Genomic DNA, 55,111 nt, shown 5'->3' with positions numbered 1-55,111 from the left:
CGCATGGCTCGCGCCCGGGCGGCGCCGCGATGGCGGCCGTCCATGTCGTGCGCCGCCTGCGCGAGGCAGGCGATTGGCAGCGCGAGATGGACGACATACTGCGAACAATGTGCCGCAAGATGGATTGCCAGCGCGGCATTCTCTTCCGCCTGCGTGAATTGCCGGGCGAAGGCTTCGCCCAGTCCGTCGCCGCTTATTGGATCGACCCTGACTTCGGCGGCGAGCTGGCGTCGCCCTCGGTGATCATGCAGTCGATCATCAACTCGGACTCGCTGCTGGAGCAGTTGCAGGAGGATGAGCGGCAAGGCAAGATTTTCTCCGGCCACACGCGCGACCTCGACGGTTTCCTGCGGACCGATTTCGAGAAGCAGAACATCAGGTCGTTCCTGTCCGTCTCCGTGTTCGCGCATGGCCACCTGTGGGGCACGCTGGCCGTCAACGACTGCGTCGCCGAGCGCGATTGGACGGACGAGGAAGAAGCGACCCTGCACATCATCGCCCTGGCGATCGGTGACGCCATCGAGCGCTCGCCGTCCGAGGCGCATGCCAGCGAAGTGATTCGCCGCACCATGCTGCAGGCCTCGCTCGACGCCATCATCGTCATCGACGAGGCCGGTTCGATCATCGAGTTCAATCCGGCCGCCGAGAAGATGTTCGGCTTCCAGCGCAGCGCCATCCTTGGCAAGGACCTGCTCGATACCATCGTTCCGATATACTATCGCAAGGGCTATGCCTCGGGCGCCGAATACATGGCCGGGCGCGGCGCGCCGATGGTCGGCCAACGGCTGGAGACCGTCACCCAGAACGCCGCCGGCGAGATCTTCCCGATCGAGCTTACGGCGACCGAGATGCGCGTTGCCGACCGCCGCCTGATCTTCGGCTCGATCCGCGACCTGCGCGAAAAGCTGCAGGCCGAGGAAGAGATCAACCGCCAGCGCGAGAAGCTGCACCAGAACGAGAAGATGGCGGCGATGGGCTCGCTGCTTGCCGGCGTCTCGCATGAGCTCAACAACCCGCTGGCGGTGGTCGTGGCGCAGTCGACGCTGCTGCACGAATTCGCCAGCGATCCGCAGACCAAGGTCCGCGCCGAAAAAGTGCGCGCCGCCGCCGAGCGCTGCGGCCGCATCGTCAAGAGCTTCCTGTCGATGGTGCGCCTGCATCCGACCGAGCAGGCCGAGACCGATCTCAACCAGGTGATGCGCTCGGCGCTCGAGGTCACCGCCTATGGCGCGCGCTCCAGCGGCATCGTCATCGACACCGATTTCGCCGGCGGGCCACTGCTTGCCATGGCCGACGCCGATCACATCACGCAGGTGGCCGCGAATTTCCTTATCAACAGCCAGCACGCGCTGGCCGGCGTCACCGGCGAGCGGACCATCAAGGTGCGGACGTTTCGCAACGAGCACGGCAATCCGGGCTTTTCCGTCGAGGACAACGGCCCCGGCATTCCCGAGGCGATCCGCGCGCGCATCTTCGAATCCTATTTCACCACCAAGCCGGTCGGCGTCGGCACCGGCATCGGCCTGTCCATCTCGAAGTCGATCGTCGAGCGCCACCACGGCAACATCTGGTTCGAGGAGGTCGAGCCGCACGGCGCGCGCTTCGTCGTGCAATTGCCGGCGATCGCTGGTGAGGCGGCAAAGGCCGGCGAGAGTGCCGTACGCTCGAGCGGACTGCGCCATGCCTTGATCATCGACGACGAACCCGACGTCGCCGGTTCGCTTTCAGATATATTGGAGCTGATGGGCCTGAAGTCACGCGTCGTGGCAAGCTGGACGTCCGCCGCCGACGTGCTGAACGGCCATATGCCGCCCGACATCGTCTTTTCCGACCTGCGCATGCCGGGCACCAGCGGCATGGCGATCTATCGCGAACTGTTGGTCGAGAAGCCGGTGCTGGCGAAGCGCTTTGTGCTGGTGACCGGCGATCTGATCGGCGCCAAGGCCGAGATCGAAGCCTTGCCGCCGCAGCAGCGGCCGCAAATCCTGGAGAAGCCTTTCTCGACGCTCGACGTCCGCAGCATCCTCTCAACCGTCGCCGACGAGGTCGCCGCGGCAGCCGACAATGGCGCCCACATTTGAACCGGCCGGTCTGAGGCAAGAACAAGATCGCAAAGGTGTGGCCGAGTGCTGCCCTCGCGCCGCCAGAGGGTCTGTTGAGATTCAGGTCAGACCGAGCCGAAAAAAGAGGCTCCCTACCGACGGTGCGGCGGGAGCCTGACTGGAGCGCAGGAGGGTGCGCTCAGGGGAGGTCTTAAAAAACGTTCGGCGTGTTGGTGAGCGGCGCGGCGTTGGCGATCATGCGCACCGCGCGTTCCCTGTGCTGGCCGGACTGCTCGGCGATGGCGCGCAGGCAGTCGACGCTCTCGGCGCCCCAATTCTGGCCCTTGCAGGCAAAGTCGATCGAAGGTTCCGGCAGGCGGGCGGTCTTGAGCGTGGTCTGGGCGCCCTCGATGACATTGACCGGCGGATTGATCGAGGCGAAAGCCGGACCTGAGGCAGGTGCCGCCAGCATGGCGACAAGGGCGCAGGCGCCGATCAGCATGAACATCGCCATCGGATGGTCGCTGGCGCGCTGGCGCAGGGCAAGCTTCGGCCGGCGGTCATTGCGTTCCGGCACATCAAGGCGGCGATTGGCGTCCGTGGCGCGAGCTTTCGCAAACATCGTTGTTCCCTTCGTTATCTTTTCTTTTTGCTATGAAACGAACATAATCGCACCGGGTAACAGCCGAATGATCGGCGATGGCTGCCTGTGTAACAGGATTGAAACAGGCGCCGGACGCGCCGGCATTCCCAATCCGCGGCAACCGCTCGACGGCCATCGAAGCTGGTCGGCGCAGATATGCGCCTGTCGCGCGGGGCCGACTGTAAGCAGCCTCACACAGCAATACCTGAATCGAGCGCGCCGCCGCTGTCTGCCGCGCGCCCGTGACCCGTCGAAACAGGCCTTCTCCGAGACGGGCATCCGACTTCTGAATCGCCGTTCCGCTTCCTCGATTAACACCCGGATTTTCCGGTATTTTTCCGGCTTAGGCGAGGCCAGACTTGCCGCCATGGAATTTCCACATTTACGCAAGCCATTGCATTTCAATGAAAAATATGTTTATATTGAATGAGTATTCAACAAAAAGAAGAGCATGCCCCATGAACCCGCACCTCCGTGACGTGGCGATCCCCAACGATTGGGACCGGCGGGGTTTGCCGGGGTGGAGTTACCATTCCAACGCCCTTCTCGAGCTCGAGAAGGAATATGTCTTCCGCAATCACTGGCAGATCGCCGGCCATGTCTGCGACGTGCCCAACGCTGGTGACTATCTGACCATGGACGTCATCGGCGAGCGCGCGCTGATCGTGCGCGGCAAGGACGGCGTCGTGCGCGCCTTCAACAATATGTGCCGCCACCGCGGCAGCCGCGTCGTCGCCGACAGCCAAGGCACCTGCAAGAACGCCCTGGTGTGCCCGTTCCACGGCTGGGTCTACAATCTCGACGGCACGCTGCGGGGCGCCGCCCGTCCGCGCTCCTTCCCCGAGCTCGACAAGACCGAGTTCGGCCTGATGCCGCTCGACCTCGAAATCTGGATGGGCTTCATCTTCATCCGCTTCCGCAAAGGCGGTCCGCAGCCTTCGGTGGCCGAACTGCTGAAGCCGATCGAAGCCGAGATGGCACATTACAATATCGCCGACATGGTGCCGTCCTGGGGCATATGGACCCAGAAATCGCCGGTCAACTGGAAGTCGGTGCGCGACGTCGACAATGAAGGCTATCATGTCGCCATGGCGCATCCGGCGCTGCAAGACCTCTATGGCGCGACCTATCTCGACGAACCCTTCATCAACGGCGTGTCGCGGTCCTTCGCCACCTACAATCCGCATGCCGGACGGCGCTGGAGCGTTCGCGAGTACATCAAGCTCGCGCCCGAGGCCGCGCATCTGCCGGAGCATCTGCGCAAGGCCTGGATCTATTACGGCATCTTCCCCAACAACGCGCTGTCGATCATGCCGGAATCCGTCCAGTTCTATCAGGAGTTCCCGTTGTCGACCGGCGAGACGCTGCTGCGCGGCGCCATCTACCGCTACAAGGACGAGACGCGCGAGCAGGCCGCGGCGCGTTACCTCGCCTACCGCATCGACCGCGACACGATGAGCGAGGACGTCCAGCTTTCGGTGTGGTCGAACGAATCCATGCTGTCGGAAGCCTTCGAGGGCTTCTATCTCTCCGACCTCGAATATGGCGTGCGCACCCACCACGACCATCTGCGCAAGCAGGTCCCGGTTCTCGGCCTGGAAACCGCGCCCGAGGAAAAGGACATGTGGGGGCTGAACGACGCGCTGCGGTCGAGGGGGTGAGGCCCTTCCTTCTCCCCGTTCCACAGGGAGAAGGAAGAGAGGGTCACCCCCGCCACACGCCCTCTTTCCGCAAATCATCCATGGTCCGCGAAATGCCTTCGCGCAGGATGCCGACCATGTCGTCGACCTGCTCGCGGCTGATGATCAGCGGCGGCGACATCACGCACATGTTGATCAGCGGCCGCACCAGGAGGCCAAGCTCGTGGCAGTGGGCGTCGATACGCTTTCCCACATCCTTGTCGAGCTGCAGCGGATCCTTGCTCTCGCGGTCCGCGACGCATTCGACGCAACCCATCAGGCCGAGGCCGCGCACCTCGCCGACCAGCGGCAGCTCTTCCAGCGTCTTCAGCCGCGCCTGGAAATAGGGCGCGATCTCGCGCGTATGGGCGAGCACGCCCTCTTCCAGCAGGTCGAGATTCTTCAGCGCCACCGCGCAACCGATCGGATGACTGGTGTAGGTGAGCCCGTGGCCGAACAGCGCATCCGGATGGTTGGAACGACGCAGCTCTTCCAGCAGCCGCTCGGAGATGATGACGCCGCCGAGCGGGAAATAGCCCGATGTGACGCCCTTGGCGAAGGTGATCATGTCCGGGTCGATGCCGAACACGTCGCCGGAGGCAAAGACATGGCCGAGTCGCCCGAAGCCGGTCACCACCTCGTCCGAGACATAGAGGATATCGTTCTCGCGGCAGATCTCGCGGATGCGTTTCAGATACCCATCCGGCGGCACGATGACGCCTCCGGAAGCCTGCACCGGTTCGCCGACAAAGGCACCGATCCGGTCGGCGCCGACACGCGCGACGGTGTCGCGGAACTGGTCGACCAGGAAATCGGTGAAGGCGGCAATGCTCATGCCTTTCGGGCGCCGGAACGGATCGGGCGAGGACAGCTTGACCACCAGTTCGTCGGCGCCGTCCATCCAGTCGCGGTCGCGCGGGCGGCCGTTGAGCGAGGCCGACAGATAGGTCGAGCCGTGATAGGCGCCGCCGCGGCTGAGGATGAGCTTCTTCTCCGGCCGTCCGCGCACATTGTTGTAGAACTGCATGAAGCGCAGCGCCGTCTCCACCGCCGAAGAGCCGCCGGTGGTGAAGAGGGTGTGGCTGAGGTCGCCAGGCGCCGCATCGGCGATGCGCCAGGCAAGCTCGGCCGAGGGCGCGTTCATCGTGTACCAGGGCGTGTTGTAGGAGAGCGCCATCGCTTGGTCGTACATGACCTTGGCCAGTTCCTCGCGGCGATGGCCGACATTGATGCACCACATGCCGGCCGGGCCGTCGATCAGGCGCTTGCCGGAGCCGTCGGTGATGTAGATGCCGTCGCCCTCGGCGATCAGCGCGCGAGCTTCGTTGCCGACCGAGCCGGCATAAGGCCAGGGCTGCACGAGATGGCGCTTGGCGAGCTCGACCGCGTCCTCATCGCCGGGCTCGATGAGTTCGCTTGCCTTGATCTTGCTTTGAGCCGCCATTTTCGCCTCGCATTGCCAGGGTTGTTGAATTTTCCTCGGATATCAAACGGCGTGGAAAACCATGGAAATTCGGCTTTTCCTCACTTCATTTTGAATATCCGTTCAATCAATATCGCAGAAATAGCGCTTGATTTCAATCGGCGGATGCGCTCATGATGAAAGAAAGCCGGCAAGCCAGGGAGCGATCGCGCTCCGAGCATAAATCGGGAACAGGCAACCGGCGCCACGAATGGGAAGGCCGCATGGCGGGACAGTCCGAGCCAGCTACTGAAATTACGCCCGGAGCGCTGCAATGACAGCGGCTGCGGAAGGGTCGCCCCCGCTGCGCATGGCGGGATCGAGACGAAGTCCCCTTCTGCAATCGGAAGCCGTCCAGGGCTTTGCCCTGATCAGTCCGACCTTCGTTTATGCCCTTATTCTTCTGGTCCTGCCGATCCTGGTCGTCATCGCGCATTCCTTCTGGACGCAGAACTATCTCACCATCGACCACACATTCACGCTGGAGAATTACCGGATCGCGCTGACCGAGCCGATCTACCGCGACCTGCTCTGGCGCTCGCTCTACATCTCGCTGACCGTCAGCCTGCTGACCGTGGCCCTTGCCTACCCGATCGCCTATTTCATTTCCTTCCATGGCGGCCGCCACAAGAGCCTGTGGCTGTTCCTCATAACCATCCCGTTCTGGACCAGCTACCTGCTGCGCGTGATGTCGTGGAAAGTGATCCTCGGCTATAACGGCGTGCTCAACTCCGGCCTGATGGGCCTCGGCATCATCCAAGAGCCATCGGACGCGCTGCTCTACAATTCCACCGCCGTCATCATCACGCTGACCCATGCCTGGGCGACCTTCGCCATCCTGCCGATCTTCGTTTCGCTGGAGAAGGTCGACCGGACCCTGGTCGAAGCGGCGACCGACCTCGGCGACGGGCCGCTGCGCTCCTTCCTGCGCGTCACCTTGCCGCTGTCGGCGCCCGGCGTCATCTCGGCGGCGCTGATCGTCATGATCCCGACCGTTGGCGACTACGTCACGCCGAAGCTGGTCGGCGGCAAGGACGGCGTGATGATCGCCAATGCAATCCAGGCGCAGTTCGGCAAGGCGTCGAACTGGCCGCTGGGTGCCGCGCTCTCCGTCACCACCATGATCATCGTCTCGCTGATGGCCGGCGCCACCGTGCTGGTCTTCCGCGCCCTGCAGAGGCTGGCACGATGACGGCGATAAGACGTTTCCTACCCGGCTGGCTCTCGAGTTACGCCGTTCTCTATCTGCTTTTCCTTTATCTGCCGGTGATCTTCCTGCCGATCTTCTCGATCAATACGGCAGCGACGCCGAAATTCCCGCTCTCGGGCGTCACGCTGCACTGGTACGAGGACCTGCCGCGCACGCCGGCACTGATCGACGCCACCTGGAACAGCCTGATCGTCGGCGCATCCGCCGCGATCCTGTCGACGGTGCTGGGCATCCTCGCCGCCCGCTCGATCACCCGCTACCGTTACCCGGGCCGCCGCGCCATCAATGGGCTGATCATGGCGCCGCTGGTGCTGCCGGAGGTAATCGTCGCCATCTCCATGCTGCTGGTCATGCTGCAACTCGGCTTGAGCCTGTCGCTGTTCACCGTCGTGCTCGGCCATGTGCTGGTCTGCATTCCCTATTCGATGACCGTGCTGACCTCCGGCTTCGAAGGTTTCGACCGCAGCCTGGAGGAGGCTTCGGCCGATCTCGGCGAGAGCGCCTTCGGGACCTTCCGGCGCGTGACGCTGCCGATGGTCGCGCCAGCGATCATCTCCAGCCTGCTCGTCTGCTTCACCATCTCGCTCGACGAGTTCATCATCGCCTTTTTCCTCACCGGCACCGAGGCGACGCTGCCGATCTACATCTGGGGCCAGCTGCGTTTCGCGGCCAAGCTTCCCGGCGTGCTGGCGCTCGGCACCTTGCTGCTCTTTGCGTCCTTCCTGCTGATGACGATTGCCGAAATCCTGCGCCGCCGTGCGGCGAGGCGCACCCAGAATGAGGGAGGCCTCTATGCTTGAGCGCGTCCAGTCCGAGCGCACGCAATCGGATCGCACCATGATCGAGATCCGCGACGTCACGCGCAGCTACGGCGCCTTCAAGGCGCTGGACAATGCCTCGCTGACGATCAGGGAGGGCGAATTCTTCTCGCTGCTCGGGCCTTCCGGCTGCGGCAAGACCACGCTCTTGCGCATGATCGCCGGTTTCGACACGCCGACCAGCGGCTCCATCGCCGTCGACGGCCAGCCGATGGACGGCATCCCCGCCAACCGCCGGCCGACCAACATGGTCTTCCAGAGCTACGCGATCTTCCCGCATCTCAATGTCGAGCAGAATGTCGCCTATGGGCTGAGACGGCTGAGGCTCGACGCCGGCGAGGAGAAGCGCCGCGTCGAGGAAGCATTGGCGCAGGTGTCGCTGACCGGCCTCGGCAAGCGCCGCGCCACCGAGCTTTCCGGCGGCCAGCGCCAGCGCGTCGCACTCGCCCGCGCGCTGGTCATGCGGCCGAAAGTGCTGCTGCTCGACGAACCGCTTTCGGCGCTGGACAAGAAGCTGCGCGAGCAGATGCAGGTCGAATTGCGCCGCCTGCAGCAGGCGGTCGGCATCACCTTCGTGCTGGTCACGCACGACCAGTACGAGGCCCTGGCGATGTCGGATCGCATCGCCGTGATGTTCGGCGGCAAGATCGCGCAGGTCGCCTCGCCGAAGGAGATCTATCAGCGCCCGGTCAATCGCCAAGTGGCCGACTTCCTCGGCGGCATGAACTTCGTCAAGGCCGAGATCGTCGAGGAAAACGGGACTTCAATGGTGCTCGACACGTTGGGCTTCGGCCGCGTCAAGATCGACAAGCCGAGGGCTTTCGTGCGCAATGGCGGCGCGGCCACGCTTGGCATCCGGCCGGAGCGGCTGCGTGTTTTGTGGGACACCGCGACGGCAAAGTTCGAGGTCGCGGGCAAGGTGGTGGAGCGCCACTATTTCGGCGAGATCACGCATCTGATCGTCGAGATACCGGGGCTGGAGAAGCCGCTCTCGGTAACCGAGACCAACGATTTCGGCGCCGACGACATTCCGGTCGGCGCGCCGATCCGCCTCGCCTACGACCCCGAGGCGCTGGTGGCGATGGCCGACTGAATCTTGCCGGCCGCGATGCGGCCGGCGACGATCGCCCCTTCGACATAGCCCGGGAAAGACGGCGACACTTCCGAAGCGGCGAAATAGACGGGCGGCGCGCCCGCGAGAATTGCTCGTTCGGCATGCCGCGCGGTCACGTCGACGATGAGGTCGCTATAGGCGCCGCCGCTCCACCGGTCATGCGTCCAGTCGCGCGCGCTGAAATCGACGACGTCGGCGGCTCGCGGGCCGAGCGCCTCGACAAGCCTTGCAACGACTTCCGCCTGCAATGCCGCCGCGCCGAGCGGGTGCCAGCGCAGCGCCAGTGGCCCGCCGACGAAGACGATAAGCGCGGCATGGTCGGCATCCGTGCTGGCGTCGCAGGCGAACAGCCCCGGCTGGTCGCGCCACATGACCATGCCGCACAGGTCCCGCTCACGCCAGAATGGGCTGGCATAGCGCACCAGGATCTTGATCACCGCGCCGCTTTCCCAGACGCCGAGCGCGCTTGCGAGCGCAGCCGGCAGGGCAGGTGTGAAGTCGAGCTTCGCGGCCGTCGCAGGCGGCAGGGCGACCAGCGCCGTGCGCGCCTCTATAGCGCCTCCGGTCGAGACGACGCGAACGCCTTGCCGCGCACGCTCGATCCGCGTCGCGGCTTCGCCCAGCCGCAGCCGATCACCAAGATCCGCCGCCAAATCGTCGGCCAGCGACTGCATCGTCTCGCGCAGGAAATACTGCAGCTCGAATACTTCGTTGGTGATGCGGCGATCATTGTCGATCAGGTACCACAGCGGCACCTTGTCCAGCGCCAGGCACCACAGGCCTTCGATCATCGAACGGAAGGCTGCCTTGGCGTCGGTCGTGTCTTTCTGGCGCTCGAGCCATGTCGCGACCGTCAGCCCTGCGATCGACGGATCGTCCGGCTCGATCCTGTTCATGCGCTCGCGGATCGCCATCGCGACCTGGTAGGTCCGCTCGGCCTCCTCGACCGACATCCACGGATGGGTGATGAACTCGCCTTCGATATAGGTCTCGACGAAAGTCTTGCCGCGCGCCTTGGCCAGCGCCATCAGCTCAGGCATGTCCTGGCACAGGAACTGGCCGCCGCTGTCGATCAGTTCGCCGAGCCCATTGCGGACAGCCTCCACCCTGCCACCGACGCGGTCGCGCGCCTCCAGCACAAGGAAATCGACGCCGGCGCGCTGAAAGTCGAGCGCGGCGGACAGGCCGGTGAAGCCGGCGCCGACGATGACGACGTCGGTTCTTTCGATGATGCTGCTCAATAGCCGGCCTTGATCTTCTCGAACTCGGCGACCATGCGCTGCTTCAAATCCGGCGCAACCGGCTGCTGGAGCAGCGTCTTGTCGAGGAATTTGTCGAGATTGTCGAAGCCGCGGTCGGTGAGCAGCTTATGGTCCATCGCCGCCATGCCCGCGCTGTTGCCGTGACCGTAGCCGAAGGTTTTCACCATATACTCCGAAACGTCCGGCGCGTTGACGGCGCTCAGGAAATCATAGGCCTGGTCGGGCTTGCCCGGCGCATCCTTGAGCAGCACATAGCCGCACACCCAGGTCGAGATGCCTTCCTTGGTGTCGCGGTTCATGGCGATCGGCAGATCCTGGCCTTTCAGCGTCACATAGGTCTCGTTCCAGCCCCAGACCAGGTCGACTTCATTGCCCGTGAAGGCCTGGTTGAGGTCGGTGTCGTCGGTCCAGTAGAAGCGGATGTTCTTGTGCACGTCGCGCAGGAAGGCGGAGGCCTGTTTGAACTGCTCATCCGTCATCTTGGTCCAGTCCTTCAGGCCGATGACCAGGCTCGCCAGCGCATAGGCGTCGTCGACATTGTCGCCGATGGTGACGCGGCCCTTGAATTTCGGATCGGCGAAGATCTTCAGCGACTGCGCCTCGTCGGCGGTCACCTTGTCGGTGCGATAGAGCAATGAGGTATTGCCCCAGTCGAAAGGCATGAACCAGGCCTTGCCGTCAGCGGTGGTGGCCAGATCCTTCATCGCCATGATGCCTGGATTGAGGTCCTTCCAGCCGGTGATCTTCGAGGTGTCGAGCGGTTTCAGCAACCCGACCTCGCGCCATTTCACCACGCTTTGCGAGCAGGGATGCGCGATATCGGCCTTGAAGCCGGCGCGCATCTTCTCGAAGGCCTCGTCCTCGTCGCCGAAGAAGGAGAAGGTCGGCTCGGCGCCGTGTTTGGCGGCGTAGGCCGGGTGCAGCAGCGGGTCCTCGTAGCCGGACCAGTCGAAGACGACGAGGTCGCCGCCGCCTTCGGCAAGCGCAAAGGCAGTACCCGCGCCGACGGTGACGACGGCAGCCAAGGCAAAGCGGCGAAGCATGGTTTTCATGGCGCGAGAAACTCCCCCATCGCGGACATATCGGGAGAGGTTAGGAGAATTCCCGGGCTTTGGCGAGCCCGCTCACCTTGCTCTGCTTTGTAGTGAGCGGGCCGCTGAAGTTCGGCTCAATAGCCGGCTTTGATCTTCTCGAACTCGGCGATCATCTTGAGCTTGAGCGCGGACGGCACCGGCGACTGGAACAGCGTCTTGTCGACGAATTTTCCCACGTCGTCATAGCCCTTTTCCTTCAGGATCGCCGGGTCGACGCCGGCCATGCCCTTGGCATTGGCTTGGCCGTAGCCCCAATCCTTGACCAGCACCTTGGCGACTTCCGGATCGTTGACGGCGTTGAGGTAGTCATAGGCCTTGTCGATGTTGCCGGGCGCGTCCTTGAACAGCACATAGCCGCACACCCAGGTCGAGATGCCTTCGTCGGTGTCCTTCTTGGACTTGATCGGCACGCCGGCGGCCTGCGACTGCACCGCCGCGTCGTTCCAGGCCCAGGCGAGATCGACTTCGCCGCCGGAGAGCAGCTGCACGATGTCGGTTGTGTCGGTCCAGTAGGAGCGCACATTCTTGTGCACCTGGCGCAGGAAGTCGGACGCCTGCTTGAACTGGTCGTCCGTCATCTTGGTCCAGTCCTTGAGCCCGATGGCGAGGCTGGCCAGCGCGTAGGCGTCGTCGACATTGTCGCCGATCGAAACCTTGCCCTTGTATTTCGGATCGGCGAAGGCCTTCAGCGACTGCACGTCCTTTTCGGCGATCTTGTCGGAATTGTAGGTGAGTTGGGTATTGCCCCAGTCCCATGGCATGAACCAGGCCTTGCCGTCGGACGTCGTGGCAAGGTCCTTCATCGCCATGATCCCGGGGTTGAGATCCTTCCAGCCTGCGATCTTGGACGTGTCGAGCGGCTGCAGCAGGCCCGCCTCGCGCCACTTCACCACGCTCTGCGAGCAGGGATGCCCGAGATCGGACTTGAAGCCGGAGCGGATCTTTTCGAACGCCTCGTCCTCGTCGCCGAAGAAGGCGAAGGTCGGCGAGTCGCCGTTCTTCTCGACATATTTGCCATGGAAGCTCGGATCCTCGTAGCCGGACCAGTCGAACACGATCAGGTCCTTGTCGGCGGCGACGGCGAACGCTGCCGCGGAGGCCGCGAGCGCGCCGCCAAGCGCCAATGTCAATGTCAGGCGTCGGCTGAGTTTCTTCATGCTGTTCCATCCTCTTTTGGTCTTGCCGGTCTTGGCGGCCGGCTGTTGCTAACCGTAATGTTTCGGGAAAGCGGCGGCCAAAAATGCATTCGCCGACTGCAAGGCCGTCTCGCGCGTCGTGTCCTCCGTCCCCATCATCAGCCGCAGCCACAGGCCTTCGAGCATGGCGCTGAGCGCCAGGGCGATGACCTGAGGGTCATAGGCATAGCCGCCGCTCTGTTTGAGCGTCGTGCAGAGATCGATGAAGACCTGCTGGTAGTAATTGTCACGCGAGCTGCTCAGCGCCTGGTAGGTCGGCCGCGATTTGGCCTCGCCCCAGAAGGCGAGCCAGGCGGCGAGCTTGCGCTTGTTGCAGATCGAGCGATCGAAATCGGCCCATACCAGCTGCTGCAGTTGCCTGGCCGGATCGTCGCCCGCCTTCTGCAAGGCCGTGCGCCAATGCGCCGAATACTCGTCATACATGTGCTGCAGCGTGGCGATCAGCAGCTTTTCCTTGCTCTCGAAATGGAAGTTGACGATGCCGCGCGACAGGCCCGCGCCGTCGGCCACGTCGGCCATCGTCGTTTCGGCATAGCCGCGCTTGGCCAGCGAATCGATCGTCGCCTCGATCAGCTGCAGCTGCCTGACCTCTTTCGAGGCCTTGCGGCCGCGCTTTTCGGCATCGCCCTTGCGCGTCGTTTCGGGGAGAGCGTCGCTCGCCTCTGCAGTCTTCATGGGTGTGACGATCTCCAGCATTGCCGGCTATCCGACCGGCTTCCAACCGCGCAGATGAGTGGGGCGGTGCTCGCCACTGTCAAGCACCTTCTGCATCGCCTCCCAGGTCTTGATGTTCTTGTCGACATAGGCCGCGCCAACCGCCGCGGCGGCCTGCGCGTAGAGGGGTCCCTTGAGGCGCGCCAGTTCTTCCCGCGCGACCTCGCGGTACCATGGATTGCGGTCGCGGACGGCGATGTCGGTAAAGCCGGCGCGCCGCATCGCTTCGGCATAGCGTGCCGGCGAGGCCATGGCGAAGGAGAGCCCCTCGGCCGCGACATAAGCCTTCATCTGAGGCGACGGCTCGCCGTCATGCCCGATCATCCAGTTCGACGCGGCAAACACCCCGCCGAGCTTCAGCACGCGAAAAATTTCGGCGAATAGCGCGTCCTTGTCCGGCACATGCAGCAGCGCGTCCTTGGAGAAGACGACGTCGAAGGAAGCGTCCGCGAAAGGCAGCGGCCCCGGCGGCGCTTGGACGAAGCCGACACGGTCTTCGAGACCTTGCCGGGCCGCCCCTCGCCTTGCCGTCTCGATCACCGGCTTTTCGACGTCGAAGCCGGTGGCCCGAGCCGCGCCGTGCGTTGCCGCCAGATGCAGCGTGATGCCGCCGGCGCCGCAACCGACATCGAGGATCGTCTTGCCCTGGAGCGACAAGCCTTCGACCACGCGGTCGACCTCTTCGGGACCGCCGGGCGACAGGTAGCCCTCGCCCCACAGCGCTTCGAGGAAGCGAATGGCGGTGTCGTCATATTCCGGCTCGGCGTCAGCCGTTTCGATCATCGGATCTTCAACCCCAAATGCCGATGTGGATCAGTCCAGAACGCAGGCAAAGCCTAGCGCATCAACGGGAAAACGCAACACCATTTGTTGAACATTCATTCAATATGACTGGACAAAAAACTGTGATCCGTGCCAAATTCGGGCAATCGGGGAACAAAACGCACCGAGCGATTCCAGGAAAAGTGTGAAGCGGTTTTCCGTCCGGAATTGCGCAAAAACAAGAAGATAGGGAAACCGGATGGAGGCTCGGCGCGCATGAAGGCATGGGACGCGATCGTCATCGGCGGCGGCCACAACGGGCTGGTCAACGCCTGCTATCTGCAGCGCGCCGGCCTGGATGTGCTGGTGGTCGAGAAGAAAGACTGGGTCGGTGGCGCGGCCACCAGCCGCGAGCTGACGCCGGGCTTCCTCTATTCGAACTGCTCCTATGTCTGCTCGCTGTTCAGGCCCGAGATCATGCGCGATCTCGAGCTGCCGCGCTTCGGCCTGCAGGTAATCTCCTATGAAGGCGGCGCGGTGTTCACGCGCGACGGCGACTATCTCGCCAATTACCGCGACCACGACGCGCATCGCCGCGAGTTCGCCCGTTTCTCGAAGCGCGATGCCGAGGCCTATGACCGCTATTCGCGCGACGTCACAAGGCAGTGCCGCTTCATCCAGCCGCTCTTGATGCGCACCGCGCCCGACCCGACCAGCTTCAGGCCGCGCGATCTCGGCGAACTGCTCTATCTGGGGAAGAAATTCGCCGGTCTCTCGGCCGAGGAAATGGCGCTGACCCTGCGCTTCTGGACGATGTCGATCTCGGACTTCCTCGACGAGTATTTCGAGACCGACGTCATCAAGGCGAACTTCGCGCTTTCCGGCATCATCGGCACGGCGCTCGGCCCGATGTCGCCCGGCACGGCCTATGTGTTGCTCCACCACTATATGGGCGAGGTCGACGGCTCGGTCGGCGCCTGGGGCTATGCGCGCGGCGGCATGGGCGCCGTCACCAAGGCGCTGGCCGCCTCCTTCAAGGCCAGCGGCGGCACCATCCGCACCGGCGCCGAGGTCGACCACGTGTTGATCAGGAACGGCAAGGCGAAGGGCGTGGTGCTCGCCGGCGGCGAGGAGATTTTTGGTAAGCTCGTCATCTCCAATGCCGACGTCAAGCGCACCTTCCTGAAGCTGGTCGAGGAAAAGGAACTGCCCGACATCTTCCTGCGCCGCGTCAAGAATTTCAAAATCCGCGGCTCCTCCGGCAAGGTCAACATCGCGCTGGATTCGCTGCCCGAATTCCCGGCTCTGCCGAAGGACTCGCCGGTCTATCGCGCCGACATGCATTTCACCGATTCCATCGAGCGCATGGAACGCGCCTATGACGACTGGAAGGCCGGGCGCTGGTCGGCCGATCCCTTCCTCGACATGATGATCCCAACCACGCTCGACCCGACCATGGCGCCGCCCGGCAAGCACTTCATGAGTTGCTTCGTGCAATACGCGCCACCCAAGATAGACGGCCGCGACTGGACCGACGCCGACCGCGACGGTTTCGCCGAGAGCGTGATTGCGCAGATCGCCGAATATTCGCCCGGCTTCCGCGACCGCATCGTCCACATGGAAGTGCGCACGCCGCGCGAGATCGAGGCCGAGGTCGGCCTCACCGAAGGCAACATTTTTCAGGGCGAACTCACCTTCGACCAGTTGCTGTTCAATCGCCCGGTGCCGGGCTACGCGCAATACCGCTCGCCGGTCGGCGGGCTCTATATGTGCGGCTCCTCCACTCATCCCGGCGGCGGCGTCATGGGAGCGCCCGGACGCAACGCCGCCGCCGAGATCCTGCGCGATCTCGCCAAGCCAACCCTGCATATGAGCCCGGCCCATGACGTCATCTGATTTGAACTGGGACGCCATCGTCATCGGCGGCGGCCATAACGGCCTTGTCGCCGCCGCCACGCTGGCGAAGTCGGGACGCAAGGTGCTGGTCTTCGAAGCCGGCAACGATGTCGGCGGCGCCGCGCGCACCGAGGAATTCGCGCCGGGCTTCCGCGTTTCCGCCGTCGCCCATCTGCTCAATCGCCTGCATCCCGATGTGGTGAAGACGCTGGATCTGGAGCGGCACGGGCTGAAAGTCGAGCGCGGCGATTTCGTGCCATCGGTGGCGCTGTCGAGAGACGGTCCGCTGGTGCTGCATGGCGCCTATGGCGAGGTGTTGACCGGCGCCAGCCCTTCGGAGCAGTCCGCCTGGAAAGACCTGCGCTCGCAATTGCTGCGCTACGCCGGCGTGCTGAAGCCTTTCCTGTCGCGCCAGCCGCCGGACCTTGCCGGCATGTCGCTGGCGGAAATGACCGGGCTCGGCCAGACCGCGTTGGCGCTGAAGCGGCTCGGCAAGGAAGATATGCGCGACTTCCTGCGCGTGCTTTTGATGAATGTCTACGACCTGCTTGACGAGCAGCTTTCGGACGACCGGCTGAAGGGCTTGCTCGCCTTCGACGCGACGCTCGGCTCGCATCTCGGCCCGCGCTCGCCGACCTCGCTGCTCGGCCTCTACTATAGGCTCGCCGGCGAGATCGGTGGCCTCGCCGGTGCGCAGATGCAGCCGAAAGGCGGCATGGGCGCCGTCATCGCCCCCATCCGCGCGGCGGCGGAAAGCGCGGGCGTTTCGATCCGCCCGGCTTCGCCGGTCGCCAAGGTCATCGTCGAGAAGGGCCGCGCCGTCGGTGTCGTCACGCAGAGCGGCGAAACCTTGCGCGCCAAGACCGTCGTTTCCGCCATCAATCCCGCAACGACGATCCTTGATCTCGTCGGCCCGCGCGAGGTCGACACCGGCTTCGTGCGCAAGGTGAAGAACATCCGCATGAAGGGCGACGCGGCAAAGCTGCATCTGGCGCTCGATCGGCCGCCGCAATTCACTGGCGTCGACATCGCCGGCCACAAGGGCCGCCTCGTCATCGCGCCTTCGCCCGACCATGTCGAGCGCGCCTTCAACCCGTCGAAATATGGCGAATTCTCGCCCGAGCCGGTGATGGAGATCACGCTGCCCAGCTTAGCCGATCCATCGCTCGCGCCGTCCGGCGCCTGCGTGCTCTCGGCGGTGGTGCAATACGCGCCCTACGCGCTGAAAGAGGGCTGGACCGCCGGCAAGCCGCAATTCCTCAAGGCGATCATGGCGCAGCTCGAAACCTATGCGCCCGGCATCGGCGCGACGGTGCGCCACGCCGAGCTGTTGACGCCCGCCGACATCGAGGCGCGCTACCGCATGCCCGGCGGCCATTGGCACCATGGCGAGTTGCAAGCCGACCAGATGCTGATGTCGCGGCCCGTCTCCGGCTGGTCGGGCTACGACACGCCGCTCGAAGGGCTGTTCCTTGCCGGCGCCGGTTCGCATCCGGGCGGCGGCATCTCCGGCGCGCCCGGCCTCAACGCCGCGCGCCGCATCATCGCGATGAGGGCCTAGGTATGTTTTTGCAAATCGTCGAAGCCGCGCTCTACGGCGCCCCCCTCTGGCCTGCCGCCCATCTCCCCCACTTGGGGGGAGATCAGCTGTCCGCGCGTCCGGCTCACCTCCTGCAACGTTGGCGATTGGGGAAAGCCGGGGCGACGGCCAATCTCCCCCCTTGTGGGGGAGATGTCCGGCAGGACAGAGGGGGGCGCGAAGGAACGCCGTCATGAACCATCATCCAACCATCAAGCCGTCAGCCGAAGCCCGTGCAGCCGCGCAATCCCACTTCCGCACGCTGCGGCTCGGCACGCCCTTCCAGCCACGCATTGACGCGCTGGGGCTGAAGCAGGATTGGTACAGTTGGGCCGGCTACCGCGCGCCGCATTCGCTGTGGGATGAGGAGCTCGAATATTTCGCCATCCGCAGTCAGGCAGCACTCTTCGACATCTCGCCGATGACCAAATACCGGGTCGAAGGTCCGGACGCCGAAGCCTATCTCGACCGCGTCACCTTGCGCGACGTGACAAGGCTGAAGCCCGGCCGCGTCCACTACACCGCCTGGTGCGACGACGAAGGTTTCGTGCTCGACGACGGCACTTTGTTCCGGTTCTCGCCGACACGCTTCCGGCTGTGCTCGCAGGAGCGGCACTTGCCCTGGCTGCTGGACAGCGCGATCGGCTATGACGTCAGCGTCGAGGAAGAGACCGAGGCGGTTGCCGGCTTGGCGCTGCAGGGCCCGACCTCGTTCGCCGTCCTGCGTGACGCGGGCTTTGCCGGCGTCGATCGGCTGAAGCTCTTCGACCTCGCCGAATTCGCGCATGATGGCGCTCCCCAAGGAACTGGCAAAGTCACCATCTCGCGCACCGGCTTCACCGGCGATCTCGGCTACGAGATGTTCGTGCCGGCGGACAAGGCGCTGAGCCTGTGGGACCGGCTGATGGCGGCGGGCGAACTGCGCGGGATCCGCGCCATCGGCTATACCGCGCTGAACCGCGCTCGCCTCGAAGCCGGGCTGATCGTCGCCAACAGTGACTTCACAGCTGCCGAGCACGCCATCCGCACGGACCGCCTGCGCATGCCGGACGAGATCGGCCTCGGCTTCATGATCGATCCGGACAAGGGCCACTTCAACGGTCGCCGCGCCATCCTGGAAGCCCGCGCCAAGAAGAGGCTTCGCCACGTGCTGGTCGGGCTGGAGATCGAAGGCAACATTCCCGCCGAGCATGCCATCGTCTACTACAAGAAAGGCCAGGAGGTCGGATTGGTCAGCGCGGCGATGTGGTCGCCCATGGCCAAGCGCAACATCGCGCTTGCCTCGCTGCAGCGGCCTTATGGCGATACCATCGTCGACGACCTCTGGGTCGAGATTTACGCCATGCGCGAGCTGCAGTACCAGAAGCTGATGAAGAAGGCGAAGGTGGTGCAGCGGCCCTTCATCAAGCTCGACCGCCGCACAGCCGATCCGCCCGCGGACTTTTGACCATGGCAAGCGAAGCGGAGGACCTGGAAGCGGAAGCCACCGAGCAGTGGCAGTTGGTCAACACGCCGCTCGGCGAGATGTGGTCCGGCCGCACCCGCTACGCGGCGGCGATGTTCTTCTTCAAGCGCGGCGAGATGAACGCCGAGACGCTGGAGGTCTACCGCATCTGCGCCCGGCTCGACGCGGAAAATCCCTTGCCGATCATCCGCGACCGCGGGGTCGGCAAGGACTGGCTGAAGCGCATGGGTGGTTAAGCAGCCCTTCACCTCGTCATTCTAGGGCGGAGCAACGAGCGAAGCGACGCGGCGCAGACCCTGGAATGACGAAGTGGGGAGCGTTCTGGCTCCAATCCCAGCGTCCCGGATTGTGCCTTCACACGGGGTGGCCTATCCGATCGTCCTTTCCAACACGCTCAACCAGTTGCGATAGGCGATCTTCTCGATCAGCGCGCGCCCGAAACCGCGCGCGGCGAGCGCGTCGATGAGCTTCGGCAGGCCGGCGACGTCGCCGATGGGGGCTGGGATCATGGCGCCGTCGAAATCCGAGCCTAGCCCGACGCCGTCCTCGCCCAGCGCCTGTAAAAGCGAGTCGATGTGGCGCACCATGACATCAATACTGGTGTCGGCATTCATGCGGCCGTCCTCGCGCAGGAAGCCGGTGGCGAAGTTGAGGCCGACCATGCCGCCCGACTCGCGGATCGCGCCGAGCTGCCAGTCGGTCAGGTTGCGCGAGTGGCCGCAGATCGCATGCACGTTGGAATGGGTGGCGACCAGCGGCGCGTCGCTCAGCGCCGCGACATCGCGAAAACCCTTCTCGTTGAGATGCGAGAGGTCGATCATGATCCTGAGCTGATTGCAGGCCTTGACCAGCGCCTTGCCGGCGTCGGTGAGGCCCGGTCCGGTGTCGGGCGACGACGGAAAGCGGAACGGCACGCCATTGCCGAAGGCGTTGGGGCGGCTCCAGACGATGCCCAGCGAGCGCAGGCCTGCGGCGTGCAGCACGTCGAGCATGGCAAGCCCGGGATCGATCGCCTCGACGCCTTCGATGTGGAACACCGCCGCGATCGAGCCCTTCGCCATCGCGTCACGCACATCGCCGGCGCTGCGGCAGACGGTCAACGCGCCGGCACGCTCCAGCCGAAACAGGATCGAGGCCATGCCGATGGTCGAGGTGATCGCCTCGGCCTGCGGCAGCTCCGGCGGCAGCGGTTCATTGTCGCTCGGCGCCGGCGGCACGGCGCTGCGCTTCGACTTCTCGACCGGCGGCGGAAAGATAGCGAACATGCCGCCGGCAAAGCCGCCCTTCCTGGCGCGCGGCAGGTCGATATGGCCGCCCGGCGTCCCCTCGATGAACAGCTTTTCGACGTCGGCTTCCTTCGACTGGTAGAGCCGAAGCAGCGTGTCGTTATGTCCGTCGAAAACGGGGATCAGGTCGGTATCGGTCATCAGGGAAGCCATTCAAATCGGGGACAGGCGGGACGACAGGTTTCGTCCGGGCGAACCGTCAACTTAGGCAAGATGATCGGGCCGTGCAAATGCCAAGGGCTTCTCCTTCTCCCCTTGTGGGCCCCCTATGGGAGAAGGTCGCCGAAGGCGACGGATGAAGGGGGGTTCCAGGGAATGCCGACGTCTCACCCCGCTGGAGCATCCCTCATCCGTCTCGGCGCCGCGCGCCGATCCACCTTCTCCCAGAAGGGAAAGCTCATTGCTTCAGCACATCCGCCCATTCCGGATGGCGGCGGAACTGGGCGTTGGCGAAGGGGCAGAGCGGGATGATCTTCTTGCCGGCCGCGCGTGCGTCCTCGACCGCGCGGGTGACGAGCCGAAGCCCGGCGCCCTGGCCGCGAAAGACATCCGGCACCTCGGTGTGGTCGATGATGAGCTGGTGCTCGCCGATCTTGGTGAAGGTCATCTCAGCCTCGGCGCCGCCGGGGCCGCGCAGCACGTAGCGTCCCTTGGAGCCGCGGTCCTCCAGTTCGATCTCGGGCAGTTGGTCAGCCATTGTTCTTGCCTCCTTCAGCGGGCGCGAGCGCGAACAGCCGCCGCGCCGCTTCGATTTCATTCGGCCGAACCTCATGCCCGCCGTCGTGCCATTCCACTGTGACATCGGCGCCGTCGGCGCGCGAATAAGCCTCGAGCCGCGATGTCAGGCTGGGCGGACAGATCGGGTCGCGCCTGCCGGCCGTGATCAGGATGCTGCGGCCGGCAAGGCTGCCCTGGATGCGTGGCTCGAACGGGATCAGCGGATGCATCAGCGCCGTGGCGTCGAACAGGCTCGGCTCGGCGAACACCACCGAAGCCAGGACGTTGGCGCCGTTGGAGTAGCCGAGGCCGAACACCGCCGAGGGTTTTGCCGCCTCGACTTGCGCCTTGACGAAGCCCGCCATCTTCGATGTCGCGCGTGCTAGGTCGTCCATGTCGTAGACGCCCTCGCCGGTGCGGCGGAAGAAGCGGGCGGCACCATGCTCCGACACGTCGCCACGTGGCGAGACGATCGTCGCCGAAGGCACAAGCTCGCGACCGAAACCAAGAAGCTGGTTCTCATCCGCGCCGGTGCCGTGGAAGACGAAGAGCAGTGGGCCGCCCGGCGAACCGGGCAGCACCTTGTGGATGTAAGCGTCCTTGCTCATGGCTCAGCCTTCCAGCTTCTGCAGATGCTCTTCGAGATAAGGCCGCAAATGCTGATGCTGCGTCGGCAGCTTCAGCGCCTCGCCGAGATGCGCGGTGTCCTCGTCGCGGTCGAATCCCGGTTCGTTGGTCGCCACCTCGAACAACACACCGCCCGGCGTGCGGAAATAGATCGCCCAGAAATAGTCGCGATCGATGACCGGCGTGACGCCATAGCCCGTGTCGATCAGCGCCTTGCGCACTTCGAGCTGTTTGGCGCGATCCTCGACCGCGAAGGCGACGTGATGCACCGAGCCGGCGCCGAGGTTGGCAAAGCCGGCGCCTGGCAGCGATTCGATGTCGACGACGTCGGCGCCATTGCCATTCTTGATCGCCAGCCGGCGGACGTTGCCGGACTTGTCGACCTCCTCATAGCCCATGAACTTCAAAAGCTCCTCGGTGGCGCCGCCATCCTTCAGCCGGAGCGAGACCGAGTGAAAGCCGCGGATCGCCTCGTCGCCGGGAACGCCGCCCTTGACCCAGGGCGCCCTTTTATCGGCCTTGTCCTCGACAAGCGCGAAACTGTCGCCGTCCGGACCGGTGAAGGTGAGCCGCTTCTCGCCGAAATTTTCCGTGCGGGCGACGTTGCCCACGCCCTCGTCGGCGAAGCGCTTTTCCCAATAGGCGAGCGTGCCTTCCGGCACCGAGAACACCGTCGTGCCGACTTCGCCGACGCCATGTCGGCCCTGGCCGATATCGGGGAACGGGAAATAGGTCATCACCGAGCCCGGCGTGCCGACCTCATCGGCGTAATAGAGATGGTAGACATCCGGTGCGTCGAAATTGACGGTCTTTTTCACCCGGCGCAGGCCGAGCTTCTTGGTGAAGAACTCGTTGTTGCGGCGCGCGTCGCTCGCCATCGAGGTGACGTGATGCAGGCCCTTGATCTGATTGAGCATGATCGTGCTCCTTCCCTTGTCCTTGTGCGGCCCTCGCCGCTGTCCACGCCAATATGAGGATCGGCGGGCCGGCGGCAAAGCGGGCAAACACAGAATGGACTGTGTCATAAAAGTGAACGACTGTTCAAAATATGTTCACCAATCCATCACCGGCTTCGGCTTGCAACGCCGGTGATTTCCGTTCCATCTGGGGCGCGCTTCCACAAGGAGACGATCTTGGACAATCCGACGAGCCGCCCGAATGTTCTCCTCATCACCTGCGACCAGTGGCGTGGCGATTGCCTGTCGGCCGCCGGCCACCCGGTGGTGAAGACGCCGAATGCGGATGCGCTCGCCGCGCAAGGCGTGCTCTTCCGCCGGCACTACGGAGGCGCAGCTCCTTGCTCGCCGGCCCGCGCCTGCCTCTATACCGGGCTCTACCAGATGAACAATCGTGTCTGCCGCAACGGCACGCCGCTCGACGCGCGCCATGGCAATATCGCGCTTTCGGCGCGCGCGGCGGGCTACGATCCGACCCTGTTCGGCTACACCGATGTCTCGCTCGATCCCCGACAACTCTCCCCCGAGGATCCGCGGCTGCGCAGCTATGAAGGCGTGCTGCCGGGATTCACCGTGCGCCAAGCCCTGCCCGAGCATCAGAAGCAGTGGCTGTCATGGCTGCAGGCGCAGGGCATCGACACCGGCGCCGGCAGCCCTGATATCCACCGTCCGGCCAACGGGCAAGCGGAACGCGACGTCACCAACGCGCCGCCCGTCTATTCGCAAGACCAGACGCCGACCGCTTTCCTGGCCGGCGAATTCATCCGCTGGCTCGGCGAGCAGGAGAAGAGCGTGCCGTGGTTCGCGCATGTCTCCCTCATCAGCCCACACCCGCCCTTCATCGTGCCGGAACCCTACAACACGATGTACGATCCAGGCGATGGTCCCGCCTTCCGGCGCGCTGCAAGCTGGCAGGCCGAGGCGGAAAGCCATCCCTATGTCGCTTACGATCTCGACCGGCAGAAGCGGACAAAATTCGTTCCCGGCATCGAAGGCAAGGTGCCGGACTGGAGCGAGGAGAATTTCCGCTTAGTCCGCGCGATCTATTACGGCATGATCGCCGAGGTCGACGCGCAGCTCGGCCGCATCTGGCGGGCGATCAAATCGGCGGACGCCTGGGACGACACCGTCATCGTGCTGACCTCCGACCATGCCGAGATGATGGGCGACCATTTCATGCTCGGCAAGGGCGGCTTCTTCGACGCCAGCTACCATATTCCGCTGATCATCCGCGATCCGCGCCGGAGAGCCGAGGCCGGTTCATCCGTCGACCGTTTCACGGAGGCGGTCGATATCTTCCCGACCTTGCTCGACCTGATCGGCGCCGCGCCACAGCGCCATCTCGACGGCCGTTCGCTCATGCCCTGGATCGAGGGCAAGAAGCCGGAGACCTGGCGCGACGCGGCGCATTGGGAGTTTGATTTCCGTACAGTCGCCAACGACGAAGCGGAGCGCCATTTCGGTATCGCATCGAGCGCCTGCAACCTTGCCGTCATCCGCACGGCCGAGTTCAAATATGTCCATTTCGGCGGTGGTCTGCCGGCGCTTCTCTTCGATCTCTCGAAAGACCCGGGCGAGTTGAACAACGTGGCAGGCGACACGGCCTATCTGTCCGTACGGCTTGAGTTCGCCGAAAGGATGCTCGCCTGGCGCGCCGCGCATCTCGATCAGTCGCTGGCATTGGCGGAACTGACGGAAGATGGCGTGGTCGGGTACGTGAGTCAGGCAGTAGGCAGTAGGCAGTAGGCAGTGAATATCCAAACCGTGGGTTGCTTTGCCAACTTTTCTTTCGTCTACTGCCTATTCCCTACTGCCTACTGCCTAATCCCTAATCCCTATTTCAACATCATCCGCTGCTGGTCGCGGTTGGCGGCATAACTGCTCTTGTCATAGGCCGTCTGCGCCTGCAACTGTTCCTTGGTGAAGTTGGTATAGAGATATTTCTTGCCGTTCTTGTCGGTCATGAATTTGAGCTTGTCCATGCCGATCGCCACTTCCTTGGCGCCGATGCCGAGGAAGCCGCCGACATCGACAATGACTGCGTCCGGCTTGTTGTCGGGCGTCAGCACGACATCGCCGATCGAACCGATCTTGGCATCGTTGGCGCCATAGACCGTCGTGCCCTTGAGGTCGTCGACACGGATGTTGCCCATCGGCATTTCGCTCAGCGTCGATTTGTCGATGGAAGCGGTCTTGGTCTGGTCGGTTGCGGCGGTGCCGTTATCGGCGGGCTTGTTCTCGGCCGTGCTCTGGGCCGGCGGCGTCGCAGGTTTGTTCTCGGCCGTCGACTTGGCGGGCTCTGCCGGTTTGGCCCCCTTGTCGGAGGTCGTATCCGAAGACACCACCGCGGGCGTGGTCGCCGCAGGAGCGTTGCTCGCGGCCGTCGTCGAGCCCGGCGCCGGATCATAGGCCTTGCGGTTGAAATCGGGCTGGGCCTGCAGTTCCTCCTTCGTCGTCTCGGCCACCAGCCAGCGGTCGCCGTTCTTCTCCGCCCATTTCGCCTTGGCGAAGTCATAGGTGACGTTCTTCGTGCCGATGCCGAGGAAGCCGCCGACGCCGATCACCAGCGACTCGGCCTTGCCGTCCTTGGCAAGCACGATGTCCTTCACGTCGCCGATCTTCTGGGCGTCGTCCGCGGTGCCGTTATAGACCGACTCGCCCATGATGTTGGTGGCGAGGTTGCCCTCGGCCTTGTTCACCGGCTCAGCCGGTGCGGCCGCTGGAGCCTGCGTCGTCGTATTGTTAGCGGGCTGCGTCGCGTCGGCCGACTGCGCTGGCGCCGGATCATAAGGCTTGCGGTCGAATGCCGGCAGAGCGTTCAGTTCATCTTTCGTGGACTTGGCGACTAGCCAGCGGTCGCCGTTCTTCTCGGCCCATTCCAGCTTGCCGTAGTCGAAAGCGACGTCCTTCTTGCCGACGCCGAGGAACCCGCCGACCCCGATAATGGCGGATTTGGCCTTGCCGCTGGAATCCAAGACGACATCGTCGACCTTGCCGATGTCCTGCGCGTCATCGCCGGTGCCGTTATAAACGGACTCGCCGATGATGTTCGTCATCAGCGCGCCATCCGAGCGCATGACCGGCGCCGGATTTTCGGCTGCTGGGGCTTGTGGAGCGGGGGCGGGCGTCGTCTGTGCTAAAGCGCCGCTTGCGAGCAGCGTCGCGATCGCGGTCGTCGCAAAAAGAGTGCGGATCATGATGGTCTCTCCTCGTGCCTGATTTGTATATGACACTGCCTCGACCAACCTCTGAGCGGCGGGTCGGGAGCGGCAGTGTCGACAGGTTCACAACGTCGTGACCGGGGTGTTGTTCCAACCACAACGCATCCACCACTGGCTGGAATCCTGAACCTCCGGTGGAACCTTTGCGGCCGCATCTTCGTTCCGGCGTGCGGCTGAGGGTCTGCCGGCTCAAACTGACCTGAAGCGACACGGAGTGGTGCATGCGGTTTGCTGCGGTGCTGAACCAGGACGGCGGCACGCTCCGCACCATCGATTTGGAAGCATTTTCCGAACAGTTGCGTCACACGCTCGAAGCGGCCGGACATTCGGTCGAGATCGATATCGTTGCCGGCCGCGACATCGCCACGGCGCTGGAGAAGGCCATCGCCAGGCGGAACATCGACGTCGTTCTTGCCGGAGGCGGCGACGGCACGATTTCCACCGCGGCGTCCCTCCTCATGAACAAGAAGAAGGTCCTGGCCATCTTGCCCGCCGGCACGATGAACCTCTTCGCGCGCGGCCTGGGCATTCCGCAGACACTGGAAGCCGCCCTGCAATCCTTCGCCGATGGCGAGGTGATCGCGGTCGATATGGCCAGCGCCAACGGCCAGCCCTTCGTGCACCAGTTCTCCGTCGGCATGCACGCTGAGATGGTTCAGCTGCGCGAAAAGATGGACTTCGGCTCGCGCCTTGGAAAGATGCAGGCATCCGTGCGCGCCGCATGGGCGGCGATCAACAATCCGCCTGCCCTCAAGGTCAGCCTGTGCGTCGGCAAGGCCGAGATCGTCACCCGCACCACCGGCATCGGCATCTCCAACAATCTGTTCGGCGAAGGCCATCTGCCCTATGCCGACAACCCGGCCGGCGGCGTGCTCGGCATCTATGTCAGCGTCGCGCGCCAGCGTCATCACTTGGCAAAACTCCTCCTGGACATGCTGCGCGGGAGGCTGCGCCAGAGCGCGCATGTCGAAGTGCATCAGGCAGGCAGGGCTGTGCTGAAGATCCACTCGCCCGCCAAAAAGTTCAGCGCGGTGCTGGATGGCGAACTGGTCAGGCTGGAACGCGAAACAACGATCGAGATTCACCCCGGCGCGCTGAAAGTGCTCGTTCCGGCAAGCAATGCGCAGGCAAGGGCGGCATGATGCGGGGTCAACCGCCCTGGACGGATTTCTGAGCCGCAGGCGGCGCTTCCGGCACGGTCTGCTGCGTCGTCGGCGATTTGATCAGTTCGCCGTAAATCTCGACTGCCCCCCACGCGATGAAGGCGAGCAAGAGCCCGGCGATGAGGATCCTGAGCGCATGCCAGCCCCAATGCCCCTGGCGTGCTTTGTCTTCGGGTACGATCTTGGTCACTCTTGGCCTCCATGCTGCGCGGCGGCGGGCGCTTCAGGTACGGTCGGGTAACGGGTCTTGATCGGGAAGGTTCCGAACCAGGAATGACATCCGCCGCCTTGCCCAAGTCAGCGACGTTGGCCACGAGTTCCGCCGGCGTCCTCGCCCGCAGGAAAGATGCCGCCGAGCCTCCCTGAGGTCCCGGCGTTTCCTGAACCGCTTACGACATGTCCTGCGGGTCCTGCTTCGGTGGCGTGGGCTTGGCGTTCTCACGATAGATGGCGTAGGCGACGACCGCCAGGGCGGGCGCGATGGCGGCTCCCAGCCCGCCCTTGCTCTTGGCAAGGGCCGGAAGCAGGGCAAGTGCCGCAGTAACGCCCAGCGCGGTCATGTCGGCCTGCCGCCGTCTTGCGCGCCGCCTGTTGCGCATGCTGGTCGTCAGCTTGTGAATGAGGAGGATGAGCCCGGCAAGCACCAGGAAGCCGATGCCGAAGCCGAGGCTGCTCGCCACCGGCCCGTAGCGTGCCGCCAGCCAGATATAGGCGGCGCCGATGAGGAAACCGACGCCGCACAGAGCAAAAACGGCGGCAAGTCCGTAAAGGATTGCCGTCGTCCGCGCCCTGTGCAAGGCGGCCATGGCCTCGCCCGAGGCGAGGGCCGAGATCAGCGAGACAAGCGCCCCCATCTGCGGTTAGCGGCGGGAAAGCAGGGCGAAGAGGAAACCGACGCCCGCCGCGATGGCCAGCGACGTCACCGGCTTCTCCCGCACTTTGGCGATCAGTTGCGCTTCGATGTCCTCGGCATTTCCCCGCATGCTCTCGAACGCGGCTTCGCCCTGCGCCCGCAACTGCTCGACGCCATCCGCGGCGGCGCGACGGGCCGCGCCATAGCCGTGTTGACCGGTCTTGGCGAGCTGCTCGGTAAGTTTCTGGATATCCGCCTTCAGTTGCTCGATATCGGCCTCGAGGTCGGCAGTGGTTGCTTGGTCCGTTGCGGATTTGCCTGCGGCGGTTGCCATTCTCTAACTCCTTGCGTTTGCGTTGGTTTCAACGCCCGTCCAGCGCCATGGTTCCGGTCGTCGCGACCCTAGGCATCCTAGATGAGTGGCCTGCGTTCCTCGCCCAGTCCCTCCCATCGGGCAAGCTTCTTCAGTCCATCATAGTCGATCACTTCGCAGCCGCCATCTCGCCACATCACGAGCTTGCGGTCCATCAGCTTGCGGATGGTCTTGTTGGTATGGACCAGCGAAAGGCCGAGCGTGTCGGCGATATGCTGTTGTGTGATCGGAATCTGCACCGGTGTCTTGCCATTCAATCCGGCGCTGCGCGCCCGACCGGCGATGAAGGCGACGAGATAGGCCGCTCGTTCGAGCGCGGTGCGGCGGCCGATGCTGAGCAGGTTCTCGTCCAGCATGCGCTCCTCGCGCGACGCGATCCAGGTGATGTCATAGGCAAGGCCGGGATGGTTGCGATAGAGTTCCTGCAGCTGGTCGCGTTCGAAGACGCACAGCAGCATCGGCGACAGCGCTTCGACCGAATGCTGCATCTCGCCCATCAGGCTTCCCTGCAGGCCGATGAGGTCGCCGGGCATGGAGAAATTGAGGATCTGCCGACGTCCGTCGGGCAAAAGCTTGTAGCGGAACGCCCAGCCGGACAGCACGGTATAGAGATGCGCGCTGTGGCTGCCTTCGACCAGGACTGTCGCCCCCTTGTCGACCGCAAGTTCACCGCGCTTGAAGGTGCCGATGAATGACAATTCCAGCTTGTCGAACTCACGGAACGCCGGCAACGGCCGCAACGGGCACTTTTCACAAGGATATTGACGGCTGGCAGCCGCGCGTGCGCTTTGGCCGGACATTTCGACCCCTCTTCGAAATCCCTGCCCTTATGGGCGCAAGGAAACGCCTGAGACCGGCAGGAGTTCCGTGAGACTGGGATCCATGTCTTTTTTAAATGACATGGCGGCCAATTCCGCGCATGAGTGCGGTCCTGCCGAGGAGACACTGATAAGTGCCAGCGCTGCTTGATGGACTGCGTATTCTCGTTCTGGAAGACGAGTTCCTGATCGCGATGGATGTCGAGCAGCTTTGCCGCGACCACGGCGCCGCGGATGTGACGATCGCGCGTGAACTCGGCGAGATCGACGGGCAGGCGCTGCCTGCGCGCTTCGACGCGGCGGTTGTCGACCTGATGCTCGGCGGCGTCTCGACTCTGGATTTCGCCGCGCGGCTGCGCAGCGAGGGCGTGCCGTTCGTATTTGCCTCCGGCTATTCGGATTCGGACGAGATCAAGGGTTCGTTTCCGGATATCCGGCTGATCGCCAAGCCCTACTCAGGCGACGATCTGATCGAAGCCTTGGCCATGGCCTGCGGCCGGGCAAAGGCGGCCTGAGGCCATCCCTGCAATCGCAATCGTAACCGGTCGGTTCAAGCCGCGTTCGAACCTGTGACCTGCGCCGAGATCGCGTCGGGCCCGAACTCGTCCTCTCCGGAAATCTTGAGGATTTCCTGGAGCCTGGCGCGCGCCCGGCTGACGCGGCTCTTGATCGTGCCGACGGCACAACCACAGATCTCGGCGGCTTCTTCATAGGAGAAGCCGGAGGCGCCGATCAGGATGATGGCCTCGCGCTGGTCCTCGGGCAGTTGCTCGAGCGCGCCGCGGAAATCCTTGAGGTCGAGCTGGCCATGCTGGGCCGGATGAACGGCAAGCCTGGCCGTCATGATGCCGTCGCTGTCCTGAACTTCGCGGCCGCGCTTGCGCATCTGCGAATAGAATTCATTGCGCAGGATGGTGAACAGCCAGGCCTTCAGATTGGTGCCGGGCTGGAAGCTCTCATGCTTGTCCCACGCCTTGACCAGTGTTTCCTGGACGAGGTCGTCGGCCCGGTCCGCATTCTGCGTCAGCGACACGGCAAAGGCGCGAAGGCTCGGGATCGCACCGAGCAACTCGGTCTTGAAGCTCTGGGATACCACCGCCATGCCTCAGTCCTTTTTCTGGGCAGGTTCGGTCTGTTCCAGTTGGCTGAGCAACTGAGCGAAACGGTCCGGCACATGGTCCGAGACCAACTCGTCATAATATTGTTTGAGCTTGCGGGCTATCTCTGAGTTTGCCCCAAGCGGATTACCGTCCCCGTTCCGATGCCTGCTTGCGGCATCAGCCAATTGTTTTTTCTTCATTTCTTTCATAGTCGCCCTAGTTTCCAGCGCCTGAACCGCTCTTCGACTTCAAACCACAACGCAAGCGGGACCTTCGTCTGGTTGCCCATCCCAAATCCCGAAACGCTCGCTTGCTAATTTAGTTCCACAGCCGGCGGAACTTTTTCCGAAAGCCGGCGTTTGATTTTCAGGGGCATGCAATCAGTGCGGCCTTGAACGTGCAACGTCATTTGAGGGAGACGTCGATAATGAGTTTGTCCGCAACCATCGCGCCGCATCTTCCGTTCCTGCGCCGCTTCTCGCGGGCGGTATCGGGATCGCAGGAGAGCGGTGACGCGTTGGTCGCGGCGATGCTGGAAGCCATCATCGCCGATACCAATATCTTCCCCGAAGCCTCGAGCGACCGTATTGCGCTGTACAAGGTTTTCGCCAGACTGTTCACCTCCGTGGCCATCCGCGTGCCGCAGGAACAGGCCCAGACCGCCTGGGAGCAGCGGGCCGCGGCCAATCTGAATGCCATCGCGCCCCTGCCGAGGCAGGCTTTCCTTCTGGTTGCCGTCGAGGGCTTCAGCGAGGACGAGGCGGCGGAAATCCTCGATGTAGACGAGGAGGAGTTCTCGGAACTGCTTGCCCAGGCGAGCAACGAGATTTCCCGGCAGGTCGCGACCGACGTGCTGATCATCGAGGACGAGCCGCTGATCGCCATGGACATCGAGGAGATGGTCGAGAGTCTCGGCCACCGTGTGGTCGGCACGGCGCGCACGCATGCCGAGGCCGTGGCCGTGTTCGGCAGGACGCGGCCGAAAATGGTGCTGGCCGACATCCAGCTCGCCGACGGCAGCTCGGGCATCGAAGCCGTCAACGAGATCTTGTCCTCGACGCCGGTGCCGGTGATCTTCATCACCGCCTTCCCGGAACGCCTGCTGACCGGCGAGCGCCCCGAGCCGGCCTTCCTGGTCACCAAGCCGTTCAATCCCGACATGGTCAAGGCTTTGATCAGCCAGGCCCTGTTCTTCGACCGTCAGGCCAAGGCCGCCGCCTGATCCTTCCGAAGCCTGGACCTCGAGCGTCATGCAAGGCCCTCCGCCGCGCGTGACGCCTGGCCCGTTTGCGGTCTGAAAAGCCCCTTCAAGGGGATCGTCTTTTTCAGCAAATGGTGGAACAAACGACACCGAGCCACGTTCTTTTCCCGACGTAAGAAGGAGACGCATCATGCTGTACTGGGCGCTCGTATTTCTCGTAGTTGCGATCATCGCCGGCGCGCTTGGGTTCGGCGGCATCGCCGGCACATCGGCGGGCATCGCGCAGATCCTGTTCTTCATTTTCCTCGCCTTCCTGGTGATCTCGCTCATCGCAGGCCTTTTCAGGAGAGCCTGACCGCGACACTGGAAGCCGCACCCCTCAAACGGTTTCCAGCCACCGTCGGACGGCGCCTCGAAAGAGCACCGTCCGGCGGACCGTTTTTGGAGAGCCCCCTGCGATTTCAGGGCCACTGCGATTTCAAGGCCACTGCGATTTCAAGGCGCTGGCTCAGGCGGAACCAGTTGCGGATTGAGCCGTTCCAGGACCGAGTGCGGGATGTTCCAATGCCTTCCGAGGGTCCCACGAAAGACAGGGTTGAAAAGCAGAAAGGCGAAGTGATCGCGATGCATCCCTCGGAGAGCGGGATGCAGTTGGGGCGGGCCCTGCTTCATGCCCTGCACAATGCCGGGATTTCGGTTGTCTACGAGGATCGGCAGATGGAAACGGTCTGGGCGCGCAACATGAACGCGCCCTGGGCGTCCGATACGGCCGCCGGCAAGGACTTGCTCTCGCCGGCGCAGGCCGAACGCATAAGGGCCGCCAAACTCAAGGTGATCGAATCCGGCAACGCGGACCAGCTCGAGCTCAGCATTCCGGGACACCAGGGCGTACGTTGGTTCCAGCTTTGGATCGATGCCGACCGCGGCGACGCCGGCGGCGTTCTCGGCGTCGTCACCACGATGGTGGAGACGACGGAGCAGAAACGCCGCGAGCAGACGCTGAAGGCGTTGCTGCGCGAAGTCAGCCATCGATCGAAAAATCTTCTGGCCATCATCCAGAGCATCGCCACTCAGACCGGGCGCTATACGGAGACGCTCGGCGAGTTCCTGGCGCGGTTTCGCGGCCGGCTGCAATCGCTCTCGTCCTCGCAGGATCTGGTCACATCCTCCAACTGGCGGGGAGCGGCGCTGCAGGAGCTCGTCTCCGGCCAGGTCGGCCGCTACAGCAGCGACCTGGCTCAAAGCCTGCGGTTCGCGGGCGAAAATCCCTATCTCAACCCCAATGCCGCCCTGCATATCGGCCTGGCGATGCATGAGCTGGCCGTGAATTCCGTGAGCTACGGCGCGCTGTCGCGGCCGGAGGGCCATGTCGAGGTTCGCGCCAGGCTCGAGACCGAAAACGGAACCTCGCCCAACCTTCTGCTGACCTGGACGGAGGCGGTCGACGACGCGCCGCGCAATGAGAAGCGCTTCGGCAGCGTGGCGCTGGAACGCGTCGTGCCGATGTCGCTGAATGGCTCAGCGACGCTGGAAATCGGCAAGGACCGCATCGAATACCGTCTCACCGTCCCGCACGGGAATTTCGAGACGGATTGATGGTGCCGCCGATGGCGTGAGAGCAATTCCATGAAAGTGTGCAAAGGGTCAGGCTAATGCGTGTCGCGCAAAAGTTCAGCTGTTTTGCGATAACGACATGCATGAAAACAAAGCCTTGAAGCGCGTCGCCTGGATCCGCTTCAGCGCGACGCGCTTTAGGCGGCTTCGCCGTAGCTGTCCGTCCGGAATTGCGTCAAAACGGAGAGGGAGCGCTTTGCCGGCGGAGGCCTTTAACCGGCTGTTCACCATAAAGTCCGATCCTGTGCTCCCGGCTGACGATGCGCCGGAAACCCATCCGCGCCCCGGCGCGACCTGGGGAGACTGAAATGATGGTTGCCGACATGAACAGGCTGGAGCAGGCCGCCCGCGTCTCGATGAGCGGCTTCCAGGATGCCGAGCCGCCGCCGGCGTCGCGGTCGTCGCATCTTTCGCTCCGCCTGGGCGCGATCGCGCTTCTGGCCGCCGTGGCCCTGACCGCGGCCTCGCAACTGCTCTGACCCCGCATGCGGCTTTGACGTCCAGACTTCAGCGCGCCGCCATTTCGCGCGGAGCGCTTCAAGCTCCGGCCCCGGAACTTTTGTTCGCCGAGATTCGTTGTTGGCGGCGAGAGGTTTGGAGCCATGGAACACATCGCCGCATTGCTCTTCGTCGTCGGCTGTTCGAGCACGATGGCCGATTGCCGGGAACTCGAAGTGCCCGTCAGCGTCTTCGAGACGGAGCAGGCCTGCGTCGCCGAAAGGCCATTCGCCCTCGGCGACCTGCAGGGTCAGGCCCCCCGCATCATCGGCAAGTGCCTCGCCGTGGATCCCGCGCTGGAGGACGATTACGACCGGATCGTCTGGAACGTGCGGCCCGACGGCACGCTGGCAGCATCGCTGGAGGTGTCCGGCATGCTTGTCGCGTCGAACGGCGAGCGCTCCGAAAAAGACTATGTTAGGCAACAGTAGAATCTGGCAGGCAAAACAGGTTTTTTCATGCTAAACGGTCGCTGGCACTGCCGAAAGTGAGGACAAAAGTGAGGAGCAATTCTATGCGGAAGATGATCATTGCCATGGTTGCTGTGGTCGCCGTCAGCGGCTGCACCACGACCGAGCAGGACGTTGTCGGCGGCGGCCTGATCGGCGCCGGTGTGGGCGGCCTGGTCGGCGGCAGCAAGGGTGCGCTGATCGGCGCGGCCGTCGGCGCCGGGTCGGGCCTCTTGGTTCGCAACCTTCGCAACGGCTACTGCGTGTATCGCCGCCATGACGGCACGACCTACCGGGCCCGCTGCAACTAGTTCCTTAGCGAAGAGAACCGGAGGCGGGTAGCCGGCCTCCGGTCCTCTTCGAATTCAAATGGCTGACTCGCCAGCCGAGGGCTGTTGGCCCGCTCACGCGATCAGCGGGATCCTGATTTCCACCTTCAATCCATCGTCGTGATAGTCGCGCGCGATCGTGCCGCGCAATTCGCGTGTGACGTTGAGATCTATCAACTTGGTGCCGAAGCCGGTCTTGACTGGCGCTTCCAGTTCCGTCTGACCCGCCTCGCGCCAGTTCAGGACCAGCGTCCTCTCGCGGTCGCGGCCTTCGACGCTCCAGTCGACCTTGAGAGCCCAGCTTCCCTTGACCGAATTGGCCGAACCGCCGGCCTCGCCATATTTCAGCGCGTTGGTGGCGAGTTCATGAAAGGTCAGCCCGAGCGCCTGCGTCGTCGTCTCGTCCAGCAGCACTTTCGGCCCTGACAACACGCCTTCGGGAAGGTCCTTGCCGAACACCTGCCCGAGCTCGATGCGCAGCAGGTCGCCGAGATCGGCTTTCTGCCAGCGCGAGCGCGTGAGCATATCCTGCGATGCCGCCATGGCCTGCAGGCGCGCCGAGAACGAAGCCGAAAACTCCTTGACGTCGGTGGCTTGCGAGGCCGTCTGCCGCGCGATCGCCAGCACGCGGGTGATCGAATTCTTGATGCGGTGCTTCATCTCCTGCAGGATCAGGTCCTTTTCCAGCAGGCTCTTTTCGGTCGCCTCGTGCAGCGCCGATTTCGCGTCATAGGCGCGTTCCTGATAGCGCGCCACCAAGGCGATGGCGCCGGCGAGCAGCAGGCCAAACAGCCCGAGCATCACCGGGATGGCGCGCGAGGACGGCGGCTCGAATGCGCTTGTCGGCCGAAACAACAAGGTCCACGGCTCGCCCGCCACGACGATATCGCGGCGTGCCAAAAGCTTCGCGCCGATGCGTTCCGCCGGCGGCGCCTCCGAACGGAACAGCAAATTGCCGGCCTCGGGCTTGCCGTCATAGACCTCGACATTGACCGGCAGCAGCGGCGAATGGCTGAGCGCGACCTGGAACAGATCCTGCGCGCGGAAGGCAACGTAAAGAAAACCGGCCGTCGAGGAGCGGCTTGCATTGATGACGTCGGGCGCGGTTTCGACGTTCAGCCGCACGAAAACCAGGAATCCGGTGAAGGTCTGCGCCACGCCGGCGCCCTGGCCGAGCTGGACCATGCCGCTCGCATGCTGCTGGTCATCCGCCATCGCCTCTTCGATCGCCGCGCGCCGTACCGGCTCGGTGAACATGTCGAAACCGATGATCGACTGGTTGGACGTGTCGAGCGGCTCGAACAGCACGATCGGCGTTCGCCATTGCTGCGTCGTGGCGGGATAGATCGGATGCGCCGCCCCATGGTCGTGCAGGATGTCGCGTTCCACCGCCGCCTCGTCGCCGGTCTTGGCGAGCCTCAGGAAGCCGATGCCGCGCAGCCCCGCGAAACTGTCGTCGATGTCGAGCGCGGTGAAGAAGGCCTTGAATTCGCCGCGCGAGATGTCGCCGTTGCGGGCATCGAACAGCGCCTGCGTCGAACGCAGCAGCGACAGATGCAGGTCGATGCGGCTCTCGATGCGGCTCAGCGCGTCATCGGCGGTACCCTCGAACTTGATCCGAGCCGCCTCTTGCGTCGCGAAATAGGCAAACCCCGCCATCGTCAGGCTGATCAGCGCGACGGCGACGAAGGCAACGATCGGAAAGAGCTTCTTCAAATCAAGGATGCGGCCCGTGGACGGTCGACGACCTTTATGGGCAAGTCTCCGCGCCAACACAATGGCGCGGTCAAATCATCACTGCGGCTGGTACATCACGCAGTCGTTAATTAGCCGGCTATCATCATGCCGCTATCTTCAGCGCGCCTGGACCCGGAATGGCGCCTGGCGGGCATTTGCCCAGGATGATCATTCCGAGCACCTCGTCCTGGGTGACGTCGGTGGTGCGCGCGGTCCCGACCACCTGGCCGTTCTTCATCACGCAGACCCGGTCGGCGAGCTCGAACACGTCGTGGATGTCGTGGCTGATCAGGAAGATGCCGATGCCGTCGGCCTTGAGCTGCTTGACCAGTTCGCCGACTTGCGCCGTCTCTTGCGGACCGAGCGCCGCCGTCGGCTCGTCCATGATCAGGATGCGGGCGTTGAACAGGATCGCGCGCGCGATCGCCACCGACTGCCGCTGTCCGCCCGATAGCTTGATGACCGGCTCCTTGAAGCGCTGGAAGCGTGGATTGAGGCGGCCCATCACCTTGCGCGCGTCGGCTTCCATGGCGACGTCGTCCAGCGTGCCCCAGCCCGTCATCAGCTCGCGGCCGAGGAACAGGTTGGCTGCGGCATCGACATTGTCGGCCAGCGCCAGCGTCTGGTAGATCGTCTCGACGCCATATTTCTTGGCATCGCGCGGATTGGAGATCGAAGCCTCCTCGCCATTGATGAATATCTGCCCGCTGTCGCGCTTGTAGGCGCCGGACAGGATCTTGATCAGCGTCGATTTGCCCGCGCCATTGTGGCCGAGCAGCGCCATCACTTCGCCGGGGAAAAGATCGACCGAGGCGTCGTCGACGGCGCGGATGCCGCCGAAGGCGATCGAGATGTTGCGCATGTCGACCAGCGGAACGCCGGCGGGAGCGATTTTGTCAGCCATGATCCTTCTCCTCCCTATAGTCCATGCTTGAGCATGGTCTCGTCCGAAAACTGGTTTCCACTTTTCGGCATCATGCTCAGACGCGCTTGCGATAGATGGTGTCGAGCCAGACCGCGACGACCAGTACGGCGCCGACGACGATGCTCTGCAGCGGCGAATCGACGCCGAGCAATACCATGCCGGACTGCAGCGACTGCATCAGCAATGCGCCCAGCATGGCGCCGAGCACGGTGCCGGAACCGCCGGCGAGCGACGTGCCGCCGATGACGGCCGCGGCAATGACCAGCAGTTCGTCCAGCGTCCCCAGCACATTCGTCGAGGAGTTCTGCCTGGCCGACGAGATCGCCGCCGCGATCGTCGCCAGCACGCCCATGATCATGAACACCTTCATGGTGATCCAGCGCGTGTTGATGCCGGCGAGATTGGCTGCTTCCGGATTGCCGCCGATGGCGAAGACGTAGCGGCCGAAGCGCGTGCGCTTGGTGACGAAGGTCATGATCAGGCCGACGGCAACGGCCATCAGCACCGGAATGGCGATGCCATGCGCGATGAACAGCCCGCCTTCGGGAACGGTGATGTTGTTGGCGGCGGCGTAGCGGTTCACGATGCCGACCGGCCACGGATAGGAATTGGCGAGCCACACCGCGCCCAGGATGACCGCGCAGGTGACCGTGGCGAGCAGCGTCTCGGCCCAGACCGGACGCAGCGGGAAGCGGAAGCGCTTGCGCTGCACGCGGCCGTTGAAATGCATGAAGATAACCGCCAGGCAGGCGACGATGCCGACGGCCCAGCTCCATCTGGCGCCGATCGAGCCCGCCGGGCCGCCGCCCATCAGCTGGAAGGTGGCGTCGAGCGGCGCCACCGTCTGGCCGCTGGTGACCCACCAGGCAGCGCCACGCCATACCAGCAATCCGCCCAGCGTCACGATGAAGGCCGGCACTTCGAGATAGGCGATGATGAAGCCCTGGAAGGCGCCGATGATGAGGCCGAGCGCCAGGCCGATCAGCAATGCCAGCACCCAGATCCACGGATTGCCCAGCTCAAGCCCGACGAAGCGCACCAGGAAATGCACCTGGGCAAAGCCCATGACCATGCCGATCACCCCTTCGGCCGATCCGACCGACAGGTCGATGTTGCGCATGACGATGACCAGCACCATGCCGGAGGCCATGATCGCCACGGCCGAAGTCTGCACCGACAGGTTCCACAGGTTGCGCGGCGTGAGAAACGTGCGGCTGTCGAAGTCGAGCGGATTGACGCCGAGGCGCAGGCTGGAAATCACATGCAGCCCGATCCAGATCAAGAGCAGCGCGCCGATCATGCCGAGCATGCGGGTGTCGAGTTCGGTCGCCTTCAGGAACCGGGCGACGGAGCCGAGTTCCGACGCGCGCGCGGTGTCCGCCGGTTGGGTAGACGTCGTGTCGGTCATGATTTCCTCCCGCCGGCCTGCCCGTCTGGCGCGGATGCCTGGCCAAGCCTAGAAGCTATCCGCCAGAGGCGGAAACACAAATCTTTTTGAGAAAACGCCGCGGCTTTCAGGCCGCGGCGCAGGGATTTTGATCGAGAGCCGGCAGACTTAGTTGCAGGCCTTGACGCTACCGGCGGCAACGCCCGCGCAGACTTCGTCCTTCTTGATCCAGCCGGCGTCGATGACGACGTTGAGATTGTCCTTGGTGATCGCGATCGGAGTCAGGAACAGCGACTTGACGGTGTTGCCGCCGGGCGTTGTGAAGTCCTTGGCGCCGGCGATGTCGCCCATCTTCTTGCCGTCGGCGAGCTGCGAGGCGATCTCGGCAGCGTTCTTGCCGAGCTCGCGCGCGTCTTTCCACACCGACACGGTCTGCGTGCCGAGCGCGATGCGGTTGAGCGCCGCGTGGTCGCCGTCCTGGCCCGAGACCGGAACGGTGCCGGCCAAGCCTTGCGCCGTCAGCGCCGCGACGACGCCGCCTGCGGTGCCGTCATTGGCCGCCACGACCGCGTCGACCTTGTTGTCGTTGGCGGTCAGGAACTGCTCCATGTTCTTCTGCGCGTTGGCGGGCAGCCAACCGTCGGTATAGGCCTCGCCGACATTCTTGATCTTGCCGCTGTCGATCGCCTCCTTCAGCACTTCCATGGAGCCCGAGAACAGGAAGTCGGCGTTCGGATCGGCGCCCGAGCCCTTGATGAAGACATAATTGCCTTCCGGCTTGACCTTGAACACCTCGCGGGCCTGCATGCGGCCGACTTCCTTGTTATCGAAGGTCAGGTAGAACACGTCCTTGTTCTCGATCAGGCGGTCGTAGCCGACGACCGGAATGCCTTCATCGAGCGCCTTCTGCACCGCCGGGCCGATTGCCGAGGCATCCTGCGCCAGGATGATCAGCGCGTTGGCGCCTTGCGAGATCAGGCTTTCGACGTCGGTCAGCTGCTTGCCCGGATTGGACTGCGCGTCGGCCGAGATATACTTGTCGCCGGCGGCCTCGATGGCGGCCTTCATCGCCGCTTCGTCGGTCTTCCAGCGCTCTTCCTGGAAATTCGACCACGACACGCCGATCACCTTGTCCTTCGCCTCGGCGACCGACGCCAGCGTCAGCGACATGGCAACGCCCGCCAGAATGGCGGCTGCGAATTTCTTCATGATATCCTCCCTGCGCCTGTGCGGCGCGACCCAGACTGGCCCGAAGGCCGGCATAGAGGCTTTTTTTCGAGCCTCAAAAAAATAGTGATCCAGCAAAACGACGCTGTCAACTGCGATTCTGATGGGTTTTGATGGGTCAGGGCATTTTTTTCGACATCCGCAATAAATAATGACACAGGCTGCGGCTTCTGCCACTATCCCTAGCATGTCACCGACAGGCCATGGCATCATCATCACAAGGCCGCGATGACTGGGAGGACGTGCGAGACGATGTCGGTCGGAATCCGTCACGACGATTTGCGCCGGCGCAACCGCGCCATGGTGATTTCGGCCGTGCGCCGCGCCGGCCAGCCCTCGCGCACGGAGATTGCCGCCACCACCGGGCTCAGCCACTCGACCATTTCGGCGATCTCCGCCGATCTGATCCAGGAAGGCATTCTCACCGAAAGCAAGGCCAGCGAGCCGACGGCGTTGAAACGCGGCCGGCCGCAGATCGGTCTGGCGCTGAACCCCGAAGCCGCCGCGGTGCTGACCGTGGTGCTGTCGCTGAACTTCCTGTCAGTCGCCGTGATCGATTATGCCGGCCAGGTGGTTGCCGAGGAGCAGCAGCGCCTCGACACGCTCGTCATGCCCCGCGACGAGCTGATCGGCGAATGCATGGCGATCGTCCGGCGCCGGTTGCGGGATCCCGACCTCGACGTGGGCAGCGTCGCCCGCATCGCCATGGGCATTCAGGGCATCACCGATTCCCATTCACGCGCCATGCTGTGGTCGCCGATCACGCCGCTGACCGACATCCCTTTCGCCGACCTCCTCGAACGGGAATTCGGTATTCCCGCCACCATGGAGAACGACTGCAACATGATGGCGGTGGCGCTGCAATGGCGCGATCCCGAGCGCTATCGCGACGACTTCATCGCCATCCTGCTCTCGCACGGTATCGGCATGGGCCTGGTGCTGAAGGGCGCGCTGTTCAGCGGCACACATTCCTCCGGCGGCGAGTTCGGCCATATGATCCATCGTCCGGGCGGCGCGCGTTGCCGCTGCGGCCGCCGCGGCTGCGTCGAGGCCTATGCCGGCAATTACGCGATCTGGCGCAGCGCCATGGGAATAAGCGAGGATGCCACGCCGACCGACGTCGGTGACGCCGATATGCGCGCGCTGGCCGCGAAAGCCCGGCAGGAGGACGGACCCGAGCGGGAGGCTTATCGCCGGGCCGGCGAAGCACTCGGTTTCGGCCTCGGCAGCCTGTTCGCCCTTATCGACCCGGCGCCTGTCGCCATGGTCGGCGTAAGCGCGGCCGCCTTCGACCTGATCGAGCCGGCGCTGCGAGAGGCGATCGCCCAGACCGCCGGCGGCCAGCACTCGGAATCGATCTCCTTCGACACCGAGCCGAACGAACTGCCGCTTATCCGCGAAGGCTGCGCCATGCGCGCGCTGACCTTCGTCGATCAGGAGATTTTCGCGCCGGGGGTGCAGGCCAGAGCGGGGGCCGGGAAGAACGTGGCCTGAGCGAACGTGGCGCTGAAGCCGCGAATCGCACCAACGTTGGAGATTGGCCGAAGCCACCGCGACTTCGTCATTCCAGGGCGGAGCAAGGAGCGAAGCGACGCGCGCAGACCCTGGAATCCATGCCGTTACCTCGATCGTAGGGTGCAGTGGTGCAGAGTTCTGCGCCATAGCGGCGCGTGGAAGTCACGGAATGGATCCTCGGGTCTGCGCGCGTCGCTTCGCTCCTTGCTCCGCCCGTGGATGACGAAGCGCAAGCGTCTCGACTACCCACCAGCGTAAATGTTGGAAGTGCCGATCCCGTCGGAACTTCCGCCCTCGGGACCTAATCCTCCCTGATCGCGTACCCCGCCCCGCGGATGGTGCGGATGACGTCCGGCATGCGGCCGTTGTTGACCGCCTTGCGCAGGCGCCCGACATGGACGTCCACGGTGCGCTCGTCGATATAGATCGTCTCGCCCCAGACATTGTCGAGCAACTGGCTTCGCGAGAACACGCGGCCGGGATGGCGCATCATGAATTCGAGCAGGCGGAACTCGGTCGGCCCGAGCCGGATCTCGCTCTTCTTGCGGTAGACCCGGTGCGATTCGCGGTCGAGCACGATGTCGCCGACCTTGAGCACGCTGGACAGCACCTCCGGCTTGGCGCGGCGCAGCAGCGCCTTGACGCGCGCCATGAACTCCGGCGTCGAGAACGGCTTGACCAGATAGTCGTCGGCGCCGGTCGAGAGGCCGCGCACGCGGTCGCTTTCCTCGCCGCGCGCCGTCAGCATGATGATCGGCAGCCGCTCGGTCTCGGGCCGCATCCTGAGACGCCGGCAGAGCTCGATACCGGAAACCGCCGGCACCATCCAGTCGAGCACGAGCAGGTCGGGAACGTTTTCCTGAAGGCGGATTTCGGCCTCGTCGCCGCGGGTCACCACTTCGACCTGGTAACCCTCGGATTCGAGATTGTAGCGGAGCAGCACCCCCAGCGGCTCCTCGTCCTCCACCACCATGATGCGTGGCGCGATCATCGGGGTAACCTTTTCGTCAGGCCGCCGGCGCCGACATTGCGGTCTCGTCCTGCTTCGGACGATTGGCGGGCAATTGCGTGCCGGTCAGCACATAATAGGCGTTCTCGGCGATGTTGGTCACATGGTCGCCGATGCGCTCGAGGTTCTTGGCGCAGAACAGAAGATGCGTGCAAGCGGTGATGTTGCGCGGGTCTTCCATCATGTAGGTCAACAGCTCGCGGAAGACGGACGTGTATTTGACGTCGATGCGCTCGTCGTCGTTGCGAAGCTTGGCCAGCGCCGTGGCATCGCCCACCATATATTCCTGGATCACGGCCTGGACCTGGATCAGCACCAGCTGCGCCATCGAATCGATCGAATGCGTGAGGTCGCGCGGCGCGGCGCTGACGCCGACCGAGCCGACACGCTTGGCGATGTTCTTGGCGAGATCGCCGATGCGTTCGAGGTCGCCCGCCATGCGGATCGAGCCGACCACGTTGCGCAGGTCGTCCGCCATCGGCTGCCGCTTGGCGATCAGCGTGATGGCGCGGTCGTCGAGCTCGCGCTGACGAGCGTCCATGATGGCGTCGTCGGAGACGACGCGCTGCGCCAGCGCATTGTCGGTCTCGAGCAGCGCCCTGGTCGCACCGCCGACCATGGAGCTGGCGAGATCGCCCATGTCGTTGATGAGCCGGCTGATCTGCCTCAGATCCTCGTCGAAGGAGGCGACGGTATGTTCGGCCATGATGATGTCCTCGTATGAACTCAGCCGAAGCGGCCGGTAATGTAGTCCTGCGTGCGCTTCTCGCGGGGCGAGGTGAAGATCTTCTCGGTCCGGTCGAACTCCACCAGCTCGCCCAGATACATGAACGCCGTCTGCCGCGACACGCGCGCCGCCTGCTGCATGTTGTGGGTGACGATGACGATCGTGTAGTCGGCCTGCAATTCGTCGATCAGTTCCTCGATCTTTGCCGTCGACAGCGGATCGAGCGCCGAGGCCGGCTCGTCGAGCAGGATGACCTCGGGCTTCACCGCCACGGTGCGGGCGATGCACAGGCGCTGCTGCTGGCCGCCCGAGAGGCTGAGGCCGCTGGCGTTGAGCTTGTCCTTGACCTCGGTCCACAGCGCGGCGCGCTTCAGCGCCTGCTCGACGCGGCTATCCATCTCGGCCTTGCTGATCTTCTCATAGAGCCTGACGCCGAAGGCGATGTTCTCGTAGATCGACATCGGGAACGGCGTCGGCTTCTGGAACACCATGCCGATCTTGGTGCGCAGCAGGTTGAGGTCCTGCGAGCGGTCGAGGATGTTCTTGCCGTCGAGCAGCACCTGGCCCTCGGCGCTCTGCTTCGGATAGAGCTCGTAGATGCGGTTGAGCACGCGCAGCAGCGTCGACTTCCCGCAGCCCGACGGGCCGATGAAGGCTGTGACGCTGCGCTCGGGCAGGGACAGGTTGATGTCCTTCAGCGCCTTCGACTGGCCATAGTAGAAATTGAGGTTCTTGACCTCGATCTTGGCCTTCTCGACGGTCGTGTCGGCTGCGTTCAGGTCGGTGGACAACATCGGTTTCATCTGTCCTCTCTGCGTCCGGTTAGGCTGCGGGCGATGATGCTCAGCCCGAGAACCGTCAGGGTGATTATGAGTGCGCCCGTCCAGGCCAGTTGCTGCCATTCCTCGTAAGGGCTGAGAGCGAACTGGAAGATGGTCACCGGCAGGCTGGCCATCGGCGCATTGAGATTGCTCGACCAGAACTGGTTGTTGAGCGCGGTGAAGAGAAGCGGCGCCGTCTCGCCGGAGATGCGGGCGATCGCCAGCAATATGCCGGTGACGATGCCCGACATTGCCGCGCGGTAGGCGACGGAGCGGATCACCACCCAGCGCGGCGCGCCGATGGCGGCGCCTGCTTCGCGTAGCGCGTTGGGCACAAGGTTCAGCATGTCCTCGGTGGTGCGCACCACGACGGGGATCACCAGGATCGACAGCGCGACGGCGCCGGCAATCGCCGAGAAGTGCCCCATCGGCCGCACCATCAGCTCATAGACGAACAGGCCGATGATGATCGATGGCGCCGACAACAGGATGTCGTTGATGAAGCGCACCACCGTCGTGAGCTTCGAGAAGCGGCCATATTCGGCCATGTAGGTGCCGGCCAGCACGCCGATCGGCGTGCCGACGACGATGCCGATGATCGTCATGACGATGCTGCCGTAGATGGCGTTGAGCAGGCCGCCGGCGTCGCCGGGCGGCGGCGTCATTTCAGTGAACACCGCCAGATTCACCCCGGAGAGCCCCTTGTAGAGCAAGGCGCCGAGGATCAGCGCCAGCCAGGCGAGGCCGATGCCGGCCGCGACGACGCACAGCGCCATCATCACGGCATTCTTGCGTTTGCGGCTTTGGTGAAGCGATGCGGCAGTCGACATCGGTCAGGCCCCCGTGCGGCTATCGATGCGCAACAGCATGTAGCGTGCAAGCGCGAGGATGATGAAGGTGATGATGAACAGGATCAGGCCGAGCGATACAAGCGAGGATGTATAGAGATTGCCGTCGGCTTCGGTGAATTCGTTGGCGATGGTCGCCGAGATCGTCGTGCCCGGCGCAAACAGCGAGGCGCTGATGCGGTGCGCGTTGCCGATGACGAAGGTAACCGCCATCGTCTCGCCGAGCGCGCGGCCGAGGCCGAGCATGACGCCGCCCATGATGCCGACGCGGGTATAGGGGATGGTCACGCGCCGGGTCACTTCCCAGGTCGTGCAGCCGATGCCGTATGCCGATTCCTTCAGCACCGCCGGCACCGTGTCGAACACGTCCTTGGTGATCGAGGTGATGAAGGGCAGCACCATGATGGCAAGGATCAGCGACGAGGTCAGCAGGCCGATGCCGTAAGGCGGGCCGGCAAACAGGCTGTTGAGGCCGGGGATGCCTTTGAAGAGCCAGATGACGAAGGGCTGGATCGTCGTCTGCAGGAACGGCGCGAACACGAACAGGCCCCAGATGCCGTAGATGATCGAGGGAATGCCTGCGAGCAGCTCGACCGCGATGGCGATCGGGCGCCTGAGCGGACGCGGGCAGAGCTCGGTCAGGAAGATGGCGATGCCGATGCCGATCGGCACAGCGATGAGAATGGCGATGGCCGAGGTGACGATGGTGCCGTAGATGGGCGCCAGGGCGCCGAAATTCTCGGTGACCGGGTTCCAGGATTCGGTCGTCAGGAAGGAGAAGCCGAACTTCGACAGCGCCTCCCACGAGCCGGCGACCAGCGAAATCGCGACCCCGCCGAGCAGAACCAGCACGAGGATGGCGGAAAGGCGCGTGGCCGTCCGGAATGCCATGTCGGTGAAGGCGAAGCGGCGCACTGTCGCTTCCCTGGTCCGCAGGGCGGACGATGTCGCGGCGTCGGAAACGGCTGTCATTTAGCCCCTCGCATTTCGAAAGAGACAGGAGGGCGCCGGAGACGCCCTCCTTATTCGCTAGGAATTACATGCCGGAGTAGAGCGGCTTGCCGCTCGCGTCGACGATGTCCTTGCCCCACATTTCCTCGACGCTCTTCACGACCGCGTCGGGCATCGGAACGTAGTCCAGGCCCGCGGCCAGCTCGTCGCCCTTGGCATAGGACCAGGCGAAGAACTTGAGCGCTTCGGTCGTGGCCGCAGTGTCGTCGGGCTTCTTGTAGACGAGGATCCAGGTGGCCGACGTCATCGGCCAGGATTCAGCACCGGCCTGGTTGGCCAGGATGACGCCGTAGCCCGGCTGCGAGCTCCAGTCGGCATTGGCCGCGGCGGCCGAGAACGCGGCGGCGGTCGGCTCGACCTTCTTGCCGTCCTTGTTGACCAGGTCGGTGTAGGTCAGCTTGTTCTGCTTGGCATAGGCGTATTCGACGTAACCGATCGCGCCGCCGGTCTGCGAGACGTTGTTGGCGACGCCTTCATTGCCCTTGGCGCCGATGCCCACCGGCCATTCGAGCGCGGTGTTGACGCCGACCTTCGACTTCCAGTCGGCGCTGACGTCAGCCAGGTAGTAGCTGAAGTTGAACGTGGTGCCTGAGCCGTCCGAACGGTGGACGACGGCGATCGCCTGGTCGGGCAGCTTGGCGTCGGGGTTGAGCTTCTTGATCGCTTCGTCGTTCCAGTTGGTGATCTTGCCGGCGAAGATGTCGGCCAGTGTCGGACCGTCGAGCACCAGTTCGCCCGGCTTGATGCCTTCGAGATTGACGACCGGAACGATGCCGCCCATCACCATCGGGAACTGCGCGAGCCCGGTGGAGTCCAGATCCTCGCCCTTCAGCGGCGCGTCGGAGGCGCCGAAGGTCACGGTCTTGGCCTTGATCTGCTTGATGCCGCCGCCGGAGCCGATCGACTGGTAGTTGAGACCGATGCCGGTCTCCTTCTTGTAGGCGTCGGCCCACTTCGCATAGATCGGATAGGGGAAAGTGGCGCCGGCGCCGGAGATATCGGCTGCCATTGCGGCGGAGATGCTAAGGGTTGATGCCGCAGCCATTGCAATCGCAACGGCCGCCGAGCGGATGAAATGTCTCATGTGGCCTGCTCCTGTTCGGAAGATGGTCTTTCGGCACCCGTTCTATCGGCGCCCGGTGAGCGCAATAGCCTTCGATTATTACAGTCGCATGACAGTTTCGTGTCAGCCCGGTAACGCCTGAACGGGGATGCTCGGCAGGGTCCGCGGCGGCCTCGAAGGGCCGGCCGGAGTTTGCCGCGGGAATCAGTAACTTGTCTGACTTTTGAAACAAAATTTATCCCGGCGGCCGGATGACGGCCGCCGGGAAATAAAATCCGGACGAGAGTGCGTTGCCTGAATGCCAGAGCGGATCATGGCCTGGCCATCGCCGAAAACAGGTCCGTTGGGGTAGAGTCGACGCTGTTTCTTGTTGGCGGTCGCTGCTCCCGCCCGTAACCGGAGAGCGGAATCAATGTCATGATTGTCCGAGCTTGGCGTTTGCTTTGGTATGGTGCGATCGCACCATACGCATGCGTCAACGCCTTGCGCCCGCCAGCCGGCTAAAATCCGCCTTGCCTCTTGATTTCGCGCAGTTCCGGGACGGACGGCTACGTGAAGGCGCCGGAGCCTGAGCGTTTCACGCTTTTCCCGATATTGCTCTAACCTGCGTTGCGCCGGGTCTCGACGTCCGAGCCCAGCCATCGCTCGAGCTTTTCGAGCAGCGCACGCGGACTGATCGGCTTCGGCAGGTAATCGTCCATGCCGGCCTCCAGGCAGCGTTCGCGGTCGCCCTTCAGCGCATGCGCGGTGACGCCGACGATCGGCACATGCGTGCCCATGTCCTCCTCGAGCCTGCGGATGGCGCCCGTCGCCTCCAGCCCGTTCATTTCCGGCATCGACACGTCCATCAGGATCATACGCGGATTGAGCCTGCCGAAGGCGTCGAGCGCCTTGCGGCCATTGCCGACGATCTCGAAGCGGTAACCGGTCTCGCCGAGGATCTGGGTGAACACCATCTGGTTCACCTCATTGTCCTCGGCGACGAGGATGTCGAGCCCGCGCTCCGCATCGGCAGGGCGTGGACGCGTCCGCGCCGGCGGCGGTTGCAGCATGGCGCGGTCCGATGCCGCCGTCTGCGCCGGAGCGGCTTGCGGGGGGCTGCTGGTGCCAATAGCGGGTTGCGGCTGCACGGCCATGCTGCTGTGGCGGTGGCGCTGGATGGTCGCGACCAGCGTTTCCAGGAGGATGGAGGAGCGCGCCGGCTTGATCAGCTGCGCATCGATGCCGAGGTCGCGATAGGCCGTGCCGGCAAGCGACTGGTCGACCGAGGTCAGCATGATGATGGGCGTATGCGCCAGGCCCGCCGTGTTGCGCACGATGCGCGCCATCTCGGCGCCGGTCATGCCGGGCATCTGATAGTCGAGCACCACGCAATCGACCGGCACGCCATAGGCGGCGGCGGCAATCAGCACCTTCAACCCCTCGGCGCCGCTTTCGGCCGCGCAGGAATCGAACGTCCACGACGCCATCTGCTCGCTCAGGATCGAGCGGTTGACGGCGTTGTCGTCGACGATGAGCACGCGCGCGCCGGTGACATCGACCGGCATGATGCGCTGCCCGCCCTGCTCGGCCCTGGGCAGCGTGACGGTGAACCAGAAGGTGGAGCCCTTGCCTTCGGCGCTGTCGACGCCGATCTCGCCGCCCATCATCTCGACCAGCCGCGAGGTGATGGCAAGGCCAAGCCCGGTGCCCTCATGCCGTCTTGTCGAGGAGGTGTCGACCTGGCTGAATTTCTCGAACACCAGCTTCAGCTTGTCTTCCGGAATGCCGATGCCGGTATCCGTCACGGAAATGGTGAGCTTCGTGCCCGCGGGGACCCGGTCGCCCGTCACGTCGACCAGGACATGGCCCTCGTCGGTGAACTTCACGGCGTTGCCGAGCAGGTTGGTGACGATCTGCCTGATCCGGCCGACATCGCCGACGAACTGGCCGTCGAGCCCCGGCTGGACACGGACGATGAGCTCGAGGTCCTTCTCCTTGGCGCGCGTCGACACCAGCGTCGCCACGTCCTCTATCGCCTCGGCGAGATTGAAGGGCGCCGGGTCGAGCACCATCTGGCCGGCATCGATCTTGGAGAAGTCGAGGATGTCGTTGATGATGGTGAGCAGCGCGTTGCCGGATTTGACGATGATGTCGGTGAACGTCTTCTGCTTCGGATCGAGGTCCGACTTTGCCAGCAGCTCTGCCATTCCAAGAACCCCATTCATCGGCGTGCGGATCTCGTGGCTCATATTGGCGAGGAATTCCGACTTGGCCCGGTCGGCGAGCACGGCGCGCCGGCGCGCCTCGCTGAGCTCGGCCTGGCGCTGCTTGAGCTCGGTGATGTCGGTGGTGGAGCCGATCAGATAGAGCGAGCCGTCAGAGGCGATCATCGCGCCCTTGCGGGCGAACTGGTGCCTGACGCTGCCGTCCGGCATCGTCACCGTCTCTTCGATCTCCTGCGTCTCGCCGGTGCGCAGCACGGCCAGGTCGCTGGCGACGAAGGCTTCGCCGTCCGCGCCGAAAATCTCGACATCGGTCTTGCCGACGGCTTCTTCCTTGCTGAAGCCGGTGAGATCGCACCAGCCCTTGTTGACGTAGAACTGCCTGAGGTCCGAGCGCTTGGCGTAGATCGACACCGGCACGTTGTCGATGAGGCTGCGGAACACCTCGTTCTCGCTCATGCTCTGCCGGAGCGCCTGCTCGCGCGCCTTGACGTCGGTGATGTCGGTGCTGGAGCCGACCAGATGCACGGAGCCGTCGATCGCCACCAGCCGGCTCTTGCGCGTCATCAGCTGCCGGACCGTGCCGTCGCGGTGGGTGACGGCCTCCTCGATCTCGCGCCCCGAGCCGGTCGCCACGACGTCGGTGTCGTCATTGCTGAAACCGTCCGCCTCTTCCGATGCGAAAAGCTCGCGATCCGTCTTGCCGAGCACCTCGTCCTTGGCGAAGCCGGTCAGCGCGCACCAGGCCTTGTTGACGAATTCGATGCTGAGATCGTCGGCCTTGATGAAGGCGGCCACGGGCAGCTCGTCCATCACGTGCCGGTAGAGGTCGATCTGGCGCATGGAGTCGCGCAACGCCTTCTCGCGCGTCTTGATGTCGGTGATATCGACGCGCACGCCGATGAACGTCCCGTCGTCGGTGCGCATGTCATAGACCTGGTACCAGCGCCCGTCGGCGTTGAGGCGTTCGTAGGCGGAGCTCGGCAAACGGTAGCGCGTGAGCATGGCGTCAAGCCAGCGTTCGGTGTCGACGCCATACAGACCGTCGATTTCGGCGTCGCCGCTCGAGCGGAAGTAGCCGACCGAATGGCCGAGAGACAACGCCTCGCGGAATGTGCGGCCCGGCTGCCAGGCCGGCTTCAGTGCCGGCAGCGTATCCTGCAGCTTGCGGTTGGCGAAGACGAAGCGATCGTCGCGATCGTAGATGATGACGCCCGCCGGCAGCGACTCCAGCACGGTGGCGAGGTTCCTGCGTGCGTCCTCCGCTTCTGTCTCGCGCTGTTTCATGTCGGTGATGTCGACATAGGAGATCAGCCGCTTGCCTCCGGGAAGCGGCGCCAGCGAGGCGATCAGTGTGCGGCCGTCCTTGCGCGGCAACTGCCTGGATCCCGCGGCTCCGGCGCGGATTTCAGCCTCCCGTTCGGCCACATGGCTTTGCCAGGCCTGTTCCTCGCCGCCGAACGGATCGGCGTCACGGCTGGCTTCCATGAGGTCGCGAAAGCGACTGCCGGCCGGAGCGCGCCGCGGATCGATCTTCCAGAAATCGTAGAATGCCCGGTTGACCACCTCGGCCCGCAATTCGGCATCGAGAACGATGACGCCGATCGGCATCGAATCGACCATCAGGCTCAGATTGGCAAGCGCCTCCGAAGTCCCGGCCATATCGTGGACGCCACCGAGAAAGGCCCCGTTGTCGCGCATATCCGCCTTGTTGAAATTCCGCGCGCTGTCCGCCTCGACCGTCCCGTCCGTATCCGCCATTCCTACCCCCAGGACCGAACCGTGCCGGTCCGTCGGCGGAATGTGCCCGACAAGCATTAACGATCCGCTAACCATAATGATTGCAACCGCCTGTCGCCGGTCCCGTTGAGCCAGATTCCGGTTGTGGCGCCGGCTGCGGTAATCCGCCCGTTGGCGATCGAGGCAACGACGCATTATAAGGTGCCTGAGGTGTTGCTAATGTTTGGTCGAATCGCGGCTTTCGTCCTGTGCCCGGCGCTGCTTGCAGCGGGCGGCTGCGTGCGCAGCGACGACGGCACGGTGATCGTTCCCAGCCGGATGGATGTCAGGCGTGTCTGGGACGAGGCGCCGCCGGGAGCGACCGGGTCGCGGCAGATCGCGTCGGACGTCTTTCCTCTGCCGCCAGGCCCGCCGCCGGACCCGGCCGTCCGGCGCTACCCCAGGCGCGCTTCGATGACGCCATCCCTGAGCCAGGATATGCCGGACGAGTCTTCCGGCGAGCAGAGACCCCTCGCCTGCAGGAATGTCGGCGAAAACGGCAAGCGCTACCGGGTCGTCTGCGAATAATGTTGCCTGGTCAAAACAGCCAGGCGGCCCTGCCGCAAGGCAGGGGGCGATGGCCCGATCAATTCGCGGGGAAGAAGGCCGGCCCGACCACGCGCACCGGCTTTGCATCTGCCGGGACGAGCGCCTCGGGCTGCGCGATCGAGCTGGTCGCATCCGCTCCCGCGCCCTGAGCACCGCTCGATGGAATCTCCGAGACCGTGCCCATGTCCGGCCTTGATGTCGGCAAGGGAATGATGGCGTTTTCCATGTTGCGCGGCCTCACCGTGCGCGCCCTGAGCTCGGCCACCCGCTGGGAGTAGCGCTTGAGGTCGCAGGCCTTGAACTCGGCGGCATCGCGATAGCGGAAGGCGGTTGGGAGTTCGGTATAGGGCTTGCGCGTCTCGACCGCGACCATCTGGTCGGTCTCGAGGCTCGGATCGCTCAGCGTATAGAGATCGACACCCGCATCGTCGCAGATGTAGCGGCATTGATCGACCGTATCCTTGAGGTCCCCGCCTCGCGCGAATTGCGAATTCGGCGCAGGGAAGAAATAGCCGTCCGAGAGGCGAACGCAAAACAGCATCGCATTCCCGCCATATGCCGGGGTGAAAGCCTCCGTGTTGGACGCCTGCTGCCGCGGCGCCTGCTGCCGCTTGGAAGCCCCCTGACAGCCAAGCGCCACGTATCTCGCCCGCAACCCGGAGGAGTCGCGGCCGGAATTGCCGATACTGGCGATCCGGCGCTGCACTTCAATCCGATTCCGGGCAAGATCCGCGCAGGCATTGAAGAAGCCCCCGACGGCGCCGCTGGCGCTGCAGCGGCGCTGCCTCTCCAGCCCCTGGATCGCGGCGAGCTGGCGCCGCAGTTGCCCAAGCTCGGGGCTAGTCGCGTCGCGGCCACCGGACAGCATCTGGCTTCTCAGCGCCGAGCAAGAATCGGCATAAGAAACCTGCGTCATCGCCAAGATCGCCATGACCACCAGCAATGATATCTTAAGAAGCCGCAACCTCGCCATCGGGCGCCACCCCTGTTCGAAGATTTAATTGATACCAGATAATTAAGAGATAACTCATATACATAAAGGTTAGCCTGGAACTCACCTATACGATCCAAGTGTTACGCTAAAGCTTGTGAAGCGAATATTACGCTTTCATTTCAAGATTGAGACAGTAGCCGAAAAACCATTTTCAGGTCGGCCAAAGCCGGGCCGCTGCGCGATCACGGACTGCTGATGAAACCTTTGACCGGCGATAAACGTTGTTGGCGTTGATGTGAGCCGCGCAGTGCAGAGGAGACTGAAGATGTCCATTCACTTCACCGTCTCTGGCTTGACCAGGAACCTGATCCATTCTCTTGGGCTGGATCATGAGCAGGCGCCGAGACCCCTTACCCCCGAACAAAGCCTTCTGCTGGATTGCTACCTGGCCGGGCAGATCCCGGACTCCGCCTGGAACGATTACGTCTTCGAGATGCCGGAATTGGAAAAACACGCCCAGGTCAGACGCGCACGCGGTTGATTTGAGCGCGGCACGGCCGGGCTCGGCGCCTTAGAGGACTTCCAGGAAAGTGCGAGTGGCTAAAGCGCGTCGCCTGAATCCGCTTCAGCGACGCGCTTTTAGGTCTTCGGCGAGTTGAACTGCAGCGTGAAGACGTTTCCGGCAACGCCTTGCGCCAGCGACGGCGAAAAGCTGAGCGGCAGGCAATCGTTCAGGGCCTTGGTCGCCGCATCGACATAGGCCTTGCGCGTCTTGTCGTCGCCGCTGACATGGATGGCGGTCGTCCTCGGCGGCCCGATCAGCGTGCCGTCGCGCTTGAAGCTGAAGCTGAGCGTGACGGAGGAATTGTCGGAATTGGCCGGCGGTGTCCAGCAGGCGAGCAACGCGGCGCCGACCTCGTTCATGCTGCTGAGCGACGCGGCGGCCGATGGAAACGGCGCGATCGACAGCGCGCCCGCCATCATCAAGGATCTTGCCATGTTCATCGCGGATTCCTCGTTGCCATCGCTCAACCGCCTGGCGGCATCGTACGACCCATGACGGAGATGACAATAGGCTTTCAACCCGCCCGTCGGCGCCGCAATCATACTGTCGTGATTGCGGCGCGATGGCCGCGAAAAAAAGCAAAAGGCCGGCACGGAGCCGACCTTTCCCTTGCCTCGTCATGGCGCCAGTACATCCGTGGTCGCGGCGAGGACTGCGACCAGTAGACAGGCCTTAGATAAACGAAACCTTAACCCCGCGAGGCACTGCTACGCCCTGGCCTGCGATTTCACATGTGCGATGTAGCCGCGCACGTCGCCGGCGGGTTCGGCATAAGCCTTGCCGAGCTTCTTCTCCAGCGCCGCCATATACTCGTTCGCCCATTTGGGCAGCACGTAGTCGATGACCGCCAGGAATTCGAGCGTTGCCGCCAGCCTTATATCGGCGATCGACGGGTTGTTGCCGCCGATGAAAGGTTTGCCGTCGCGGAAGAAGGAATGAAACACCTCGAGCGGCTCCGCGATCGCAGCCATCGCCGCCTTCTGCGCTTCCGATTTCTTGTCGGGATGGGCGTCGCCGTGGCCGACCTCGCCAGCATATTGCGGGAAGCCGAGGGCCGGATACGTCGCGCGCGCGACATACGGATAAAGTGTGCCGACCAGATAGAACATGGCGCTGTCGATCATCGCCCGCTTGGCCGGCGCCCTCGGATAGAACTTATCCAGCCCGTGCTTGTTGGCGAGATACTGCATGATGGCGCAGCTTTCCCACAGCACGCCGCGCGGCAGGCCCTTATCCTCGATCATCGGCGTCAGATGCGCCGGATTGCGCGCCAGGAATTCGGGCGAACGCGTTTGGCCCCAGGCATCGGTCTCCGTCGGATCGAGCCCGGCCGCGCGCGCGAACACCCGCACCGTCATGTTGTTGACGCTCGGCCTCAGCACGCTGAGTTTCACACCGGGCTTCTTGGCCGGCTTCGCTTTGGGCGCCGCTTTTGCCGCCGGCTTTGACGCCGCCTTGGCCGAAGCTTTGGCGGCCGGCCTAGCCGCCGCTTTCGGCACCGCCTTGGCCGCGGGTTTCTTTGCACTCTTCGCTGCAGCTTTTGCCATGTCGGTCCTCCCTCTGACCCGGTTAATAAGGATTTTTAGCCGCCCTGCTTTCCGACAGGGTTTCGCGTGACCGCTCGACCAGCGCCTGGATGGCGTCGGCCAGATGCAGTTCGGCGATGTTGTAGTCGCCGCGCGCCACGCGGATCTTGTGCGCCTCCATCAGCACGTCGGCATGGGTGAAGCCGGCCGGCGGTTCGAAGCGGTAGGAAGCAAGCTCGACCAACAGCCCCAGCGGATCCTCGAAATAGATCGAGTCCATGAAACCGCGATCCTTGACGCCGCTGTGCTTGATGCCGCGCTCGTCGAGCCGCGCGACCGCCTGCAGGAAGGTGACCCGCGATACCGAGAACGCGATGTGGTGGACGCAGCCGATATCGGTCGGTGTCCGCCGCTTGACGGGGACCCGAGTCTCGTCGGTTAAGACGGTGATCAGCCGCCCGTCGCCCGGATCGAAATAGAGATGGCTTTCGCTCGCCTTGTCGAGATTGGGCTGCTCGAAGATGAAAGGCATGCCGAGCACGCCCTCCCAGAAGTCGATCGAGGTCTGGCGCCCGGCACCGACCAGCGTAATGTGATGAACGCCTTGCGACTGCAGCTTCCGCATTGGCTCCTCCCCGCCTGCACTTGCGCCTTGCCGGCTGGCAGGTTCCCAGCGTCTGGCCGCGCTCGGCCCTGGGTACGCGACCGCCGCCCGGTTCTCATTACGCTCCGCATTCCGCATCCTGTCGGATCGCGGCCGGAGCGCGATGAGGGGATGCTAATTCAATCCGGGACGTTACGCCAGAAGCGCCGCCGGGCCTTCACTGCGCTTGCGAGTCGTTGCCGCCGTCGGCGATGATGCGGATCGATCGCCGCTGTCCGGTTTGGATTCGGATGGCGGCCAGGCACTCACTCGATTCATGACCCCAGTTCTGCCCCTTGCAGGCGAAGTCGATCCCCGATCGGGGAACGATGCGCGGGCCTTTGTCGGTGGCGTTCACGGCAAGCAAATCCGGATCATGCACGGCGGAAGAGGCAACGCTTGATAGCCAACCGATGGCGATCAGCATCAGACAACAGCCGCATCCGATCAGGACGGCCATTCGCCACTCGGAGATCCCCCTCAGCGGCCACGGGGAACGG

Annotated in this window: 56 protein-coding genes (1 of these 56 cut by a window edge); 22 read left to right on the top strand and 34 right to left on the bottom strand. The window is 64.0% G+C overall.

Annotated features, from left to right (window positions below; all coding sequences use genetic code 11):
• Positions 1-2,081: the 3' portion of an ATP-binding protein gene (locus FJ430_RS07345; protein ID WP_226892101.1), read on the top strand. Its footprint begins 28 nt before the window's first position; 2,081 of the gene's 2,109 nt are visible here — the last part of the coding sequence; its start codon lies beyond the left edge, outside the window; its stop codon occupies positions 2,079-2,081.
• A 172-nt stretch (positions 2,082-2,253) separates the two neighbouring features.
• Here FJ430_RS07345 and FJ430_RS07340 read toward each other — a convergent pair whose 3' ends face one another.
• Entirely contained in the window at positions 2,254-2,664 is a 411-nt protein-coding gene (locus FJ430_RS07340) for a hypothetical protein (protein WP_140704778.1), read from the bottom strand.
• A gap of 67 nt (positions 2,665-2,731) precedes the next feature.
• Here FJ430_RS07340 and FJ430_RS07335 point away from each other — a divergent pair, with 67 nt between their 5' ends.
• Positions 2,732-3,115, top strand: coding sequence for a hypothetical protein (locus FJ430_RS07335; RefSeq protein WP_140704776.1), 384 nt, complete (start codon positions 2,732-2,734; stop codon positions 3,113-3,115).
• Between the two features lie 28 nt (positions 3,116-3,143).
• On the top strand, positions 3,144-4,346 hold the full coding sequence (locus FJ430_RS07330) for an aromatic ring-hydroxylating oxygenase subunit alpha (protein WP_140704774.1): 1,203 nt from the start codon (positions 3,144-3,146) through the stop codon (positions 4,344-4,346).
• A 43-nt stretch (positions 4,347-4,389) separates the two neighbouring features.
• Here the strand turns inward: FJ430_RS07330 and FJ430_RS07325 are convergent, their stop codons facing one another.
• On the bottom strand, positions 4,390-5,808 hold the full coding sequence (locus tag FJ430_RS07325; RefSeq protein ID WP_140704772.1) for an aminotransferase: 1,419 nt from the start codon (positions 5,806-5,808) through the stop codon (positions 4,390-4,392).
• Between the two features lie 292 nt (positions 5,809-6,100).
• Between FJ430_RS07325 and FJ430_RS07320 the strand changes: the two genes are divergently transcribed.
• Genes FJ430_RS07320 through FJ430_RS07310 form a run of 3 tightly spaced genes read left to right on the top strand, consistent with a single transcriptional unit; the run spans position 6,101 to position 8,947 of the window.
• On the top strand, positions 6,101-7,018 hold the full coding sequence (locus FJ430_RS07320) for an ABC transporter permease (protein ID WP_140684701.1): 918 nt from the start codon (positions 6,101-6,103) through the stop codon (positions 7,016-7,018).
• Positions 7,015-7,836, top strand: coding sequence for an ABC transporter permease (locus FJ430_RS07315; protein ID WP_140657954.1), 822 nt, complete (start codon positions 7,015-7,017; stop codon positions 7,834-7,836). Before FJ430_RS07320 ends, FJ430_RS07315 begins: the two co-directional genes overlap by 4 nt.
• A gap of 37 nt (positions 7,837-7,873) precedes the next feature.
• The gene (locus FJ430_RS07310) at positions 7,874-8,947 is read left to right on the top strand and encodes an ABC transporter ATP-binding protein (protein WP_140704964.1); all 1,074 of its coding nucleotides are present in this window, start codon (positions 7,874-7,876) and stop codon (positions 8,945-8,947) included.
• Here the strand turns inward: FJ430_RS07310 and FJ430_RS07305 are convergent.
• The 5 genes from FJ430_RS07305 to FJ430_RS07285 all read right to left on the bottom strand — a co-directional run bounded on the left by FJ430_RS07305 (position 8,911) and on the right by FJ430_RS07285 (position 14,017).
• Positions 8,911-10,209: a flavin monoamine oxidase family protein gene (locus FJ430_RS07305; protein ID WP_140704771.1), complete on the bottom strand. Its 1,299-nt coding sequence runs from the start codon at positions 10,207-10,209 to the stop codon at positions 8,911-8,913. The genes FJ430_RS07310 and FJ430_RS07305 overlap by 37 nt on opposite strands.
• Positions 10,206-11,282, bottom strand: a complete 1,077-nt coding sequence (locus FJ430_RS07300; protein WP_140704769.1) for an extracellular solute-binding protein — start codon at positions 11,280-11,282, stop codon at positions 10,206-10,208. Before FJ430_RS07300 ends, FJ430_RS07305 begins: the two co-directional genes overlap by 4 nt.
• A gap of 116 nt (positions 11,283-11,398) precedes the next feature.
• The gene (locus tag FJ430_RS07295; protein ID WP_140704767.1) at positions 11,399-12,481 is read right to left on the bottom strand and encodes an ABC transporter substrate-binding protein; all 1,083 of its coding nucleotides are present in this window, start codon (positions 12,479-12,481) and stop codon (positions 11,399-11,401) included.
• Between the two features lie 48 nt (positions 12,482-12,529).
• Positions 12,530-13,216 (bottom strand): transcriptional regulator BetI, encoded by a 687-nt coding sequence (betI, locus tag FJ430_RS07290; protein ID WP_140657962.1) that lies wholly within the window; start codon positions 13,214-13,216, stop codon positions 12,530-12,532.
• A gap of 6 nt (positions 13,217-13,222) precedes the next feature.
• Positions 13,223-14,017, bottom strand: a complete 795-nt coding sequence (locus FJ430_RS07285) for a class I SAM-dependent methyltransferase (RefSeq protein ID WP_140704765.1) — start codon at positions 14,015-14,017, stop codon at positions 13,223-13,225.
• A 255-nt stretch (positions 14,018-14,272) separates the two neighbouring features.
• On the opposite strand from FJ430_RS07285, the gene FJ430_RS07280 reads away from it, so the two are divergent.
• The 4 genes from FJ430_RS07280 to FJ430_RS07265 all read left to right on the top strand — a co-directional run bounded on the left by FJ430_RS07280 (position 14,273) and on the right by FJ430_RS07265 (position 19,172).
• Positions 14,273-15,892, top strand: coding sequence for a phytoene desaturase family protein (locus FJ430_RS07280; RefSeq protein ID WP_140704763.1), 1,620 nt, complete (start codon positions 14,273-14,275; stop codon positions 15,890-15,892).
• Complete coding sequence (locus FJ430_RS07275; RefSeq protein ID WP_140704761.1) at positions 15,879-17,453, top strand: phytoene desaturase family protein; 1,575 nt, start codon at positions 15,879-15,881, stop codon at positions 17,451-17,453. Before FJ430_RS07280 ends, FJ430_RS07275 begins: the two co-directional genes overlap by 14 nt.
• Before the next feature lie 211 nt (positions 17,454-17,664).
• On the top strand, positions 17,665-18,918 hold the full coding sequence (locus FJ430_RS07270) for an aminomethyltransferase family protein (protein WP_140704759.1): 1,254 nt from the start codon (positions 17,665-17,667) through the stop codon (positions 18,916-18,918).
• A 2-nt stretch (positions 18,919-18,920) separates the two neighbouring features.
• Positions 18,921-19,172 (top strand): hypothetical protein, encoded by a 252-nt coding sequence (locus FJ430_RS07265; RefSeq protein ID WP_140704757.1) that lies wholly within the window; start codon positions 18,921-18,923, stop codon positions 19,170-19,172.
• A 132-nt stretch (positions 19,173-19,304) separates the two neighbouring features.
• Here the strand turns inward: FJ430_RS07265 and FJ430_RS07260 are convergent, their stop codons facing one another.
• From FJ430_RS07260 to FJ430_RS07245, 4 genes are all read right to left on the bottom strand, one after another.
• Complete coding sequence (locus FJ430_RS07260; RefSeq protein WP_140704755.1) at positions 19,305-20,363, bottom strand: dipeptidase; 1,059 nt, start codon at positions 20,361-20,363, stop codon at positions 19,305-19,307.
• 256 nt (positions 20,364-20,619) lie between these two features.
• Positions 20,620-20,919: a GNAT family N-acetyltransferase gene (locus tag FJ430_RS07255; RefSeq protein WP_027166574.1), complete on the bottom strand. Its 300-nt coding sequence runs from the start codon at positions 20,917-20,919 to the stop codon at positions 20,620-20,622.
• Positions 20,912-21,547 (bottom strand): alpha/beta hydrolase, encoded by a 636-nt coding sequence (locus tag FJ430_RS07250; protein WP_140704753.1) that lies wholly within the window; start codon positions 21,545-21,547, stop codon positions 20,912-20,914. The genes FJ430_RS07255 and FJ430_RS07250 overlap by 8 nt, the downstream gene beginning before the upstream one ends.
• Positions 21,548-21,550: 3 nt before the next feature.
• The gene (locus tag FJ430_RS07245) at positions 21,551-22,483 is read right to left on the bottom strand and encodes a VOC family protein (protein WP_140704751.1); all 933 of its coding nucleotides are present in this window, start codon (positions 22,481-22,483) and stop codon (positions 21,551-21,553) included.
• Between the two features lie 216 nt (positions 22,484-22,699).
• On the opposite strand from FJ430_RS07245, the gene FJ430_RS07240 reads away from it, so the two are divergent.
• Positions 22,700-24,268 carry an alkaline phosphatase family protein gene (locus tag FJ430_RS07240; protein ID WP_140704749.1) on the top strand — a complete coding sequence of 523 codons (1,569 nt, stop codon included), beginning with the start codon at positions 22,700-22,702 and terminating at the stop codon, positions 24,266-24,268.
• An 89-nt stretch (positions 24,269-24,357) separates the two neighbouring features.
• Here the strand turns inward: FJ430_RS07240 and FJ430_RS07235 are convergent, their stop codons facing one another.
• The gene (locus tag FJ430_RS07235) at positions 24,358-25,719 is read right to left on the bottom strand and encodes a PRC-barrel domain-containing protein (protein WP_140704747.1); all 1,362 of its coding nucleotides are present in this window, start codon (positions 25,717-25,719) and stop codon (positions 24,358-24,360) included.
• A gap of 245 nt (positions 25,720-25,964) precedes the next feature.
• On the opposite strand from FJ430_RS07235, the gene FJ430_RS07230 reads away from it, so the two are divergent.
• The gene (locus FJ430_RS07230) at positions 25,965-26,885 is read left to right on the top strand and encodes a diacylglycerol/lipid kinase family protein (protein WP_140704745.1); all 921 of its coding nucleotides are present in this window, start codon (positions 25,965-25,967) and stop codon (positions 26,883-26,885) included.
• Positions 26,886-26,892: 7 nt separating this feature from the next.
• Here FJ430_RS07230 and FJ430_RS07225 read toward each other — a convergent pair whose 3' ends face one another.
• From FJ430_RS07225 to FJ430_RS07210, 4 genes are all read right to left on the bottom strand, one after another.
• Positions 26,893-27,096: a hypothetical protein gene (locus FJ430_RS07225; RefSeq protein WP_140657984.1), complete on the bottom strand. Its 204-nt coding sequence runs from the start codon at positions 27,094-27,096 to the stop codon at positions 26,893-26,895.
• Between the two features lie 199 nt (positions 27,097-27,295).
• Positions 27,296-27,760, bottom strand: a complete 465-nt coding sequence (locus tag FJ430_RS07220; protein ID WP_140704743.1) for a phage holin family protein — start codon at positions 27,758-27,760, stop codon at positions 27,296-27,298.
• Positions 27,761-27,766: 6 nt separating this feature from the next.
• On the bottom strand, positions 27,767-28,093 hold the full coding sequence (locus FJ430_RS07215) for a DUF883 family protein (protein WP_140648111.1): 327 nt from the start codon (positions 28,091-28,093) through the stop codon (positions 27,767-27,769).
• Positions 28,094-28,170: 77 nt separating this feature from the next.
• Complete coding sequence (locus FJ430_RS07210; RefSeq protein WP_140704741.1) at positions 28,171-28,932, bottom strand: Crp/Fnr family transcriptional regulator; 762 nt, start codon at positions 28,930-28,932, stop codon at positions 28,171-28,173.
• A gap of 152 nt (positions 28,933-29,084) precedes the next feature.
• Here FJ430_RS07210 and FJ430_RS07205 point away from each other — a divergent pair, with 152 nt between their 5' ends.
• Entirely contained in the window at positions 29,085-29,465 is a 381-nt protein-coding gene (locus tag FJ430_RS07205; RefSeq protein ID WP_140648113.1) for a response regulator, read from the top strand.
• Between the two features lie 35 nt (positions 29,466-29,500).
• Here the strand turns inward: FJ430_RS07205 and FJ430_RS07200 are convergent, their stop codons facing one another.
• Both FJ430_RS07200 and FJ430_RS07195 read right to left on the bottom strand, forming a co-directional pair.
• Positions 29,501-30,052: an RNA polymerase sigma factor gene (locus tag FJ430_RS07200; protein ID WP_140648114.1), complete on the bottom strand. Its 552-nt coding sequence runs from the start codon at positions 30,050-30,052 to the stop codon at positions 29,501-29,503.
• A 3-nt stretch (positions 30,053-30,055) separates the two neighbouring features.
• The gene (locus tag FJ430_RS07195) at positions 30,056-30,259 is read right to left on the bottom strand and encodes a NepR family anti-sigma factor (RefSeq protein WP_140648115.1); all 204 of its coding nucleotides are present in this window, start codon (positions 30,257-30,259) and stop codon (positions 30,056-30,058) included.
• Between the two features lie 218 nt (positions 30,260-30,477).
• Here FJ430_RS07195 and FJ430_RS07190 point away from each other — a divergent pair, with 218 nt between their 5' ends.
• The 6 genes from FJ430_RS07190 (at position 30,478) to FJ430_RS07165 (ending at position 34,123) form a co-directional block, all read left to right on the top strand.
• Positions 30,478-31,272 (top strand): response regulator, encoded by a 795-nt coding sequence (locus FJ430_RS07190; protein WP_140704739.1) that lies wholly within the window; start codon positions 30,478-30,480, stop codon positions 31,270-31,272.
• 169 nt (positions 31,273-31,441) lie between these two features.
• Positions 31,442-31,606, top strand: a complete 165-nt coding sequence (locus FJ430_RS07185) for a DUF1328 domain-containing protein (RefSeq protein WP_018429836.1) — start codon at positions 31,442-31,444, stop codon at positions 31,604-31,606.
• A 209-nt stretch (positions 31,607-31,815) separates the two neighbouring features.
• Positions 31,816-32,847 carry a sensor histidine kinase gene (locus FJ430_RS07180; protein WP_140704737.1) on the top strand — a complete coding sequence of 344 codons (1,032 nt, stop codon included), beginning with the start codon at positions 31,816-31,818 and terminating at the stop codon, positions 32,845-32,847.
• Positions 32,848-33,173: 326 nt separating this feature from the next.
• The gene (locus tag FJ430_RS07175) at positions 33,174-33,344 is read left to right on the top strand and encodes a hypothetical protein (RefSeq protein ID WP_181175312.1); all 171 of its coding nucleotides are present in this window, start codon (positions 33,174-33,176) and stop codon (positions 33,342-33,344) included.
• A gap of 123 nt (positions 33,345-33,467) precedes the next feature.
• Complete coding sequence (locus FJ430_RS07170) at positions 33,468-33,794, top strand: hypothetical protein (RefSeq protein ID WP_140704735.1); 327 nt, start codon at positions 33,468-33,470, stop codon at positions 33,792-33,794.
• An 83-nt stretch (positions 33,795-33,877) separates the two neighbouring features.
• Entirely contained in the window at positions 33,878-34,123 is a 246-nt protein-coding gene (locus FJ430_RS07165) for a YMGG-like glycine zipper-containing protein (protein ID WP_140648119.1), read from the top strand.
• Positions 34,124-34,216: 93 nt separating this feature from the next.
• Here the strand turns inward: FJ430_RS07165 and FJ430_RS07160 are convergent, their stop codons facing one another.
• From FJ430_RS07160 to xylF, 4 genes are all read right to left on the bottom strand, one after another.
• Positions 34,217-35,857 carry a CHASE domain-containing protein gene (locus FJ430_RS07160; RefSeq protein WP_140704733.1) on the bottom strand — a complete coding sequence of 547 codons (1,641 nt, stop codon included), beginning with the start codon at positions 35,855-35,857 and terminating at the stop codon, positions 34,217-34,219.
• A 124-nt stretch (positions 35,858-35,981) separates the two neighbouring features.
• Positions 35,982-36,782: an ATP-binding cassette domain-containing protein gene (locus tag FJ430_RS07155; protein ID WP_140648121.1), complete on the bottom strand. Its 801-nt coding sequence runs from the start codon at positions 36,780-36,782 to the stop codon at positions 35,982-35,984.
• Positions 36,783-36,858: 76 nt separating this feature from the next.
• The gene (locus FJ430_RS07150; RefSeq protein WP_140648122.1) at positions 36,859-38,211 is read right to left on the bottom strand and encodes a sugar ABC transporter permease; all 1,353 of its coding nucleotides are present in this window, start codon (positions 38,209-38,211) and stop codon (positions 36,859-36,861) included.
• A gap of 147 nt (positions 38,212-38,358) precedes the next feature.
• Positions 38,359-39,399, bottom strand: a complete 1,041-nt coding sequence (gene xylF / locus FJ430_RS07145) for a D-xylose ABC transporter substrate-binding protein (protein ID WP_140648123.1) — start codon at positions 39,397-39,399, stop codon at positions 38,359-38,361.
• A 270-nt stretch (positions 39,400-39,669) separates the two neighbouring features.
• Between xylF and FJ430_RS07140 the strand changes: the two genes are divergently transcribed.
• On the top strand, positions 39,670-40,911 hold the full coding sequence (locus tag FJ430_RS07140; RefSeq protein ID WP_140704731.1) for an ROK family protein: 1,242 nt from the start codon (positions 39,670-39,672) through the stop codon (positions 40,909-40,911).
• 322 nt (positions 40,912-41,233) lie between these two features.
• Here the strand turns inward: FJ430_RS07140 and phoB are convergent, their stop codons facing one another.
• The 7 genes from phoB to FJ430_RS07105 form a co-directional block, all read right to left on the bottom strand.
• Entirely contained in the window at positions 41,234-41,923 is a 690-nt protein-coding gene (gene phoB / locus FJ430_RS07135; RefSeq protein WP_010911896.1) for a phosphate regulon transcriptional regulator PhoB, read from the bottom strand.
• Positions 41,924-41,939: 16 nt separating this feature from the next.
• Positions 41,940-42,647: a phosphate signaling complex protein PhoU gene (gene phoU / locus FJ430_RS07130; RefSeq protein ID WP_140647910.1), complete on the bottom strand. Its 708-nt coding sequence runs from the start codon at positions 42,645-42,647 to the stop codon at positions 41,940-41,942.
• A 20-nt stretch (positions 42,648-42,667) separates the two neighbouring features.
• Positions 42,668-43,471 carry a phosphate ABC transporter ATP-binding protein PstB gene (gene pstB / locus FJ430_RS07125; protein WP_140647909.1) on the bottom strand — a complete coding sequence of 268 codons (804 nt, stop codon included), beginning with the start codon at positions 43,469-43,471 and terminating at the stop codon, positions 42,668-42,670.
• Complete coding sequence (pstA, locus tag FJ430_RS07120) at positions 43,468-44,319, bottom strand: phosphate ABC transporter permease PstA (RefSeq protein ID WP_140647908.1); 852 nt, start codon at positions 44,317-44,319, stop codon at positions 43,468-43,470. The genes pstB and pstA overlap by 4 nt, the downstream gene beginning before the upstream one ends.
• Before the next feature lie 3 nt (positions 44,320-44,322).
• Positions 44,323-45,309: a phosphate ABC transporter permease subunit PstC gene (pstC, locus tag FJ430_RS07115; protein WP_140647907.1), complete on the bottom strand. Its 987-nt coding sequence runs from the start codon at positions 45,307-45,309 to the stop codon at positions 44,323-44,325.
• Between the two features lie 64 nt (positions 45,310-45,373).
• Complete coding sequence (pstS, locus tag FJ430_RS07110) at positions 45,374-46,432, bottom strand: phosphate ABC transporter substrate-binding protein PstS (protein ID WP_140659482.1); 1,059 nt, start codon at positions 46,430-46,432, stop codon at positions 45,374-45,376.
• A 578-nt stretch (positions 46,433-47,010) separates the two neighbouring features.
• Positions 47,011-50,376, bottom strand: coding sequence for a response regulator (locus FJ430_RS07105; RefSeq protein ID WP_226892099.1), 3,366 nt, complete (start codon positions 50,374-50,376; stop codon positions 47,011-47,013).
• A gap of 198 nt (positions 50,377-50,574) precedes the next feature.
• Here FJ430_RS07105 and FJ430_RS07100 point away from each other — a divergent pair, with 198 nt between their 5' ends.
• Positions 50,575-50,922: a hypothetical protein gene (locus FJ430_RS07100; RefSeq protein WP_226892098.1), complete on the top strand. Its 348-nt coding sequence runs from the start codon at positions 50,575-50,577 to the stop codon at positions 50,920-50,922.
• A gap of 58 nt (positions 50,923-50,980) precedes the next feature.
• Here FJ430_RS07100 and FJ430_RS07095 read toward each other — a convergent pair whose 3' ends face one another.
• On the bottom strand, positions 50,981-51,859 hold the full coding sequence (locus FJ430_RS07095) for a DUF2865 domain-containing protein (RefSeq protein ID WP_226892097.1): 879 nt from the start codon (positions 51,857-51,859) through the stop codon (positions 50,981-50,983).
• A 343-nt stretch (positions 51,860-52,202) separates the two neighbouring features.
• Between FJ430_RS07095 and FJ430_RS07090 the strand changes: the two genes are divergently transcribed.
• Complete coding sequence (locus tag FJ430_RS07090) at positions 52,203-52,418, top strand: hypothetical protein (protein ID WP_140647904.1); 216 nt, start codon at positions 52,203-52,205, stop codon at positions 52,416-52,418.
• Between the two features lie 98 nt (positions 52,419-52,516).
• Here FJ430_RS07090 and FJ430_RS07085 read toward each other — a convergent pair whose 3' ends face one another.
• The 4 genes from FJ430_RS07085 to FJ430_RS07070 form a co-directional block, all read right to left on the bottom strand.
• Positions 52,517-52,882: a hypothetical protein gene (locus FJ430_RS07085; protein WP_140647903.1), complete on the bottom strand. Its 366-nt coding sequence runs from the start codon at positions 52,880-52,882 to the stop codon at positions 52,517-52,519.
• 267 nt (positions 52,883-53,149) lie between these two features.
• Positions 53,150-53,989 (bottom strand): glutathione S-transferase family protein, encoded by an 840-nt coding sequence (locus tag FJ430_RS07080; RefSeq protein WP_140704725.1) that lies wholly within the window; start codon positions 53,987-53,989, stop codon positions 53,150-53,152.
• Between the two features lie 22 nt (positions 53,990-54,011).
• Positions 54,012-54,593: a VOC family protein gene (locus tag FJ430_RS07075; protein WP_140704723.1), complete on the bottom strand. Its 582-nt coding sequence runs from the start codon at positions 54,591-54,593 to the stop codon at positions 54,012-54,014.
• A 196-nt stretch (positions 54,594-54,789) separates the two neighbouring features.
• Positions 54,790-55,071 carry a hypothetical protein gene (locus FJ430_RS07070; protein WP_140647900.1) on the bottom strand — a complete coding sequence of 94 codons (282 nt, stop codon included), beginning with the start codon at positions 55,069-55,071 and terminating at the stop codon, positions 54,790-54,792.
• Positions 55,072-55,111 lie beyond the last annotated feature (40 nt).

Source organism: Mesorhizobium sp. B2-8-5 (assembly GCF_006440675.2).
In the GTDB taxonomy this organism is placed as follows: Bacteria; Pseudomonadota; Alphaproteobacteria; order Rhizobiales; family Rhizobiaceae; genus Mesorhizobium.
The sequence above is the reverse complement of the archived record's forward strand: the minus strand, read 5'-3'. Positions and strand labels throughout refer to the sequence as shown.

Excerpts from the sequence above, each read along its gene's own strand:
- FJ430_RS07340 (WP_140704778.1), bottom strand. The coding sequence starts at position 2,664 with ATGTTTGCGAAAGCTCGCGCCACGGACGCCAATCGCCGCCTTGATGTG.
- FJ430_RS07335 (WP_140704776.1), top strand. The coding sequence starts at position 2,732 with ATGATCGGCGATGGCTGCCTGTGTAACAGGATTGAAACAGGCGCCGGA.
- FJ430_RS07330 (WP_140704774.1), top strand. The coding sequence starts at position 3,144 with ATGAACCCGCACCTCCGTGACGTGGCGATCCCCAACGATTGGGACCGG.
- FJ430_RS07325 (WP_140704772.1), bottom strand. The coding sequence starts at position 5,808 with ATGGCGGCTCAAAGCAAGATCAAGGCAAGCGAACTCATCGAGCCCGGC.
- FJ430_RS07320 (WP_140684701.1), top strand. The coding sequence starts at position 6,101 with ATGACAGCGGCTGCGGAAGGGTCGCCCCCGCTGCGCATGGCGGGATCG.
- FJ430_RS07315 (WP_140657954.1), top strand. The coding sequence starts at position 7,015 with ATGACGGCGATAAGACGTTTCCTACCCGGCTGGCTCTCGAGTTACGCC.
- FJ430_RS07310 (WP_140704964.1), top strand. The coding sequence starts at position 7,874 with ATGATCGAGATCCGCGACGTCACGCGCAGCTACGGCGCCTTCAAGGCG.
- FJ430_RS07300 (WP_140704769.1), bottom strand. The coding sequence starts at position 11,282 with ATGAAAACCATGCTTCGCCGCTTTGCCTTGGCTGCCGTCGTCACCGTC.
- FJ430_RS07295 (WP_140704767.1), bottom strand. The coding sequence starts at position 12,481 with ATGAAGAAACTCAGCCGACGCCTGACATTGACATTGGCGCTTGGCGGC.
- betI (WP_140657962.1), bottom strand. The coding sequence starts at position 13,216 with ATGCTGGAGATCGTCACACCCATGAAGACTGCAGAGGCGAGCGACGCT.
- FJ430_RS07285 (WP_140704765.1), bottom strand. The coding sequence starts at position 14,017 with ATGATCGAAACGGCTGACGCCGAGCCGGAATATGACGACACCGCCATT.
- FJ430_RS07280 (WP_140704763.1), top strand. The coding sequence starts at position 14,273 with ATGAAGGCATGGGACGCGATCGTCATCGGCGGCGGCCACAACGGGCTG.
- FJ430_RS07275 (WP_140704761.1), top strand. The coding sequence starts at position 15,879 with ATGACGTCATCTGATTTGAACTGGGACGCCATCGTCATCGGCGGCGGC.
- FJ430_RS07270 (WP_140704759.1), top strand. The coding sequence starts at position 17,665 with ATGAACCATCATCCAACCATCAAGCCGTCAGCCGAAGCCCGTGCAGCC.
- FJ430_RS07265 (WP_140704757.1), top strand. The coding sequence starts at position 18,921 with ATGGCAAGCGAAGCGGAGGACCTGGAAGCGGAAGCCACCGAGCAGTGG.
- FJ430_RS07260 (WP_140704755.1), bottom strand. The coding sequence starts at position 20,363 with ATGACCGATACCGACCTGATCCCCGTTTTCGACGGACATAACGACACG.
- FJ430_RS07255 (WP_027166574.1), bottom strand. The coding sequence starts at position 20,919 with ATGGCTGACCAACTGCCCGAGATCGAACTGGAGGACCGCGGCTCCAAG.
- FJ430_RS07250 (WP_140704753.1), bottom strand. The coding sequence starts at position 21,547 with ATGAGCAAGGACGCTTACATCCACAAGGTGCTGCCCGGTTCGCCGGGC.
- FJ430_RS07245 (WP_140704751.1), bottom strand. The coding sequence starts at position 22,483 with ATGCTCAATCAGATCAAGGGCCTGCATCACGTCACCTCGATGGCGAGC.
- FJ430_RS07235 (WP_140704747.1), bottom strand. The coding sequence starts at position 25,719 with ATGATCCGCACTCTTTTTGCGACGACCGCGATCGCGACGCTGCTCGCA.
- FJ430_RS07230 (WP_140704745.1), top strand. The coding sequence starts at position 25,965 with ATGCGGTTTGCTGCGGTGCTGAACCAGGACGGCGGCACGCTCCGCACC.
- FJ430_RS07220 (WP_140704743.1), bottom strand. The coding sequence starts at position 27,760 with ATGGGGGCGCTTGTCTCGCTGATCTCGGCCCTCGCCTCGGGCGAGGCC.
- FJ430_RS07215 (WP_140648111.1), bottom strand. The coding sequence starts at position 28,093 with ATGGCAACCGCCGCAGGCAAATCCGCAACGGACCAAGCAACCACTGCC.
- FJ430_RS07210 (WP_140704741.1), bottom strand. The coding sequence starts at position 28,932 with ATGTCCGGCCAAAGCGCACGCGCGGCTGCCAGCCGTCAATATCCTTGT.
- FJ430_RS07200 (WP_140648114.1), bottom strand. The coding sequence starts at position 30,052 with ATGGCGGTGGTATCCCAGAGCTTCAAGACCGAGTTGCTCGGTGCGATC.
- FJ430_RS07195 (WP_140648115.1), bottom strand. The coding sequence starts at position 30,259 with ATGAAAGAAATGAAGAAAAAACAATTGGCTGATGCCGCAAGCAGGCAT.
- FJ430_RS07190 (WP_140704739.1), top strand. The coding sequence starts at position 30,478 with ATGAGTTTGTCCGCAACCATCGCGCCGCATCTTCCGTTCCTGCGCCGC.
- FJ430_RS07185 (WP_018429836.1), top strand. The coding sequence starts at position 31,442 with ATGCTGTACTGGGCGCTCGTATTTCTCGTAGTTGCGATCATCGCCGGC.
- FJ430_RS07180 (WP_140704737.1), top strand. The coding sequence starts at position 31,816 with ATGCCTTCCGAGGGTCCCACGAAAGACAGGGTTGAAAAGCAGAAAGGC.
- FJ430_RS07175 (WP_181175312.1), top strand. The coding sequence starts at position 33,174 with ATGATGGTTGCCGACATGAACAGGCTGGAGCAGGCCGCCCGCGTCTCG.
- FJ430_RS07170 (WP_140704735.1), top strand. The coding sequence starts at position 33,468 with ATGGAACACATCGCCGCATTGCTCTTCGTCGTCGGCTGTTCGAGCACG.
- FJ430_RS07165 (WP_140648119.1), top strand. The coding sequence starts at position 33,878 with ATGCGGAAGATGATCATTGCCATGGTTGCTGTGGTCGCCGTCAGCGGC.
- FJ430_RS07155 (WP_140648121.1), bottom strand. The coding sequence starts at position 36,782 with ATGGCTGACAAAATCGCTCCCGCCGGCGTTCCGCTGGTCGACATGCGC.
- FJ430_RS07150 (WP_140648122.1), bottom strand. The coding sequence starts at position 38,211 with ATGACCGACACGACGTCTACCCAACCGGCGGACACCGCGCGCGCGTCG.
- xylF (WP_140648123.1), bottom strand. The coding sequence starts at position 39,399 with ATGAAGAAATTCGCAGCCGCCATTCTGGCGGGCGTTGCCATGTCGCTG.
- FJ430_RS07140 (WP_140704731.1), top strand. The coding sequence starts at position 39,670 with ATGTCGGTCGGAATCCGTCACGACGATTTGCGCCGGCGCAACCGCGCC.
- phoB (WP_010911896.1), bottom strand. The coding sequence starts at position 41,923 with ATGATCGCGCCACGCATCATGGTGGTGGAGGACGAGGAGCCGCTGGGG.
- phoU (WP_140647910.1), bottom strand. The coding sequence starts at position 42,647 with ATGGCCGAACATACCGTCGCCTCCTTCGACGAGGATCTGAGGCAGATC.
- pstB (WP_140647909.1), bottom strand. The coding sequence starts at position 43,471 with ATGAAACCGATGTTGTCCACCGACCTGAACGCAGCCGACACGACCGTC.
- pstA (WP_140647908.1), bottom strand. The coding sequence starts at position 44,319 with ATGTCGACTGCCGCATCGCTTCACCAAAGCCGCAAACGCAAGAATGCC.
- pstC (WP_140647907.1), bottom strand. The coding sequence starts at position 45,309 with ATGACAGCCGTTTCCGACGCCGCGACATCGTCCGCCCTGCGGACCAGG.
- pstS (WP_140659482.1), bottom strand. The coding sequence starts at position 46,432 with ATGAGACATTTCATCCGCTCGGCGGCCGTTGCGATTGCAATGGCTGCG.
- FJ430_RS07105 (WP_226892099.1), bottom strand. The coding sequence starts at position 50,376 with ATGGCGGATACGGACGGGACGGTCGAGGCGGACAGCGCGCGGAATTTC.
- FJ430_RS07100 (WP_226892098.1), top strand. The coding sequence starts at position 50,575 with ATGTTTGGTCGAATCGCGGCTTTCGTCCTGTGCCCGGCGCTGCTTGCA.
- FJ430_RS07095 (WP_226892097.1), bottom strand. The coding sequence starts at position 51,859 with ATGACGCAGGTTTCTTATGCCGATTCTTGCTCGGCGCTGAGAAGCCAG.
- FJ430_RS07090 (WP_140647904.1), top strand. The coding sequence starts at position 52,203 with ATGTCCATTCACTTCACCGTCTCTGGCTTGACCAGGAACCTGATCCAT.
- FJ430_RS07085 (WP_140647903.1), bottom strand. The coding sequence starts at position 52,882 with ATGAACATGGCAAGATCCTTGATGATGGCGGGCGCGCTGTCGATCGCG.
- FJ430_RS07080 (WP_140704725.1), bottom strand. The coding sequence starts at position 53,989 with ATGGCAAAAGCTGCAGCGAAGAGTGCAAAGAAACCCGCGGCCAAGGCG.
- FJ430_RS07075 (WP_140704723.1), bottom strand. The coding sequence starts at position 54,593 with ATGCGGAAGCTGCAGTCGCAAGGCGTTCATCACATTACGCTGGTCGGT.
- FJ430_RS07070 (WP_140647900.1), bottom strand. The coding sequence starts at position 55,071 with ATGGCCGTCCTGATCGGATGCGGCTGTTGTCTGATGCTGATCGCCATC.